Source organism: Actinophytocola sediminis (genome assembly GCF_054779715.1).
On sequence record NZ_BAAGXS010000006.1, the window covers coordinates 1 to 43,529 of the forward strand.

A 43,529-nucleotide genomic window follows, 5' to 3' on the forward strand; every position below is an offset into this window, starting at 1 on the left:
GCCGAACCGCGCGGCCAGCGCGACCAGCGCGGCGATGACCGCGCCGGTGAGCGCGGCCACCGCGCCGCCGCCGGGGGCCGGTGTCCTGGCGGCGACCCGCTCCAGCAGGCCGCCGACCGACAGGTGCAGCAGCGAGGACGGCGGCGCCATGGCAAACCTCCCAGTCTGTGTTTCCGCGGAGCTGTTCGCCCCTGACGTCACGACAGTCCGACGATCTCGCCGTCGTCGCCGAGGTCGATCCTGGTCGCGGCCGGGTTGGCGCCGAGGCCGGGCATCGTGCGCATGTCGCCGCAGATGGGGTAGACGAACCCGGCGCCGACCGAGGCCCGCACCTCGCGGACCGGCAGCGTCCAGCCGGTCGGCGCGCCGAGCAGCGTGGGGTCCGAGGAGATCGACAGGTGGGTCTTGGCGACACAGATCGGCAGGTCGCCGAAACCGTTGCGCTCGTAGGTGTCCAGCTGCCGGTTGGCCGTCGGCGAGTAGGACACGCCGTCCGCGCCGTAGACCCTGGTCGCGATGGTCTCGATCTTCTCCCGCAGCGGCGCCGAGGACGGGTACAGCAGCTGGAACTCGGTCGGCTCGGCGGCGGCCTCGGCCACCGCCTCGGCCAGCTCGGTCGCGCCCGCGCCGCCGTCGGAGAAGTGGGTGCTCACCGCGACCCGCGCGCCCATGGCCTCGGCCACCTCGCGGATCGCGGCGTGCTCGGAGGGGTGGTCGGTGGGGAAGGCGTTGATCGCCACCACCGGGGAGACGCCGTGCGCGCGGATGTTCTCGATCTGCTTGCGCAGGTTCGCGGCGCCGGCGTGCACGTCGTCCGGGTTCTCCGCGAGCAGGTCCTCGGGTAGCGGTTTGCCGGCCACGATGCGGAACTTGCCGGAGTGCGCCTTGAGCGCGCGGACCGTGGCGACCAGCACCGCGGCGTCCGGCGCCTGCCCGGAGACCCGGCACTTGATGTTGAAGAACCGCTCCGCGCCCATGTCCGCGCCGAAGCCGGCCTCGGTGATCAGGTAGTCCCCGCACCGGATGCCGATCAGGTCGGCGACCACCGACGAGTTGCCGGTCGCGATGTTCCCGAACGGTCCACAGTGGACCAGAACCGGGGTGTTCTCCAGTGTCTGCATGAGGTTGGGCTTGATCGCCTCGCGGAGCAGGACGGTCATCGCGCCCGCGGTGTCCAGCTGTTCCGCGGTGACCGGCTCGCCGGCGCGGGAGTAGCCGACCACGATCCGGCTCAGCCGGGCGCGCAGGTCGGCCAGGCCCGTGGTCAGCGCGAGCGCGGCCATCACCTCCGAGGCCGCGGTGATGTCGAAGCCGGTCTGCCTGGTCACGCCGTCGGCCTTCGGACCGAGGCCGACGACGATGTTGCGCAGCGCGCGGTCGTTGAGGTCGATGACCCGCCGCCAGCTGATCGACTCGATGTCCAGGCCGAGCTTGTTGCCCTGGTGGAGATGGTTGTCGACCATGGCGGCCAGCAGGTTGTGCGCGGCGGTCACCGCGTGCATGTCGCCGGTGAGGTGCAGGTTGAGCAGCTCCATCGGCACCACCTGGCTGTAGCCGCCGCCGGCCGCGCCGCCCTTGATGCCCAGCGTCGGGCCCATCGACGGCTGGCGGATCGCCACCGTGGCGCGCTTGCCGAGGTGTTTGAACGCCTGGCCGAGACCGACCGTGGTGGTCGTCTTGCCCTCGCCGAGCGGGGTCGGGGTGATCGCGCTGACGAGCACGTACTTCGCCTTCGGCGCGTCGGCCAACAGTTCGGCGGCCTCCAGGTCGACCTTCAGCACGTCCCGGCCGTAGGGCTGGAGCACGGCGGCCGGCAGGCCCATGTCGGCGGAGATCTCCTCGATGGGCTTGAGCTTCGCCCCGCGGGCGATCTCCAGGTCGGACGGGAAGGCCATGGACGCTCCTCGGTTCGGTCGACGCGGGGTCTCCGCTGCACGGTTGCCGAGGCGAGACGCTACCTCACCGAACTGGACCGTCGACGGGTTCGGGCTGGCGCAACGAATAGCGGCCCGGTCAGCCCCGGGAGCGGAGGCGGTGGGCGACGTCCTCTGGCAGCACGTCGGTGATGAAGGCGCCCATCGCGGACTCCGAGCCGGCGAGGTACTTCAGCTTGTCGGCCGAGCGCTGGATCGAGGTCAGCTGCAGGTGCAGGTAGGCGTGCTCGCGGCCGGGGCCGTTCGGGGCCTGGTGCCAGGCGGCGATGTAGGGCAGCGGCTGGTCGTGGAGCGCGTCGAAGCGGCGCAGGATGTCCAGGTACAGCAGGGTGAAGTCGGTGCGCTCGGCGTCGGAAAGGGACGGAATGTCGGGAACCTGGCGGTGCGGGTACAGGTGCACCTCGACCGGCCACCGGGCCGCCGCGGGCACGAACGCCGTCCAGTGCTCGGTGCTCGCGACCACCCGGGCGGCCGACTTCTGTTCCCCGGCAAGGAGATCGGCGAACAGGTTGCGGCCGGTGCGCGCCGCGTGCGCGGCCGCGTTGCCCAGCATCTGGCGGGTTTTCGGGGTGACGAACGGGTAGGCGTAGATCTGGCCGTGGGGGTGGGACAGCGTGACGCCGATGGCCGCGCCGCGGTTCTCGAAACAGAACACCTGTGCCACCCCGGGTAGCGCGGCCAGCGCGGTGGTCCGGTCGGCCCAGGCGTCGACCACCAGGCGCGCGTGGGTGGGGGACAGGGTGGCGAACGCGGCGTTGTGGTCGCTGGTGAAGCACACGACCTCGCACCGGCCGATCCCCGGCGCGGACTCGACCAGCTCCGGCAGCCCGGGCGTGCTCACCGGGTCGGCGTGCGTGGACAGGCTGGGGAAGCGGTTCTCGAACACCGCGACGTCGTAGTCCGGCGACGGGATCTCGGTGTGCCGGCCGTTGCGCGAAGGACACAGTGGACACTCGGTGGCCGGCGGCAGGAACGTGCGGTTCTGCCGGTGTGAGGCGAGGATGACCCATTCGTCGAGCACCGGGTCGTGGCGCAGTTGGGAGGAGGTGGACACCGGGTCCAGCTCCCGTTGGTCGACCAGCACCCGCTCGGGCGCGCCGGGCAGATCGAAGTAGATGATCTCCCGCCCATCCGCGAGCACACTCCCCGTCCGCCTCACCACGCCCCCACCCGGTCGGCCCAGCCTCGGTCGGCCCCGCTGCACTGGGGCGGCGGCCCGGTCACGGCGCGGCCGTCACGGGGACCAGGCGGATGTCCTCGACGTGTTCGGCCAGCACGGCGTGCGCCTCCGGTGGCAGGCCGTCGTCGCTGACCACCACGTCCGCGTCGCCGAGGCGGGCGATCGTGGACAGGCCGACGATGCCCCACTTGGTGTGGTCGGCGAGCACCACCAGCCGCCGGCCGGCGGCGACCAGCGCCCGGTCGGTGTCGGCCTCCAGCAGGTTCGGCGTGGTGTAGCCGGCCGTCTCGGCCATCCCGTGCACCCCGAGGAACACGATGTCCAGGTGCAGTTGGGCCAGCGCGGACACCGCGATCGGGCCGACCAGCGCGTCGGAGGGGGTGCGCACCCCGCCGACCACGACCACGTTCTGGTCGGTGGACGGGCGGGCGTGCAGAACGTCGGCGATGCGCATCGAGTTCGTGACGATAGTGAGCCCGTCGACCTGCCGCAGGACGTGCGCGAGCGCCCAGGTGGTGGTACCGGCCGACAGGCCGACCGCGGTGCCCGGCGTGACCAGTTCCGCCGCGGCCACCGCGATGGCTTCCTTCTCCGGTTGCTGGCGCAGCGACTTGGCCTCGAAGCCGGGCTCCTCGGTGGACGCCGAGGGCCGGGTGGCGCCGCCGTGCACCTTGTCCAGCAGTCCCTGTTGGGCCAGGGCGTCCAGGTCGCGGCGGATCGTCATGTCCGAGACGCCGAGCATCTGGGCGAACTCGATCACCCGGACGGCGCCCCGCTTGTGGATCTCCTCCACGATCCGGGCCTGCCTCTCGGCTGCCAGCATTGCCTGCTCCCAACCTGACCCGTGGAGTTCGCGAATTCGATGCTATTCAACCATAAATTAACGCAATCGAACATCGGTGCGCCGAGGCGGGGGCCCGTGGACGCCCCAGAAAGACCGAAAGCGATGGACAGCGCTCGCGCGCCGCCCATCGCATCGGCCGGCCCGCAGGTGAGCGGTGATCACCCGGAGCCAAGCTCGGGCCCAGCATACTGAAACGTGCGCATGGTTCGGTCGTCGGCACACCGCTCCGACGAACCTGCCAGGTCCACCCAGTGGTTCGGACATAACGGACGGTCGCCGCTGGGCGTGGTCGGTTCAGGTCGGATGTCTTCGGAAGTCTTGATCCGGCCGGGTGGGAGTCACGATCCGGGCATCGGTTCCTCCCCGCCCTCTTGACAGGCCCGCCCGGGGTTAGCCAGGGTTTCGATTCTGAGAGGTCGCGTTCAGTACTGTTCGACTTCTGCCTGAGGAGGCGCGCAATGAGGAGCCCTCGACCCTTCGGCCTGGGCGGCGTTCCGGCCATGTCGGTCCAGCGTCGGACCCTGCTGAAGGGGATGCTCGGCGCGGGCGCGTTAGCCGGCCTCGCCGGCTGCGGCAGCGGCGATGACGGTGGTGGGGGCGGTGGTGGCGCCGTCACGTTCGGCTCCAACTGGTCGGACGAGGTGCCCAAGAACGCGGTCGCCGCCATGATGAAGGGCCACTCCGGCGGCGAGGTGTCGATCAACACGGTCGAACACAACGCGTTCCAGGAGAACATCAACAACTACCTGCAGGGCGGCCCGGACGACGTGTTCGGCTGGTTCGCCGGCAACCGCATGCAGTTCTTCGCCGAGCAGGGGCTGGTCGGCGACATCAGCGACGTGTGGTCGGACATCGGCTCCGGGTTCTCCGAGGCGATGAAGCAGCAGTCGACCGGCGCGGACGGCAAGCAGTACTTCGTGCCGCTCTACTACTACCCGTGGGCGATCTTCTACCGCAAGAGCGTCTGGCAGGAGCGCGGCTACGAGCCACCGGCCACCCTGGACGACCTGGTGGCACTCGGCGGGCGGATGCGCACCGACGGGCTGGAGCCGATCGCGTTCGGCGACTCCGACGGCTGGCCGGCGATGGGCACCTTCGACTACCTGAACCTGCGGATCAACGGCTACGACTTCCACATCGAGCTGATGGCCGGGGAGAAGGCGTGGAACTCCCAGGAGGTCAAGAACGTCTTCGACGCCTGGCGTGAGCTGCTGCCCCTCCACCAGCCGGACGCGCTCGGCCGCACCTGGCAGGAGGCGGCACAGTCCTTGCTGCGCAAGGAGTCCGGCATGTACACGATGGGCATGTTCGTCGGCCAGCAGTTCCCGGAGGGCGCCGACCGGGACGACCTGGACTTCTTCCCCTTCCCGGAGATCGACCCGGCGATCGGCACGGACGCGGTCGAGGCGCCGATCGACGGGTTCATGATGGCCGCGCGGCCCCGCAACGCCGACGGCGCGGCGGATCTGTTGCGCTACCTGGGTTCCGCCGCCGCCGAGGACGCCTACCTGAAGGTCGACCCGAACAACGTCGGCGCGCACGACGACGCGGACGTCAGCGGATACAACGCGTTGCAGAAGAAGTCCCAGGAGCTGGTCAGCGGCGCCAAGTCGATCTCCCAGTTCCTCGACCGGGACACCCGCCCGGACTTCGCCTCGACGGTGATGATCCCGTCGCTGCAGGAGTTCCTCCGCAACCCCGACGACGTCGACGGGCTCACCAAGCGCATCGAGGACCAGAAGGCGTCGATCTTCGGTGGTTGATGGGGGTGCCCGGCGGGCGCCCCGCCGGCCTCGTACCGTGCGCACGCTGTCCGGGATCGACCGGCTGACCGTCGCGCTGATGGTCGGCGTGCCGACGCTGGTCGTGGTCGGACTGGTGTGGGGGCCGGCACTGGCCACGATCGCGCTGTCGTTCACCGACTGGAACGGCATCGGGAACCTGGCCGACATCAACATGATCGGCTGGGAGAACTACCGCAACGCGACCACGAACTACCCGCCGTTCGGCCCGGCCATGCAGCACAACGTGATCTGGCTGGTGGTGTTCTTCCTCGGCCCGACGCTGCTGGGCATGCTGCTCGCGGTGATGCTCGACCGGGAGATCCGCGGCAGCCGGATCTACCAGAGCATCTTCTTCATGCCGGTGGTGCTCTCGCTGGCACTGGTCGGGTTCATCTGGCAGCTCATCTACTCCCGCGACCAGGGGCTGCTCAACTCGGTGCTTGGCACCACGACCGACTGGTTCGGCGACCCGGACATCAACCTGTGGGCGGTGTTGGTCGCGGCCGGTTGGCGGCACACCGGCTACATCATGTTGCTGTACCTGGCGGGCCTGAAGGCGGTCGACCCGGCGCTGCGGGAGGCCGCCGCGGTCGACGGCGCGGGCGAGGCACGGACGTTCCTGCGGGTCATCTGGCCGGTGATGCGGCCGGTGAACATCGTCATCCTGGTGATCACGGTGATCGAGTCGCTGCGCGCGTTCGACATCGCCTGGGTCATCAACAAGGGCCGCAACGGTCTTGAGCTGATCTCCACGCTGGTGACGCAGAACGTGATCGGCGAGGCGAGCCGGGTCGGCTTCGGCTCGGCGCTGGCCACCATCATGATCGCCATCTCCACGGTGTTCATCGTGATCTACCTGATCCAGGTCATGCGGGAGCGACGATGACCACCACCGTCCACACCGAACCGCCGGTCGCCAGGCAACGGCCGGCTCCCCGGCGCACCCCGGTGCGCCCGGCGCGGGTCGTGCTGCGGGTGTTCCTGACCGTGATGGCGATCGGCTGGCTGTTCCCGATCGCGTGGGCGGTGTACAACTCCCTGCGCGACTACGACTTCACCTCGGTCAACGGGTACTTCTCGATCGGTGGCTTCACCTTCGACAACTACCTGGAAGCCTGGTCGCGCGGCAACTTCGGGCAGACCTTCTACAACACCGCGGTCATCGTGGTCCCCTCGGTGCTGCTCACGTTGCTCCTTTCGTCCTCGGTCGGATTTGTGTTGGCCCGGTTCAGCTTCCGGTTCAACCTGACCCTGCTCGCGTTGTTCACCGCGGCGAACCTGTTGCCCCAGCAGGCGTTGCTGGTGCCGCTGTTCCGGCTGTTCCTGAACTTCGAGCTGCCCTACGAGGTCAGCGACTCCGGGTCGCTCTACGACACCTACTTCGCGGTGATCGCGGTGAACATCGCGTTCCAGACCGGGTTCTGCACGTTCGTGCTGAGCAACTACATGAAGACCCTGCCGCGTGAGCTGACCGAGGCCGCGCTGGTGGACGGCGCCGGGGTGCTTCGGCAGTACTGGCAGGTCGTGCTGCCGCTGTGCCGCCCGGCGCTGGCCGCGCTCGCCACGCTGCAGTTCACCTTCGTGTACAACGACTTCTTCTGGGCGGTGGCGTTCATGCGCACCGGCGACAAGCTGCCGGTGACCAGCTCGCTGCAGAACCTGCGCGGCCAGTTCTTCACCGACTACAACCTGCTCTCGGCCGGCTCGGTGATCGTGGCGATCCCCACCCTGGTCGTCTTCTTCGTGCTGCAGCGCCACCTGCGCGCCGGCCTGACCCTGGGAGCGACCAAGGGATGACGATCAGTACCAGCCACCCCACCACCACGGCGACCACGTAGATGGGCAGCCCTGGGACCACCCGGTCGAATCGGCTCGTCCACCTCGCCACGGACACCGTCAGCCTGGTCATCGACGCCAGAGACGACCGCCTGCCGACCGTGGTGCACTGGGGCGCGCCGCTGGGCGCGCTGTCCGAAGAGGACCTGGCGACGCTGGCGGACACCGTGGTCGGCCCGAGCGCGAACAGCACGCCGGACGGGCCGGTGCCGGTGGCGCTGGTGCCCTCGGCCGTCAGCGGCTACCAGGGCCGGCCGGGGCTGCGCGGCCACCGCTCGGGAACCGCGTGGGTGACCAACTTCCTGGTGACCGACCTGCGGGTGGTCAACTCCTCGATGAAGATCGTCGCCGAGGACCACTATGCCCAGCTGCGCCTGGAGATCGCCGTCGAGCTGACCCCGTCGGGCGTGCTCCGGCTGCGCTGCCTGGTCGCCAACGACGGCGCCGACCCGTACACAGTGGACGGTCTGGAGGCCGCGTTGCCGTTGCCGGCGCACGCGGTCGAGCTGCTCGATCTCACCGGGCGCTGGGCGCGGGAGCGGCATCCGCGCCGCCGCCGGTTCGACCTCGGCACGTGGTCGCGGGAGTCCCGGCGCGGCCGTACCGGGCACGACGCGACATTGGCGCTGCTGGCCGGCACCGACGGCTTCGGCTTCCGGCACGGTGAGGTGTGGGGCCTGCACGTCGCGTGGAGCGGCAACCACGTCAGCTACGCCGAGCGGATGCCGGAGGGCAGCTCGACGCTGGGCGGCGGTGAGCTGCTCGCGTCCGGCGAGGTGATCCTGGCGCCGGGGGAGCGGTACGTGACGCCGTGGCTGTACGCGGGCTACAGCGGCCGGGGCATCGACGGTTTCAGTGCCGCGTTCCACGGCTACCTGCGCGCCCGGCCGACCCACCCGGTCGCCCCGCGCCCGGTGGTGCTCAACACCTGGGAGGCGGTGTACTTCGACCACGACCTCGACCGGTTGCGCGCGCTCGCGGACGTCGCCGCGCGGATCGGCGTCGAGCGGTTCGTCCTGGACGACGGCTGGTTCACCCACCGCCGCGACGACACCGCGGGCCTCGGCGACTGGTATGTCGACCAGGACGTGTGGCCGGCCGGGCTCACCCCGCTCGTCGAGCACGTCACCGGCCTCGGCATGCAGTTCGGCATCTGGGTCGAACCCGAGATGATCAACGAGGACTCCGACCTCTACCGGGCGCACCCGGACTGGGTGCTGGCCCCCGGTGACGGGTCGCTGCCGCCGAGGGCCCGCGACCAGCAGGTGCTCGACCTCAACGTGCCGGACGCCTACGACCACATCCTCGACCGGCTCGACGAGCTGTTACGGGACAACGACATCGCGTTCCTCAAGTGGGACCACAACCGCGACCTGGTCGCCGCCGGCCACAATGGACGGTCCGGCGTGCACGGGCAGACGCTGGCGGTGTACCGGCTGATCGACGAGCTGCGCCGCCGGCATCCCCTGGTGGAGATCGAGAGCTGTTCCAGCGGTGGCGCGCGGGTGGACCTGGAGATCCTGGCGCGCACCGACCGGGTGTGGGCAAGCGACTCGAACGACGCCCTCGAACGGCAGACCATCCAGCGCTGGACCATGTTGCTGCTGCCGCCGGAGCTGGTCGGCGCGCACGTCGGCCCGCCGACCGTGCACTCCTCCGGGCGCACCCAGCACCTGCCGTTCCGCTATGCCACCGCGCTGTTCGGCCACTTCGGACTTGAGTGGGACATCGCCGCCGCTACGGAGTCCGAAGTGGACGCCATGGCGGCGGGCATCGCCTACTATCGCGAGGTTCGCGACCTGCTGCACACCGGTGAGCTGGTCCGCGTCGACCACCCGGACCCGGCGGGTTTCACGCACGGCGTGGTGGCCGACGACCGGTCGCGGGCACTGTTCGCCTACGTACAGCTGACGAGCTCCGAACGCGCGGTGCCTCCGGCGATGCGCGTGCCCGGCCTCGACCCCGATGCCCGGTACCGGGTGACGCCGGTGGCCCCGGTCGGCCAGCCGCTGACCATCGGCCGTGCCGGTCCCGACTGGGCGCCAAGGGTGCTCACCGGCCGGGTGCTGGCCGAGGTCGGTCTGCGGCCGCCACTGTTGGCCCCGGAACAGGCGTGGCTGGTCGAGCTTCACATAATGGCGGGATGATCCCGGAGATCCGCCGGTTCCGACCGGACGACAAGCTGGCGATGTACGACATCTGTCTGCGCACGGGCGACCACGGCGCGGACGCGACCGGGTTGTACGCGGACTCGGCGCTGATCGGACAGGTCTACGTTGGACCGTACCTCGCACTGGCCCCGCGGCTGGCGTTCGTCGCGGCCGACGAGGACGGTGTGGCCGGTTACGTGATCGGTGCCGAGGACACCCGCGCGTTCGAGTCCGCGTGTGAGCGGGACTGGTGGCCGGGGTTGCGCGAGCGCTATCCGAGGACCGCGTTCCCCCCGGAGAGCCGGGACGGGAAGCTGGTCCGGTTGCTGCACGAGCCGCCGGAGGCCGAACAGCACGTGGTGGAGCGGTATCCGGCGCATCTGCACATCGACCTGCTGCCGAGGTTGCAGGGGCGCGGTTTCGGTCGCCGGCTGCTGGAGACGCTGTTCGACGCGCTGCGGGCGGCGGGAGCGCCGGCGGTGCACCTCGGGGTGAGCGCGTTGAACGAGCGCGCACTGGCCTTCTACGACCACATCGGCTTCACCGAGGTCCGCCGCCATCCGGAGTCGCTGGTGCTGGCACGCGACCTGTGAGGGGCGCCCGGCGTTTGGGCAGACCGAAGGTCGGGTGCGAGGTGGTCCACAGTGACATCCGGAGGATGCCCGACTTGATCCGGGCGGCGGTGCGGCCGCCGAGGTACTTCGGCTTCGCCTGACCGTTGTCGTCGACGAGTTGCAGGATCCCGTCCCGCCGCCCGAGGCTGATGTGGTTGCCGACGTAGTCCATGGTGGCGTGCGCGATCTCGCGGCCGGTCAGGGTTCCCACGATCGCGGACATGGCCTGCAGGCCGGTGTAGCCCGCCGAGGCGCAGGACATCGGCAGCGGCCGGCCGTTGTCGCCGATCACATGGGCACTGTCGCCGGCGGCGTAGATGTTCGGGTGCGAGACCGACCGCATGGTCCGGTCGACGACGATCCGGCCGTTGTCGGTGACCTCAAGGCCGCCGGCGGCGGCGATGGGGCTGACCGTGAACCCGGCGGTCCACACGGTGGCGTCGGCGGCGACGGTGGTGCCGTCGGCGCACCGCACTCCCGTCGCCTCGACGGCCTGGACGCTGGTGTGCTCCAGGACGGTGATGCCCAGCCGGGCGCAGGCCTGGCGCAGGTGGTCGCGGGCGCCGGCGGAGAGCTGGGCGCCCAATTCGCCGCGGGCGACCAGCGTCACCGCCAGACCGGGCCGCGACTCGGCGAACTCGGTCGCGGTCTCGATGCCGGTCAACCCGTCGCCGACGACCAGCACCCGCGCGCCGGCGCCCAGACTGTCCAGGCGTTGGCGAAGGCGCAGCGCGGATGGCCGGCCGGCGACGTCGAACGCGTGCTCGGCCACGCCGGGCACGCCGTGGTCGGTGACGTGACTGCCGAGGGTGTAGAGCAGCGTGTCGTACCCGAGCTCGCGGTCGGCCACGGCGACGACCTGGCGCTCGGGGTCGATCGCGGTGACCCGGCCAAGGCACAGCCGTATTCCCGTGCCAGCGAAGACATCGGCGAGCTGCGGCGCCGCGATCTGTTGCCCGGCCGCGAGTTGATGCAGCCGCAACCGCTGGACGAAGTCGGGCTCGGCGTTGACCACGGTGATGTCGATGTCCGCAGGGGACAGTCGGCGGGCCAGGTTCCCGGCGACGTAGGCCCCGGCGTAGCCGGCACCGAGAACGACGATGCGGTGTTTCATGGTGTGCTCCTGTCAGTTCGCTTGCTCCCGGTGAGCTGAGCGAGACAGCACCCCGATTACTGACAGGAGCCGCGTATGGCCTGAGTCACAGCGTGCTGCTCGCGACGCGGTCGAACGTCCCCGGCTCGTAGGAGCCGCCCTTGGTGCGCGTGATGACGAGGAGCCGGTTGGCGGCGTTGATCATGGCGACCAGGTAGAGCAGCGCGGCGATCTGGTCGTCGTCGTAGTGCTCGCGCACCCTGGCCCAGGTCTCGTCGGACACGCCATGGTGCGCGTCGCCGAGCCGGGTGCCCTCCTCGGCCAGTGCCAGCGCGGCCTGCTCGGCCTCGGTGAACACAGTGGACTCACGCCAGGCCGCGACCAGGTTGATCCGGACCGCGGGTTCCCCGGCGGCCGCCAGTTCCTTGGCGTGGGCGTCGACGCAGAAACCGCAGCCGTTGATCTGGCTGGCGCGCAGCTCCACCAGCTCCAGCGTGGACTTCGGCAGCGACGACTGCGTGATCGCCAGGCTGACGTTGGCGAACCGCTTGCCGATCCTGGCGCCGAGCTCGTTGTCGTTCAGGTTGAAACGGGGTTCCATGACGTCGTCCTGACTTCGTAGGTGAACCGAACGAACACGAGACGCCGGCGACCCGATCCCGCTGACAGCACGGCCACGTGAGGCGTGCCACAAACCCCCGGTGTCAGAGAACGACGATCCCCGGCGTCTGGTGGACGAGCGGCCGAGAGCGAACAGGAGTCACCCATGCCAAGCGACCCCGCGACCGAGGTGTTCGTCGCCCACCGCAACCTGTTGTTCACCGTCGCCTACGAGATGCTCGGCTCGGCCGCCGACGCCGAGGACGTCCTGCAGGAGACCTGGCTGCGGTGGACCGGCGTCGATCTGGACACGGTGCGCGACCGGCGCGCGTACCTGGTCCGGATCACCACCCGGCAGGCGCTCACCCGACTGCGCACGCTCGGTCGCCGCAGGGAGTCCTACGTCGGGCCGTGGCTGCCCGAGCCGCTGCTCACCGCGCCCGACGTGGCCGACGACATCGAGCTGGCCGACAGCGTCTCGATGGCGATGATGCTGGTGCTGGAGACTCTTACCCCGACCGAGCGGGCGGTGTTCGTGCTGCGCGAGGTGTTCGCGCTCGGCTACGACGAGATCGCCGAGGCCGTCGACAAGACCACGGCCGCGGCCCATCAGATCGCCCACCGGGCACGGGCACATGTCGCCGCCCGCCGGCCGCGTGGGGTTGCTTCCCCGGCCAGGACCCGGGAAGCGCTCGAGGCGTTCCAGCGGGCGGTCGAGACGGGTGATCTGCAGGGCCTGCTTGACGTTCTCGCGCCGGAGGTGGTGTTCCTGGGTGATGGCGGCGGGGTGGTGCGGGCCGCGCTGTCGCCGGTCGTGGGGGCCGACCGAGTGGCGCACCTGCTGGCCGCCAGCGAACTGGCCAGGGCGGCCGCCGAGGCGCCGTTGCGGCCGGTACAGGTCAACGGCTACCCGGCGCTGGTCCTGCGGCAGGCGGGCAAGGTCGACACCGTGGTGGCGGTGCGTGTCGACGACGGTCTTATCACCGGGCTCTACGCCGTGCGCAATCCGGACAAGCTGTCGCGCCTGGAGCGGGAGACCGCCCTGCACCGCTGAGCCGGCCAGTCACGCGGCGGAACCGGGTCAGAAGGGTGGTGGGTTGGGGTCGGCGATGGGCTCTGGTCGGTGGGGGTAGCGGTAACCCGCTGGGGTGACCCAGGTCAGGGTGCGTTCCTGGTCGCGGACTCGCCAGCCGCCAACGGTTTTGGCCCGGTGATGGCGCCGGCACGCGGGGTGAAGGTTGTCCCGGTTTGTCGGCCCGTCAGGGAACGGCCGCCGGTGATCGATATCGCAGCGATGCGCTGGCCGGACGCAGCCGGGCGCGGTGCAGGTGGGTAGCTCGGCGCGGACCTGGTCGCGCAACGCGGCTGGTGGGGTGTATTTGCGTCGGCCGACATCAACGGCTTGACCGGTCGCCGGATCGGTCAGGATCCGCCGCCAGGTGGCGTCGGTCTGCCCGGCGAGGACCAATGCCCGCTGCGCGGGCAGGTCACCGTAACCAGCCAACTGCGCGGGTGCGGTGGTAACACCGAGTGCGGTGGCGGCGGGCAGGGTGAGTTGCACGGTGACTTTGGCGTGTTCAAAGTCCTTGCCTGCCAACAGATCCAACGCGACATCCGCACGCAACTGATCAAGCGTGCGACCCTCAGCAGCGCCGGTCTCCTTCAGACGACGAGCGATCGCGTTCACCCGCTCATCAGCGAGGTGGACACGGTCGGCGGGGCCGTGGATGGTGAACGCGGCGCAGCCGTCCTCGGTCGGGTAGGCGTCGACTCGTCGTTCGGCCATCCGCTGCTCGTGCCGGCGTTGGATGGCGGAGGCGTCGACCCGGCGAATCACCCTACCCAACAACCGATTCAACGGAGCCGGCGCCAGATCCCCAGCCTGGGGAACCACTTCCGCTTCGACAGTGGCCGCGTCCTGATCAGACAACAGTGCGACCGCATCGGCGATCCTGCTCGCCCGATAGCTGTCGAACCGCCCCTGCTTCACCGCCTCCAACGTCAACGGAAGCCGGGCGGCCAGAGTGACCGCCAGATCGAGTCGGCGTTGCGCGGCACGAACCGACATCCCGAACAACGCCGCCACCTCCAACGCCGCGAACCTCTCATCCGCGTTCGCCGCGTAGGTAGCCAACTGCTCCAACGCATAACCCTCAGTCCGCCACGCCACCCGCTGCATCCCCAACGCAGTCGCCAACGGAATCCCCTGCAGGAGATCCCCTGACGGCACATCGATGACGGGAGCGAACATGCGTCCAGCTTACCCTCGAACTGGAGACTTTTCCTTGCCACAAAAGGGAATCACCTGATCGAGAGCGTTGTGACAGGACGTAGGTTCGGGCCTCGGCGCAGGAAGGTCTGCAGCGCTGCCGGAGTGAGTTCGAGGACCGGGCCGTGGGGGTTCTTGGAGTCGCGGGCGGCGGAGTGCCTGCCGTCGTTGGCGATCTCGACGCATTCGCCGTTGCCACTGCTGCGTGAACTCTTCCGCCATGCGGGCTGGTGATCGGTGTTCATCGAACAACGTCCTCCTTCAACTCGCGTGCGAGGTCGGCGATGAGGGACACCGAGTCGTTCGGGCTGGCCGCCACGGCGACGAGGGTGTCGAAGCTTGCGCGGAAGCGGCTGATCTCGTCATCTGATTCCAGGAAGAAGTCGCCAGCCATGCTGTCGATGTAGATCAGATCGGTGTCCATCGGGTCGGCGAACTCCAGGATCGAGAACTGACCGGGCATACCGGGATGCGCACCTCCAGAATACCGGATGACCTGGCAGGTGATGTTGGGCGCGTTGACCGCGCTGGCCAGGTGATCGAGTTGGCCAAGCATGACTTCGGGCCCGCCGACCACCCGGTGCAGCGCTGCCTCGTCCAGCACCGCCCAGAGCTTGAGCGGCGAGTCCTTGATGAGCACTGCCTGACGTCCCATTCGTGCGCTGACCCGGTCCTCCACCTCGTCCTCGGTGGCTGTGGGCAGCACGCCGCGGATGACCGCGCGCGCGTAGTCCTCGGTCTGGAGCAGACCGGGGACGAACAGCGATACGTAGTTGCGGACACAGTGCGCTTCGTCCTCGAAGCTGATGTAAGCGGCGTACTCCTCTGGCAGTGCCGCGTGATGCTGGCGGAGCCAGCCGGGGATCGTCGCGTCACGACAGAGGTTGAGCAAGTATTCGCGATGCTGCTTGCCGGCACCGTACAGGTCGAGCAGCGCGACAAGCGTCCGCAGTTGCGGACGCGTCCTGGCTCGTTCGATGCGGTACAGGGTCACGGTGTTGAGCCCGGTGCGTTCGCTGACGTCGTCCCTGGACAGGTTGGCGGCACTGCGAAGTCGGCGTAGCTCGGCGGCCAACCGGCGTAGCCGAACCGTTGGTGTCTGCCTTCTTTGCGTCACGATGATGGCCCCTTTCCGACGAGTTGGGTCCGGTCGAAGACGAACTCGACCGCGAACAATGCAATCTTGTGGAAGTGGATAAGCGGAGGCAGGATCACTTCCCAGGAGGACCAATTCTTACAGCGTGCGCCCAGCCACGAACGGGTTACCTCCGCTCACCCCGAAGGAGAAGACTGATGAGCCCCAACCCGCCCGAGGTGGCCTCGCTCGTGCTGGATATTCCGGACGACTGCCGAATGCGTGGTGAATTCACCGATGTCCAGCAACTGACGGGCGAGCGGGACATCCGCGTGGTCTTCGGCAACTCCGGCGACGCCATTCAGCTGCGGTTCGAGCGTCCGGCGCTGGTCCGCCTCGTCCAGTTGTCCGTGAATCTCCTGGCGCTGGGGCCAGGCGACGACGCGGAAGGCTCGTGACGGGTCAGGCGGTGAACCGGTTGGCCAGGTGGTCCTGGAGCCGAGCATGCCGGAACTGGTACACCGCACCGGCCCGGCGGAGCACCCCGCGCCGATAGGCGTCCTCCAGAAACGCCATCAACGCCCACGGCAACCGCCCGGTCAACGGCAGCCACACCCTGGCGAACACCACCCACCGCCCCCACGCCGTCATACACAGCGCGTACGCCAACCCGCCACCAAGCCCGCCGATCAATCCGACCGCCGTCCCGAACGTGGCATTCCAGGAAAACCTGACGCCGAACAGATGCTCCGGCGGCAACAGTCGCCCAAGCTCGGCCACCACCCACAGCGCGAACGCCACGATGACCGCGAACGTGGGCACGAACACCGCCAACTGCACTGCCACCGCCGTCCGGTTGGCGCGCAACAACTCCGCCGGATCACTGGCCGACCGGACGGCCAACGGCGTCTCGTACATGGCCATCAGACCGAGTACCAGCGCCGCGGCCAGGCCGAGCACCAACCCGAACACCGCCGCGTCCACCAACACCAGGGCGGGCTTGGCCGTGAACCCCGGCCGTAACGCGCGCACCAGCTCACGGAGGAAACCGAGCGAGACCCCGACGAGCAGCCCGACCACGAACCCGATCTGCACCCGGGTCACGACCCGTCTGCGGGTCTGCCCGGTTCCCCGCCGGATCCGGAGGCGCACCCTGGCCGGCTCCACCGTCGCACCATGTGACCTGGTCATGATCCGCTGCGCGACCGCCAGGGCCGTGCCGAACACCAGCCCGAGCGCGGCCCCGACCATGAAGGTCGGCCCGCCGAAGCCCAACAGCGCGCCCTCGACCGCGATGTCCACGCCCGCGATCACCAGCGCCGCGACGAACGCCAGCACGAGCGTGTTCGCCGGCCCGCGCACGCCGAGCTGCCACCACGCGAGGTCGTGGGTGCCCAGCCGGTTCAGGTGGTGGGCCAGGTATCCCAGCCAGTGTCCTGCCCGGTCGGCGTCGACCTGGGGCCGTGCGCGGTACACCGCCGGCACGAAGTCACCGAGCAGGTGCTCCTCGATCGCCGCCGCGGTGGGGAAGCGGTCGGTGTCGAGCAGTTCGGCCGCGTCGTGGTCGGGGGTGTCGCTGTAGACGGTCCGCGCGAGCCCGACCATCAGCGGGGTCGCCAGCACCTCGGCGAGCGCGGAGTCCGGCCGCTCGCGCAGCGAGGTCAGGACCGGCTCCCAGACCGTGCCGCCGCGGCCCGCCTTGCGGGTGGTCCTCGGCAGGTAGTCGGCGAGGTCGGTCAGCGTCAGGTCGGTCAGCTCGACCCCGCCGGCCGCGGTCAGCACGTCGGTGCCGGCCACCGCCCCGGCGTACTCGGCCACCCGGCTGGTCAGCAGCATCGGCAGGGCGGTGCCGTTGAGCGCCTCCAACGCCGCCCGGTGCAGGCCGTCGGCGAGCTCGTCGAAGCCGTCCAGCACGGGCAGCACCCGGCCGGCCTCGACCAGCGCGGCGGCCAGGGTCGAGCCGTTCGGGCCGGGGGCGCTCAGGCCGGGGTGGTCGCGCACCAGCTGAGCGGCCAACCAGTCCCGCAGGTCGGTGGTGGTCGGGTTCCAGGTGCCAAGGCCGAAGATCACCGGCACCGGGTCGGTCGCGGTCCGCGTCGGCAGCAGGTCCAGGACGAACCGCAGCGTCAGGATCGTCTTGCCGGAGCCCGCGCGGCCGAGCACGACCAGCCGGCCGGACGGGATCCGCCGGTAGACCTGCACGATCTGGTCCAGCCGGCCGGTCAGGTCGAGCGCCTCGGGCGCGGTGCCGGCCTGCGCGCGGCGGATGTTGGCCCAGGAGTCGGTCAGCTCGGTCCTGGCCGCTCGCCAGCGCACCGGCAGCGGGTACGGGTCGTGCACCCGGCGCTGCTCCTCCTCGCGCTGCCAGCGGGCCCGCACCGCGTGCGCGAGCTCGTAGGCGGCGTCGGCGAGCCGGTCGTCGGCCGGTGGCGGCTCCGGTGCGGCGCCGTCGACGTGGCCGGCGGCGGCCAGCAGCGCGAGCCGGTCGGCGGCGTCGAGGTTGAGTGCGTCGGTGAGCTGGCGCACCGTGGCCACCCTCGGGTCGGCGCGTTCGCCGGTCTCCAGCGCGCGCACGGTGCGCACGCCCAGCCCGGAGCGGTCCGCGAGCGCCTCCTGGGTCAGCCCGGCCCGTAACCGCTGTTGCCGCAGCAACGCCCCGAACTGGCTGGTCACCAACACGCCCCTTAGTACCCGGCAGACCCCCCGGTGACCCTATCGAGGTCACCGGGAGGCCGGTCGGGTCAGGTCAGCGTGCTGACCGAAACTCCCGTCAGCTCTCACACAGCGCGGCGTCGATCACGTTGCCCCTGGTCGGCTCGGTCGTGTTGGTGACGTAGGCGTTGGTGACCAGGGAGGCGAACCGGCCGTCGTCGGTGACCATGGTGACCGAGCTGAACCCGCTGGTGACGTCCCCGGGGTGGCCCCACGCCCGGCCGCCGCAGGACAGGTCCAGGTACATCACGCCCAGCCCGAAGTCCTGCTGATGCGGGGTGGTCGTGCGCATCTGGGCGAGGGCGGCCGGGGACACGAGGTCCCCGCCCGCGAGCGCCAGCTGGAAGGTCGACAGGTCGGGCAGCGTGGAGTTGATCGCCCCCGCGGTGCCCAGGAACGACGGTTCCAGGGTGAAGGTGGTGTCGACCCAGAAGAAGACCGGGCCGAGCCGGCTGCCGACATAGCCGCGCGGGTGCGGCTCGGCCAGCGTCCGGTCGCCCGGCACCGGGTAGGTGGTCTCGCTGAGTCCGAGCGGCTCGCTGATCCGCTCGACGAGCGCCTGGTGGTAAGGCAGGCCGCCCACCCGCTCGATCAGCAGGCCGAGTATCTGGTAGCCGAGGTTGGAGTAGGCGAAGTCGGTGCCGGGGGCGAACAGCGGCGCCTGGGTCAGCCCCGCGCGGACCAGCTCGGCGAGGTCGTAGCCGCCCTCCGCGTTCACCTGGGGGTTGCTCGGGTCGCGCGGGACGCCGCTGGTGTGCTGGAGGAGCTGCCGAACGGTGATCAGGTTCGGGTCGTAGCCGTTGCCGGTGACCACGCCGGGCAGGTAGCGCTCGATCGGCTCGTCCAGTACCACCAGGCCCTCGTCGACCAGTTGCAGGACCAGCGTCGCGGTGAACGACTTGTTCTGGCTGGCCGCGCGGAAGTGGTCGGTCTCGGCGATCGGGCGGGTCGCCGGGCTGGTGGCCGAACCGCTGGTCAGGGTCCAGGAGCCGGTCGCGTCCCCGGCGTACACCGTGGCGCCGGGGCCGGCGTGGGTCAGGTACTGGTCCAGCACGGCCTGGGTCCGCGGGTGGTCGAGCGGCTGGGCGGCCGCGGGCGTGGCCAGCGCCGGCACGCCCGCCGCGACCATGGCCGAGACCATGGTGGTGGCCAGCAGCCAGCCGCCGAGCTTGGTGGTCATCGAGTCCCCATTCCTCCGGCCCCGGGCGGAGCCGGCCTCGAGTGAGGCTCGTCCGCCTGGGGCCGGGCGCACCAGGCCAGCGACCGGCAATGCCGTGCCGGTCGCCGTGACCTGGTGCGCTCAGAGGCCGATGAGGGTTGCCAGCCGGTCGGTGTGGGTGTCCGCGTCGCCGAAGGCGAGTGCGGCGGCGATGGCGTGCCGGGTGTGGAAGTGCAGGTCGTGCTCGGCGGTGAAGCCGATCGCGCCGTGCACCTGGTGGCCCAATGCGCAGACCCGTTGATAGGCCTCGCTGACCCAGCTCTTGGCGACCGCCACCTCGGTGTCCGCGGCCAGCCCCCGGCCGAGCCGCCAGCAGGCCTCGTAGGCGACGAACCGGGCGCCGAGCACGTCGATCGCCATGTTCGCGCAGTGGTGCTGCACCGCCTGGAAGGACCCGATCGGCTTACCGAACTGGGTGCGCTGGGTGGCGTAGTCGACGGTCTGGTCGAGCACCGCCTGCGCGCCGCCGACCATCTCCGCGCACACCGCCGCCGCGCCGAAGGCCGCGACCAGCGCGGGATCGACGTCCACCGGTGGGGGCAGTCGGCCAAAGCGCACCCGGTACTTCGGGTCCAGGCCGATCACGTCCACGCGCTCGACCTCGAGGTCCGTCGCGGCCACCACGTGCACCCCGGCCTGGCTGGTGACCACGAACCCGTCGGCCGCCGCGGCGTAGGGGACCAGCTCGGCGACGTCGTCCGGTCCGGTGATCGTGGCCGGCGTGTACACCTGGCCGGCCGACACGTGCGCGCGCACCGAGGGCACCGCCATCGCGCACACCAGCGACGAGGTGAACGGCGTGGGTACGGCGAACCGGCCGAACTCCTCGACCAGCAGGCAGGCCTCGAGGAACCCGCCGCCGAGCGAGTCGTCGAAGGCGAGCCCGGTCCAGCCGAGCTCGACGATCTCCCGCCACAGCGTCGTGGAGTACCCCGCGGGCTCGCTCGCCACGTGTCTGGCGGTCGCCTCGGTGTGGTCGGCGAGGAACTCCCTTGCCGTGCGCTGGATCAGCTCCTGGTCCTCGGTGAGCGTGAGATCCATCAGTGCGGTCCCGGCGGGATCTTGTCCGAGCGCACCCACACCCCCGGCCGCTCCTCCCAGAACAGCTGCACCAGCACGCCGCCGGTCTGCTTGGGGTGGACGAAGGTGTGTTTCCACGCGGCGCCGTCGGTCACCCCGGACTCCTCGTCGAAGGTGTTCAGCCCGTGGTGCTCGCACGCGGCCAGCGCGCCGGCCCAGTCGGCGACCTGGAAGGTGACGTGGTGGGCGGCGGGACCGTTGCGGGACAGGAACTTCTCGATGAACGAGTCCTCGCCGCGGGGCATGATCACCTCCCAGCAGATGCTCGACCCCGGCACGTTGAGCACCAGGTCGGCCATGTCCTCGTGTTCCTCGTCCGCGGTGCGCCACACCTGCACGAACCCGGCCAGGTCGGCATACCAGGTGGCCAGCTCGTCGCGGTCGCCGAAGGCCTGGCAGATGTGGTCGAGCGCGACCACACCGAGTGCCGGTCCGTCCACAGTGGAGGGTGGGATCGGGGTGGGCGAGTCGTCGCCGCACATGGCCAGCGTGCCGGGGCCGCGCAGTCGCCACAGCACGCCGGCGCCGTGTTCGGGCGGGGTCAGCGAGGCCTCGGCCCACTTGCCAGGCACGCCGTCGGTCACCTTCAGGCCGCGTTCGGTCAGCTCGACCAGCGCCGCGTCCAGGTCGGGGACCTCGGCGCCGACGTGGTGCAGGCCCGGCCGGCCGCCGTGGTCGTCGAGCCAGGTCTGGAGGGGTGAGGTGTCGTCGGTCGGGGCGAGCACCAGCCAGGCGTGTCCCCAGCTGCCGGGGATCTCCAGCCGCACGCCCTTGGTGCCGGCAGTCGGATTGTCCCAACTGGACACCGGCTGGAAGCCGAACACCCTGGCCAGCAACGAGACCTGCGCGTCGAGGTCGGGCACCACCTGGGCGACGTGATCAATCCGGTAGATACGCATGGAATCTCCTGGTTTGCTACTGGTCAGCTGGGGTGTGGTTCGATCCAGTCGTACCAGTAGGTTTGCATCGGTTCTCCTGGTCAGCTTGGGTGCGGTTCGATCCAGTCGTACTCGTTGTCCACGAGTTCCTTGACCAGCCGCAGGTTGTAGCGGTTCATCGCGGCGATCCGCTCGGCGAGCGCGCCGACCTGCTTGTCGAACTCCTCGGCCGGGAACACGCTATTGACCAACCCGATCTCCAACGCCCGCGCCGGGTCCAGCCGGATGCCGGTGAACAGCATCTCCTTGGCCCGCGCCTTGCCGACCCGCCGGGGCAGCCGCTTCACCCCACCCCAGCCGGGGGCCGAGCCGCCGAAGGCCGGCTGGTCGGGATCCGGCTTGCCGTCCATGAACTTCGGTTGGTAGGGCGGCCGCGCGGACAGCGTGATCTCGACCAGGCCCAGCTTCGCGTTGTCCGCGCACACGATGAAGTCGGCCGCCAGCGCCAGTTCCAGCCCGCCGCCGACCGCGTAACCGTGCACCGCGGCGATCACCGGGATCGAGGTCCGCTCGATCAGCGCGAAGGTCTTCTCGCCCAGCCTGCCCTGTTCGATCCGTTCGGCGGGGGTCAGTCCTTCCGACCAGGCGACGTCCATGCCGGCGCAGAACGCGCGCTCGCCCGCGCCGCGCAGCACCGCGACGTGCACGTCGGTGTCCTCGTCGAGTTCGGTGAAGACGGTGCGCAGCTCGGTCATCGACGCCGGGGTCAGCGCGTTCAGCTTGTCCGGGCGGTCGAGGGTGACCCAGGCGACGCGGTCCTCGATCCGTACGTCCAGGGTTTCGTTGGACATGTGCTCCTTCTCCCGACGGGGTGTCAACTTCTGGGTAGGCCGAGGCCTCTGGTGGCGATCACGTTGCGTTGGATCTCCGTGGTGCCGCCGAGGAACGTGGCGGCCACGGAGTCGAGCCGGAGGTGGGTGAACGCGGCACCCAGTGGCGCGTCGGTGCGTTGCCACAGTTCGGCGAACGCGCCGAACGCCTGCGCGCCGGTGCGCGCGATCCGCCCGGCGAGCTCCGCGCCGAACAGCTGGTTCACCGACGCCTCATACCCTGGCACACCGCCGGCGGCCTGTTTGGACACGGTGTAGCGGGCGAGGTTGTACAGCACCCGCATCTCCGCGTAGCGCCTGGCGATCTCGTGCCGCAGCCCGGCGGTGTCCTGGCGGAGATAGGGCCGCGCCTGGTCGCTGTTCACGTACTTGACCAAAGAGGACAGTGCGTGCTCGAACTTGACGGTGGCGCCGATGCCGGCCCGTTCGAACGACAGCGCGGTCATCGCGACGTACCAGCCGCGGTTCTCCTCGCCGACCCGGTTGGCCACCGGCACCCGCGCGTCGTTGAAGAACACCTCGGCGAAGGGCACGTCGCCCCGGATGTCGGTGATCGGGCGGACGGTCACGCCCTCGGTCCTCGTGTCCACCAACAGGAACGTGAGTCCCTTGTGGCGGGGGGTGTCGGGGTCGGTGCGGACCAGGACGAACAGCCAGTCGGCGTACTGGCCAAGCGAGGTCCACACCTTCTGTCCGGTCACCACGTAGTGGTCCCCGTCGCGGACCGCGCGGGTGCGTACCGACGCCAGGTCCGAACCGGACTCCGGCTCGGAGAAGCCCTGCGCCCAGGTCCGCTCGCCGCTGGCGATCGGCGGCAGGTGCTCGGCGCGCTGCTCGTCGGTGCCCGCGTCGAGCACGGTCGGGCCGAGCAGGAACGCGCCGATGCCGTTCACCGTCGGCACCCGCGCGCGCATCATCTCCTCCTGCAGGACGAACTCCAGCGACGCCGACAGCCCCGCCCCGCCGTACTCGGTCGGCCAGTGCGGCGTGATCCAGCCGCGCTCGGCCAGCGCCCGCGCCCAACTCAGCGCCCCGGTCCGCCGTGCCGGGTCGTCGCTGACCCGGTCGGCCGGCCAGTTGTAGCCCCAGACGTCCTCCGGCTCGAGGCTGTGCTCGGCCGCGGCGTCCGGCAGGTAGCTCGCGGGGAAGTGCTCGGTGACGAAGGCCCGCACCTGTTCCCGGAACGCGGCCTCCTCGGGAGTGTCCTCCCAGTTCATAGTGTCCTTCCTACCCTGCCTGCGGTCGCTGGGTCGCCTCGCGGTCCCATGTGGACGGTGTGATGCCGTGGTCGCCCTCGGCGCGCAGCCGGTACTTGGCGACCTTGTCGGTCGGGGTGCGGGGGAGCGCGTCGATGAACTCGACATAGCGCGGCACCATGAACCCCGGCAGCCGCTCGACGCAGAACTCGATCAGCTCCGTCGCGTCGAGCGTGGCGCCGGGGCGCAGCACCACCGCCAGCTTCACGTCCTCGTCCTCGAGTTCGGACGGCACCCCGATGGCCGCGCTCTCCAGGATGGCCGGGTGCAGGTTGACCTCGCACTCCAGGTCGAAGGCGGAGATGTTCTCGCCCCGGCGGCGGATGGAGTCCTTCATCCGGTCGAGGAAGTAGAAGTAGCCGTCCTCGTCGCGCCACATCTTGTCGCCGGTGTGGAACCACAGGTTGCGGAAGGTCTCCGCGGTCGCCTCCGGGGCGCCGTAGTAGCCGGAGGTGATCACGAACGGCTGTTTTGGCCGCAGCACCAACTCACCCGGCTCCCCGGGGGCCACCGCGCGGTCGTGCTCGTCGACCACCTCGGCGTCGAACCGTTCCGAGTGGACGGTGCCGCACGAGCCGACCCGCCACTGCCCGTAGGGGCTGCCGATGGCGATGCCGGCCTCGGTGCTGGTGTAGGTCTCCACCGCCCGTACCCCGAACCGTTGGCGCAGCGGCTCGTCGAGGGCCGACTTGCCCATGTAGAACATCTCGAGTGGATGGTCGTGGTCGGCGTCGGTCGGCGGCTGGTTGAGCAGGATCGGGATCATGGAGAACACGCTCATCGCGACCCGCGCGTCGAAGTACCGCACGTCGTCCCAGAACCGGGACGCGCTGAACTTCTCCACCACGGCCAGCGCGCCGCCGGACAGCAGCGCGGACATCATCCCGTCCCACAGCCCGGCGGCGTGGAACAGCGGCAGCGGGCAGTAGATCGTCTTGCCCCACCGGTCGAGGTAGTTCAGCGAGTCGTAGGCGCAGGTGAGCGCGAGCGCGTGCGAGCACATGGCGCCCTTGGACGGCCCGGTGGTGCCCGAGGTGTACATGATCGCCTGCAGGTCGGCGAACACGACGCCGGCGCGGGGCTCCTCGTCGCCGTGTTCGAGCAGGCTGGCGAAGGACACCGCCGGCCGGTCCGGCAGGCGGTGTGGATTGAACGGGCCTTCGGTCTCGTTGTCGCGCACCACGAACCCGGTCAGGCCGGGCAACCGGTCGACGACCGGCGACAGTCTGTCCACATAGGACGAGTCGACGATCATGACGGTCGAGTCCGAGCTGAACAGCACGTGCCGCAGCAACTCGCCGCGCAACGCCGTGTTCACCGGCACCGCGACCGCCCCGATCCGAGCGAGCGCGAAGATCACCGGCACGAACTCCGGACAGTTCGGTAACATCACCGCGACGTGATCGCCCTTGCCGACGCCTCGCGAGATCAGCCCCTGGGCCACCCGGTTGGCCATCGTGTGCACGTCGCCGTAGGTCAGCTCGCCGTCCCGGAACTTGAGGAACGGCGCTGACCCATGGGTTTCCGACCGTGACCGGAGTATGTCGCCGAGTACGAAGCTCTCCAACGTCCCCTTGCGCATCACACCTCCGCCTGGCGCCCCCGCACGCCAGGCGGCACGCACCGCCCTAGCAGCCGAGGCTTGCACCGGTCATCCATCCGAACACGAATCGGACGGCGGCGCCACCCTCGGGTGATCTCTGCCTCGTACCAGCAGAGTGATTGCCGCAGGTCAGCGTGGTGCTCGGCGGCCCATAGCGCTGATCATGAGCCAGGTGTAGTCGACGAAGTCCGGGTCCCGGTAGGCCGCGTAGGCCTCGGCGAGGTCCTGTTCGGTGACCGCGCCGCGCTCCAGCGCGGTCGCCTCGATCAGCCGCAGGGTGGCGGCCATCCAGCGGGCCATCAGCGAACCGCCGCGGATGGCCACGGAGTGCCCCTCGGCGTGGCAGTCGACCAGCCCGGCGCGCTCCAGCGGCACCGGCATGGCGCGCGCCCACAGCGGGTCGGTGCCCACCGACGCGCCGAGCACCTCGCCGAGCACCCGCAGACAGCGGCCGACCGCCGGCACACTGGACATGTCCGGCGCCGGGCTCGCCGACTCGACTAATAACCAGCCGCCTGGTCTGAGCCAGGACGTCATGCGCGCCAACGCCCTGTCCCGCTCGACGACGTGTTCGAGCACCTTGCGCGTGTGGATCAGGTCGAACTCGCCGGGTGCCTCGTCGACGGTCACGTCGTGGCGCAGCACGCGGATGCCGATATCGGCCAGCGGGGTGAGGAAGTCGGTGCTCATGTCGGTCGCGGTGACGTTGTCCGCGCCGGCGCGCTCGGCGAGCATCCTGGCCACCGACCCCGCGCCCGCGCCGACCTCGAGGCAGTGCCAGCCGGGTCTGACGCCGGCCTGGTCGAGCAGGCGGGCGCTGAGGGGATCGAACACATCCTGCAACATCCGCAGCCGCTCGTGCTCGGTCGGCGCGGTGGTGTCGACGTAGGTGGTCCAGTTCGGAGTTTCAGTCTGGGACATGGCCGCGCATGATAAAGGTCACACCCCGGTGTCGAGTATCAACGCTCGGTAATGGGAGGTCGCGGTTCGTACTCGTCGCAGGTCACGTTTACATCGGATGTCCAACTGCTTAGAGTCCGAGACCAACGGACATTAGGCTTCGGCGCGACGAGCTGTGTGTGCCTGGACGGGAGTGAACGTCTTGCGGTTGATGCGAGTGGGTGCGGCCGGTGCCGAGCGTCCGGTGGTGCGCGACCGGCTGGACCGGGCGTTCGACCTGTCCGGGCTGACCGACGACACCGACGGGCCGTTCCTCGCCGAGGACGGCATCGCGCGGGTCCGGGAGGCGCTGGCGGCCGGCTCGCTGCCCGAGACCTCGATCGACGGCGAGCGGATCGGGCCGCCGATCGCCCGGCCGTCATCGGTGATCTGCGTCGGCATGAACTACGCCGCGCACGCCGCCGAGTCCGGCGCGGCGCCGCCCGCCCAGCCGGTGGTGTTCTTCAAGCACCCCAACACCGTCGTCGGCCCCTATGACGAGGTGCTGGTGCCCCGCGGCGCGCAGAAGGTCGACTGGGAGGTCGAGCTCGGCGTGGTGATCGGGCGCCGCGCCAGGTATGTCGACGTGGCCGACGCGCTGTCCTATGTCGCCGGCTACACCATCTCCAACGACGTCTCCGAGCGGCACTTCCAGCTCGACCCGACTGTCTCAGGTGGACAGTGGGGCAAGGGCAAGTGCTGCGAGACGTTCAACCCGCTCGGCCCGTGGCTGGTGCCAGCCGACCAGCTCGACCCGGGGTCGCTGCGGCTGCGGTCGTTCGTCAACGGCGAGCCGCGCCAGGACTCGACCACCGAGGACATGCTCTTCGGCGTGGCCGAGCTGGTGGCCCACATCAGCCAGTTCATGGTGCTCGAGCCGGGCGACCTGCTCAACACCGGTACGCCGGAGGGCGTCGCGCTCTCGGGCCGGTTCCCGTACCTTTCGGTCGACGATGTCATGGAGATCGAGATCGACGGACTCGGCCGGCAGCGTCAGGTGCTCGCCAAGGCCTGAGCTCCGACCTGGTCGGTCAGCCGGGAGGGGAGCACGGGTGAGACACCGTCAGTCAACTTCGGGAACAAACTCATCCCGAGTGCCTCCCAACCGCACCTCAGGGGAACGTGACGCAACCCAGCCACAAGTACGCGACCAACCCGCACCCGTCCTCCCCGACGCAACCAACACATTGAAGCGCGGGGTGGCGGTACAGCGGGTGGCGCTGATGGCCACCTGTCTGACGGACACGTTGTTCCCGGACACCGCGCGGGCGGTGGTCCGGCTGCTGGAGCGGCTCGGCTGCGTGGTGGAGTTCCCGCCGGACCAGACCTGCTGCGGCCAGATGCACTACAACACCGGCTACCGCCGCCAGGCCACCACGCTCGCGCGCCGCACGGCGAAGGCCTTCGCCGGCCAGGACGCGGTGGTCGCGCCGTCCGGCTCGTGCGCCGGCATGGTCCGCGAGCTCTACCCCGGCCTGCACCGCTCGACGGTCCAGGTCGCCGGGCGGACCTACGAGCTGTCGGAGTTCCTGGTCGACGTGCTCGGGGTGACCGACGTCGGGGCGTACTTCCCGCACCGGGTCACCTACCACCCGACCTGCCACTCGCTGCGCGTGCTCGGCGTGGGGGACAAGCCGCTGCGGCTGCTGCGCGCGGTGCGCGGGCTGGACCTGGTGGAGCTGGCGGAGCCGGAGTCCTGTTGTGGGTTCGGCGGCACGTTCGCGATCAAGAACGCGGACACCTCGACGGCCATGCTCGCCGACAAGATGCGCGACGTGCTCGACACCGGCGCCCGGGTGCTCACCGCGGGGGACAACTCCTGCCTGATGCACATCGGCGGCGGGCTCTCCCGGCTCAACACCGGGGTGCGCGCGCTGCACCTGGCGGAGATCCTGGCCAGCACGGAGGAGGAGCCATGGGCCCCAACCCGGTGACCCGGCCCGGCAGCCAGGTTTTGATTGTGGCCTGGATGCTGGCCAGCACGGAGGAGGAGTCATGGGCCGTAACCCGGTGACCTGGCTCGGCAGCCCGACTTTTCCGGCGGCCGCGCGTACCGCGCTGGCCGACGTGCAGCTGCGGGGCAACCTCGCGCACGCCACCGGCACGATCCGCACCAAGCGGGCCGCAGCGGTGGCCGAGTTGCCCGACTGGGAGCGGTTACGGCTGGCCGGCGAGGCGATCAAGGACGAGGTGCTCGCCGACCTGGACGGCTATCTGACCCGGCTGGAGGCGCAGGTCACCGCGCGCGGGGGCGTGGTGCACTGGGCGCGGGACGCCGCCGAGGCGAACGAGATCGTGCTCGGGCTGGTGCGGGACGCCGGGGCCGACGAGGTGGTCAAGGTCAAGTCCATGGCGACCGCGGAGATCGGTCTCAACGAGGCGTTGGCAGCGGGTGGCGTAACCGCGATCGAGACGGATCTCGCGGAACTCATCGTGCAGCTCGGCGACGATCGTCCGTCACACATTCTGGTACCCGCGATCCACCGCAACCGTGCGGAGATCCGCGACATCTTCCGGGCCACCATGCCGCACGCCGCGGACGTGTCCGACCGGCCGGCCGAGCTGGCCGAGGCCGCGCGGGCGCACCTGCGGCGCAAGTTCCTGTCGGCGAAGGTGGCGATCTCCGGCGCGAACTTCGCGGTCGCCGACACCGGGTCGGTGGTGGTGGTCGAGTCGGAGGGCAACGGGCGGATGTGCCTGACCCTGCCGAGGACGCTGATCACCGTGATGGGCCTGGAGAAGGTCGTGCCGAGCTGGCGGGACCTGGAGGTGTTCCTGCAGCTGCTGCCGCGCTCGTCGACCGCGGAGCGGATGAACCCGTACACGTCGGTGTGGTCGGGGGTCACGCCCGGCGACGGCCCGCGCGAGTTCCACCTGGTGCTGTTGGACAACGGCCGCACCGCGACGCTCGCGGACCGGGTCGGCCGGCAGGCGCTGCGGTGCATCCGGTGTTCGGCGTGCCTGAACGTGTGCCCGGTCTACGAGCGGACCGGCGGGCAGGCCTACGGCTCGGTGTATCCGGGTCCGATCGGCGCGATCCTCACCCCGCAGCTGGGGGCGGGCACCGACGATCCGCGCACGGCGGCGTTGCTGCGGTCGTTGCCCTTCGCCTCGTCGTTGTGTGGCGCCTGTTACGAGGTGTGCCCGGTGCGGATCGACATTCCCGAGGTGCTGGTGCATCTGCGGGAGCGGTCGGTGAGCGCCAAGGCGCCGTACGACCCGGAGGGGGTGGCGATGGCGGCGGCGTCCTGGGTGATGGCGCGACCGCGGCCGTTCCGGCTCGCGCAGTGGCTGCTGGGGCGGCTGCGGCTGGTGGCCAGGGGCGGGCGGATCAGCAGGTTGCCGTGGCCGGCGTCGCGGTGGACCAACTCGCGGGACGTGCCGGCGCCGCCGCCGGAGACGTTCTCGGCGTGGTGGCGGCGGACCCGTGGCTGACGCGCGGGACATCGTCCTCGGCCGGATCCGGGCGGCGCTGGCCGACCGGCCGGTGGCGCCCGAGGTGCCAAGGGACTACGAGCAGGCGCGGGACGTCGGTGACGTGGTGGCGTTGTTCGCCGAGCGGGTCGCCGACTATCGCGCGGTGGTGCGTCGGGTGCGGGGCGATGAGCTGTACGCCGAGATCGAGGCGTCGCTGCTGGCGCGCGGGGCCGGCCGGCTGGTCGCGCCGGCGGACCTGCCGGGGGAGTGGCGGGTGGCGGAGGTGGTCTGGTCGCTGGACGGGCCGCTGTACCCGTTGTCGATCGGGGCGCTTGACCTGGCGGACGGGGTGTTGACCGGGTGCGCGGTGGCGATCGCGGAGACCGGCACGATCGTGTTGGACGCGGGGGAGGCGCAGGGCAGGCGGGCGTTGACGCTGGTGCCGGACTATCACCTGTGTGTGGTGCGGGTGGACCAGATCGTCGGCACCGTGCCCGAGGCGCTCGCGCGGCTGGACCCGGTGCGGCCCTTGACGTTCATCAGCGGGCCGTCGGCGACCAGTGACATCGAGCTGGACCGGGTGGAGGGCGTCCACGGCCCCCGCAACCTGGAAGTCCTCGTCGTCAGCTAGCTCGCACCGCAGCGAAGGGACCCTTCGCTGCGGGTGGCGGCTGCACTGATCGGATCAATGGTGGGGTCGGGTGGTGGGTGTGCTGGATTCTGGGGGTCGGATCGGGTATACATCGGATGTCTGATCGTGGTGTGTGGGAAGGGGGCGCGGCCGTGGCGCGCATTGTCGGCCTGGACGTGCTCGATGTGCGGTTCCCGACGTCGCGGGAGCTGGACGGGTCGGACGCGATGAACCCCGACCCCGACTACTCGGCGGCCTACGTCGTGCTGCGCACCGACGAGGGGCCGCACGGCTACGGGCTCGCGTTCACCATCGGCCGGGGCAACGACGTGCAGGCCGCCGCCATCCGCGCGCTCGGGCACCTGGTCGTCGGACGGTCCACTCCGGACACCGCGGCCGAGTTGGCCGCGTTGTCGGCCGAACTGGTCGGCGACTCGCAGTTTCGCTGGCTGGGTCCGGAGAAGGGCGTCGTGCACATGGCGGTCGGCGCGGTGGTCAACGCCGCGTGGGACCTCGCCGCCCGGCGCGCCGAGCGTCCACTGTGGAGTTTCCTGGCGGCGATGACGCCGGCGGAGATCGTCGGCCTGGTCGACTTCCGGTACCTGACCGACGCGCTGACCGAGCAGGAGGCGCTGGACATCCTGCACGCGGCGCAACCGGGCCGAGCGGCACGCGCGGAGCACCTGCGCACCGCCGGCTACCGCGCGTACAACACCAGCGCCGGCTGGCTCGGCTACCCCGACGAGAAGCTGGTGCGGCTGGCCAAACAGGCGGTGGTCGACGGGTTCGGCATGCTCAAGCTCAAGGTCGGTGCCTCGGTCGAGGACGACGTGCGGCGGTTGCGGCTGGCCAGGGAGGCGGTCGGCCCGGATGTGCGGATCGCGGTGGACGCCAACCAGCGGTGGGATGTCGGGGTGGCCGTCGAGTGGATGCGCGCGCTGGCGCCGTATGACCCGTACTGGATCGAGGAGCCGACCTCGCCCGACGACGTGCTCGGTCACCGGGCGATCGCCGAGGCCATCCGGCCGGTGCGGGTGGCGACCGGGGAGCACGTGCACAACCGGGTGATGTTCAAGCAGTACCTGACCGCCGGCGCGCTCGACGTGCTGCAGCTCGACGCGGCGCGGGTCGGCGGGGTGAACGAGAACGTGGCGATCCTGTTGCTGGCGGCCAAGTTCGGCGTGCCGGTGTGCCCGCACGCCGGTGGGGTCGGGTTGTGCGAGCTGGTGCGGCATCTGGCGATGTTCGACTACGTCGCGGTGTCCGGCACCGACGCCGACCGGGCGATCGAATGGGTCGACCATCTGCACGAGCACTTCACCGATCCGGCGGTCGTGCGCGGCGGCCGGTACCTGGCGCCGAGCGAGCCGGGCTTTTCCGCGCGGATCCGTGATGAGAGTCTGGCGCGGTACGCCTTTCCCGACGGTCCGGAGTGGAGTTCGGCATGAGCTTCGATGGGTTACGTGCGGTGGTCACCGGTGGCGCGTCCGGTATCGGCCGCGCGACGGCGAGCGAGTTGGCGGCCAGGGGGGCGCGGGTGGCCGTGCTCGACCTGACGCCCGAGGTCGACGAGCCGCTGGTCGGTTTCCGGTGCGACGTCGCGAATGACGCCGAGGTGACCAGCGCGGTCGCGGCGGCGGCCGAGGCGTTGGGCGGGATCGACGTGCTGGTGAACAACGCCGGCATCGGCGCGCAGGGCGACGTCACCGCCAACGACGACGCCGAGTGGCACCGGGTGCTGGACGTGAACGTGCTGGGGATGGCACGGGTGACCAGGGCCGCGCTGCCGCAGCTGCGGGCATCGGGGTCGGCGGCGGTGGTCAACACGTGTTCGATCGCGGCGTGGCAGGGGCTGCCGAACCGGGTGCTGTACTCGGCGAGCAAGGGTGCGGTGCTCGCGATGACCCTGGCGATGGCGACCGATCACCTCGAGGACGGGATCCGGGTCAACTGTGTGTGTCCGGGGACCGCGGACACGCCGTGGATCGGGCGGCTGTTGGCGGCGGCGGAGGATCCGGCGGCCGAGCGGGCGGCGCTGGCGGCACGGCAGCCGATGGGCCGGCTGGTGACCGCCGAGGAGGTCGCGCAGGCGATCGTGTATCTAGCCAGCCCGTTGTCGAGCTCGACCACCGGCACGGCGCTGGCCGTGGACGGCGGGATGTACGGCCTGCGCCCCCGCCCGAGGACCTGACGTGTCCACTCGTGGACGAGGTTGTCCACAGCCCACCGCCACCGCCCCGAAACCGTCGGCCCAACCAACTAGAGTGGAAATCGGGGGGCCCCCGCGCGCCGAGGGCAGGTTGACTCGGCCGGGTGATGCGCACGGGCCGGTCTGGTCGGGTGGTGTGGACAGGCCGGTCTGGTCGGGCGGCGTGCGCAGGCTGGTCTGGTCGGGCGGCGTGCGAAGGCGGGCTTCCGGCGCGAGTGGGCGTGCCTGGCCGGGCTGTATGGGCTGGCCGGGTGGTGTGGGTTGGCCGGCGTTGCCGCGCGAGGCCGGACCGGCGGGCTCAGCCCTCGTCGGCGCCGCCGAGGGCGTCGCGCAGCCACTGCTCGACCCCGGCCACGTGCACCGTCGCCCACGAGCGGGCCAGTTCGGGCTCGTGCGCGGCGATCGCCTCGTAGATGGCGCGGTGCTGCTCCCTGGTCTTGGCCACCGCGCCCTCCTGGGTCAGCCCGCGCCAGATCCGCGCCCGCGTCGTCGGCCCGGACAGGCTGTCGATCAGCGAGCACAACACCGGGTTGCCGGACCCGAGGGCGATCCGCCGGTGGAACTCCAGGTCGTTGGCCACCAGCGCCTCGACCGTCGGCGACTCGTCCAGGCCCTCCAGCAACGTGGCTAGCTCGGCGATGTCGGCATCGGTCATCCGCAGCGCGGCCAGCGCGGTGGCCGCGGGCTCCAGGATCTGGCGCACCGCCAGGAAGTCGAGCACGGTGTCGTCGCGGTGGAAGTCGACCACGAAGGTCATCGCGTCCAGCAGCAGCTTGGGCTCGAGGCTGGTCACGTACGTGCCGTCGCCCTGGCGCACGTCCAGCACCCTGATCAGGCACAGCGCCTTGACCGCCTCCCGCAGCGAACTGCGCGACAGCCCCAACCGGCTCGCCAGGTCCGCCTCCTTCGGCAGCCGGTCGCCTGGCGTCAGCTCGCCAGAGATGATCATGCCTTTGATCTTGTCGATCGCTTCGTCGGTGACCGGCATGGCACGACCCTTTCCACAGACCTCGGATGTTTCCCGGCTCAGCGTGCCACGAATGGAGGCCTGATGCGTGTTGCTCTGCACACTCGGCTCAAGCCTGGCAAGGAATCCGAGTACGAACAGGTGCACGCGGTGATCCCGGGCGAACTGGACGTCGCCCTGCGCGACGCGGGCGTTACGTCCTGGCGCATCTGGCGCGACGGCCCCGACCTGTTCCACGTCGTCGAGGTCGAGGACTACGCCGCGATGCGCGCCGCGCTGCGCGACCACCCGGCCAACGTCGCCTGGCAGTCCAGAATGGCCCGACTACTGGACATCGAGGACGACTACACCGGCACCGACCATGGCCTGTCACTGGTCTGGGAACTGCCATGACCGGTACCTCGCTTGGCCTTGGCTGCGCGCAGCTGGGCAACCTCTACCGCGCGATGTCCGACGAGACCGCCGCCCAGATCGTGGACACCGCCTGGACACACGGCATCCGCTACTTCGACACCGCCCCGCACTACGGCCTCGGCCTGTCCGAGCAACGCCTCGGCGCCGCACTCGCCGACCGGCCCCGCGCGGACTACCTACTGTCCACAAAGGTCGGCCGGCTGTTGGTGGACAACCCCGGCGGCGCCAACGAGCGGGACACCGACGGCTTCGACGTTCCGGCGACCCGCGTCCGCCGCCGCGACTACACCCGCGACGGCGTGCTGCGCTCACTCGAGTCGAGCCTCACCCGCCTTGGCACCGACCGGATCGACATCGCCTTCGTGCACGACCCGGAGAACCACGTCGACGAGGTGCTGCGCGGCGCGCTCCCGGCACTGATCGAACTGCGCGACCAGGGCGTGCTGACCGGCATCGGGCTCGGCATGAACTTCCACGACGTGCTCGCCAGGTTCGTCCGCGCCGCCGACGTCGACGTGGTGATGATCGCCGGCCGCTACACCCTGCTCGAACAGCCGGCACTGGACGAACTGCTGCCACTGTGCGCGGAACGCGGCGTGTCGGTGATGGCCGCCGGGGTGTTCAACTCCGGCATCCTCGCCGCACCCCGACCGGGCCGCACCTACAACTACACCGACGCGCCACCGGAACTGCTCGCGCGGGCCACCCGGATCGCCGAGGTCTGCGCCCGCCACGGCGTCACCCTCCCCGAGGCGGCCATCGCCCTGCCGGCCGGACACCCCGCGGTCGCCAGCGTCGTGCTCGGCGCCAGCTCCCCCGCACAGGTCGAGACCAACGCCGCCCGCGCCGCCGCCCGCATACCCCGTGCACTGTGGACAGACCTGATCGCCACCAACCTCCTCCACCCAGACACCCCCCTACCAGGCGAGCCCGATGAGCCACCAGCCTGACCCAAGCGGCCGTCAACCGCACCCAAGGGGAACGGAACGCAACCCAACCACCGACACGAACGAAACCGGAACCAACCAACCCACCGCAACCAGAACTTTTAAATCCGGGGAGGCGGGCTGGGTGGATGCGCATCATCATTTGTGGGATCCGGGGCGGCGGGAGTATCCGTGGTTGGCCGGGGCGGCGCTCGCGCCCATCCGCCGTGCCTACACCCTCGACGACCTGCGCCGCGTGGTCGCGACCGTGCCGGAGGTGACCGCGACCGTCCTGGTGCAGACCATCTCCTCGGCCGAGGAGACCGCGGAGTTCCTGGCCACCGCCGCCGCCTCGGCCGGTCTGGTGGTCGGCGTCATCGGCTGGGTCGACCTCACCGCGCCGGACGTCGCCGACCGGCTCGCCGCGCTGCGCGCGCTGCCCGGCGGCGACCGGCTCGTCGGCATCCGCCACCAGGCCGAGGACGAGCCGGACCCGCGCTGGCTGCTGCGCGCCGACGTCCGCCGGGGACTCGCCGCCGTGGCCGCCGCCGGGCTGGTCTACGACCTGCTCGTCCGCCCACCGCAACTGCCGGCGGCGGTGGAGCTGGCCGGGCTGTTGCCGTCGGCCCAGTTCGTCATCGACCACGCCGGCAAGCCACCGATCGCGGCCGGCGAGTTCGACCGGTGGGCCGCGGCGATCGGGCGACTGGCCAACCACCCCAACGTGTCCAGCAAACTCTCCGGCCTGGTGACCGAGGCGGACTGGACGTCCTGGCGACCAGCACACCTGCGCCCCTACACCGAACACGTGCTGCGCGCCTTCGGCCCCGACCGGGTCATGTTCGGCTCCGACTGGCCCGTCTGCGAACTGGCCGCCACCTACGAACAGGTCGCCACCACCGCCACGAACCTCCTCTCCCCACCCGAACGCGCCCAGGTCCTCACCACCACCGCCACCCGCGTCTACCGGCTGCGCCCGTGACCGAGCCGCCACGCGACGAAGGACGCCTCCAGCGCACTGACGTCACGCTCGAGCAGCTGGCGGCCGATCCGCATCCGGTGTTGGCCCGGCTGCGGGGGAGCGCGCCGGTGGCCTGGGTGCCGGCGCTCGACGGCTGGCTGGTGACCCGCTACGACCTGGCGGTGGCCGTGATGCGCGATCCGGCGACGTTCACTGTGGACGATCCCCGGTTCTCCACCGCACGGGTGGTCGGCCCGAGCATGCTCTCCCTGGACGGCCCGGCGCACGCCCGCCACCGGGCGCCGTTCCTGCCCCCGTTCCGCCCGGCCCCCGTGCGCGACCGGTTCACCCCGTTCCTGGAGGCCACGGCACGGGACCTGGTCGACGCGTTCCCCCCGCACGGCGCCGAGCTGCGGTCGGCGTTCGCCGGCCCGCTCGCGGTGGCGGTGGTCGCCGACGCGCTCGGCCTCGCCGGCGTCTCCGCCGCGACGGTCCTGTCCTGGTACGAGACGATCGTCGACTCGGTCTCGACGGTCACCGCCGGCGGCTCGCCGACCGCGGCGGGCGAGGCCGCCTACGCGCGACTGCGCGCGAACGTGTCCACCTCGGCCGACGACCCGCGGTCGGTCCTCGCGGCGGCGGCCACCGGCCTGACCGAGGCGGAGGTGGTGTCCAACGCCGCGGTGGGCAAATTTGGACTTGGGGTACCTACGTTTTCCCTGGTCACGGCTCAAGATAGCCGGATTCCACATCACAGGCCGACGCTGGCCGGGCCGATCTCAATACCGTTCGTGATAGCCCACTCCTCGTACGCCCGATACACCTCTCGCGGGATCGTGCCGCGCTTGCCCCGCAGCCGTCCGTGCTCGTTCGCCCACTCCCGCACCCGCTGGCGGTACTCGTGCTTCTTGGCCCTCACCTCGGCCGAATCATCCGACGCGACCTTGTACCACTCGGCCGGCACCTCACGAGACTTCGCCTTCGCCGCAGCCGGCCTCGCCGGCCTGGCTGGCGCCGTCGCGCTCACCTTGTGCTTGCCCAGACGCCGAGCAGCCGCCCGGTACGGCGCGACCGCACTCCGGAACGCCTCCGCGTTCGCCGCACTCAGATCGATGACATACGCCTCCCCATCGAACGCGAACGGCATCGTCTCCTCGGCCGGCTGATCGTTCTCCAGATCATCGAACAACTGAACCTTCTGCATGAGTTCCCTCAGCTCGCCTTCCGCAGCCGACGCCCACTAGTAGCCTTGGCCTTCGATGCCATCCACTGCCGCACCTCGCGCCGAGAGATCCCGCCCTGGCGGTCCCGCGCCAGGTACCCGTCCACGTAGTCATACGACCGCGTATTGATCCGCTCCAGCGTCATCGGGTCGAACCGGTCAACCCCAGTACTGTCGCACCGCATGCACCGCACTGTCTGGGTGTAGACCTGGTCCTTACCCTGACCGTCCGCGATGAACCCGTCATGCGTCGGGTCCCACGCATGTCCCAGTAACCGGCACCGAACCACTGCATCAGGCGCCCGTCTCAGGTACGCGCGGATGCCCGCATCAAGATCAGATGCTGCCGCCATGCCCAATCCCTTCATTCGTGACTGTCGCACCCGATTTAACACCCTCTGTCAAACCGTCAGACTCAGGACTCACGCAGGGCTGGCAGCCGATAGTTGGATCAGCGAGTCTCGTACGTTCGCAATCGCCTAGGTCCCGTTGGCCGCGCGCACCTGGCTGCACGATGGTGCTCCACTGGTCACACCGGGGGGAGCGGCAGCTTGATCACCTACGCGCGGACGCCGCCCTGTTGACGCTCGCCCAGTGTTAGACGACGATGAACGAGCATGTTTCGCCAACTTGGAGCAAGGAAGGCATATGCGCGTCCGTTTTCTTGGCAAGGACCCTGACTCCATCGAGGGCGAGTCGCCCACACTGTTCGCCACCGATCGGGCCGATCGGGTGACCTACATCGCCCAGGGGTGGAAGGTGACTGACCCGCAGGCGCTAGCCGGCATCGGGCCGGTGCCGGACCATGAGACCCTGATAGAGATCCCTGAAGAGGTGCTGGAGTTCTACGTTCGCCGGTACACAGACTTGGAGGGAGAACGCTGAGTCTGCTTGTCGGGGAAGATTTCGGTCAGTTGTTCCGCAGTTTCGACCATACGGCCTTTCGTTTGGAAGTGCGGGAAACATACAACGCGCGGCGTGAGGTTGAGTCATTTCGTCGGTTCAAGGCTGGTGAGCCGGTCGATTTGTCTTGGGCAGACACCTGGTTCAATATGATTCGGCAGGCCACTGCGGAAGGCCGACGCTTCGCTCGAGTACGAATCGTCAGCCTGCCACTCTCCGACTACAGCAGATTTGCGCTCTGGGCGGCTCGGCTCAACAGTGCGGCAGGCGAAGACATTCGCTACCTGCCTCGCGAGGAAGTCAAACAAGTAGATCTGCCCAATCATGATTATTGGTTGTTCGACTCGTGCAAGTTGGTGCGGATGCATTTCGACGAGCAGGACAGGTTTCAAGGTGGTGAGATCATCGCTGATGTCACTGAGATTGTGAAGCACAACTACTGGCGGGATGTTGCCCAGCATCACGCTATTAGACAGGATAGTTTTGAGGCCAAGGTCCAATAGTTCAGATGGCGTTGAAGAAGCGCGTAACGCCCTTGGTCAACGACTGCGCGAGTTGCGCCGCCAAGCCCGACTTACTGGCAAAGCACTTGCGGAGTCGTTGGCTTGGCAGGCGTCTAAGATAAGTAAGATCGAAAACGGCAAACAAGCGCCGACGGACGACGACATCAGGGCGTGGACGCGAGAGACTAACACCGAGCACGAAACAGAGTCCCTGCTAGCTTCGCTACATACGCTTGAGGTGCAGCACTCTGAATGGAAACGGGTGCTCAAGGCTGGGATGGTGTCGCACCAGCTCGAATTGTCCAGGCAGGACGAACAGACCAAGCTCTATCGATCGTTCGAACCTGCGGTGGTGCCAGGACTGCTCCAAACCCCAGAATTTGCCCGCGCACTATTTTCGCGGGCGGTCGTGGTTCATCGAACACCTAATGATGTTAACGACGCGGTGGTCAAGCGGATGCAGCGACAAGAGATGTTGTATCGCACAGGAAAAGCATTCCATTTCGTCATCACCGAAGCGACGCTTCGCAACCGACTTTGCGCAGTGGAAATCATGCTGGGGCAGCTCGATCGATTGATCTCTTTGACTTCACTACGGAATGTTCGAATCGGAGTTATCGGTTACGAGACGCAATACATCGTCGATCCCCGCCACGGGTTCATGATGTATAATTCAGACCTCGTAAAGATTGAGACGTACTCGGCAGAGCTGAATCTAAGGCAACTGCACGAGATCGAGTTGTACACAGCGACGTTCGAGAAGCTGGCGGCGGTGGCCAGCTACGGCGCGGCGGCCAGAGCGATCATCCATCGAGTGATTGCCGATCTTTCCTCATCTCAGATTGAGGATGGCCGCTGATTGTCTCGCGCCGCACGATCAACTGATCTTGCGAGCAATACCTAGCAATTTGCTTCACTGACAGTTCTTTTCTCTTTACGCTCCCTGGTGAGGCGGCAACGTACAGTCACCATCACTACGGGAGTATCAGTGAGCGTCCGTGTTGCCCTGCTGACCAGGGAACAAGTCGAGCGGCTACCTGAACGGGCACGTGAGGTGGTCGAGTACCGCAAGAGCGGGCTGAGTCTCAACCACATCCAGGGCTGCCCCCTGGACTGCTCCTACTGCATTCGTCACACCTACGGTCTGTGGGATCAGCGCCAGCCGCGCGCCCTGATGGGTGACGCCGAGGCCGTCCAAGAGTTGGTCAGTCACCGCTACTTTCAGCCGCACGTAACGCCGGTACAACTGTTCAACCGTGCCACGGATCCGTTCCTGCCCAATGTCAAGTTGCACACGTTCGACGTGCTGGAAGACCTCGACAGCCGAGGGCTGACCAATCATGTGCTCGTCATCACGCGCCATCAGGTGAAGCAGGCTGACGCACAGCGGCTTAACCGCATCAAGAACCTCAAGGTGACCCTGCTGTTCACCTTCTCGGGGATCGACAACAAGCAGATCGAACCCTACCCATCCACGGTCGCGGCCGAGTCGCTGAAGCTCGCCAGCGGTGCTCTCCCGCGCAGGTACAGGACAGTCCTTTACTGGCGTCCCTTGGTACCCGGTCTGAATGACTCCGACGAGCACCTCGACGCTGCGTACGAGCTGAGCCACTACGCCGACGCCACGGTATTCACCGGGCTGTTCTATCGCGGTCAGATCGCGGCCTACTACAAGGCCAATGGGCTGCCCGAACCCTATGAAGGCACGGCGCGTCGGAAGATCGTGCCTGAGACGTTGGAGCGGCGTGTGCTTGCCGTCTTCAGCGACTCGGCCTCGTTGTTCCGCAAGACTTCGTGTGCGGTGGCCTACGCCCACGGTCTACCGGATTACAACGGCCACTACGGCGTCCGGGAACTGTGCGATATCTGCCCGATGCACCAGCTCGACCTCTGCCGTCAAGCGCACCGGATACCGACAGCCGAGCAGATCCATGAGGTCGCCCGCGCCTTGCCCGAAGGGCGTGACCTGAAAGTCATCGACATCACCGAGCGAGCCGCGGTGGTGGCCGGCCTCGACACGGAACAGCCGCGCTACTACCTCCAACATGCACTCGGCTTCCAGGTCCACGATGTTCGTCACCCGCACCATGCGTACCGCCACGGTCGGGCGAACATCGGATGGAAGGACACGCCGAAAGATGACTGACTGGACGAGCCTCCGGTACACCGTCGTTGATGTGGAGGGCAACGGCCAGCAGCCGCCCGACCTCGTGGAAGTCGCCACAGTGCCCATCGTCGATGGGGTGGTGGGCGAGCCATCGAGCTGGCTGCTGAAGCCCGAACGGCCAATCAAGTACTTCGCGACTCGCATCCACGGCCTAGCCAACAAGGACGTAACCGACGCGCCATCGTTCACCGACATCGAAGAGGAAGTGCGTCAGGCTCTGGATGCTGACGTGTTGGTCGCGCATAACGCTCACGTTGACATTGGCGTCCTTCAACGCCACCTGGGCGTGTGGGAATGCCCGGACGTTCTGGACACGCTTAAACTCGCCAAACGCCTCCGGCCAAACCAGTCGAGCTACAAACTGGGTTCGCTGGTGGACGCGTTCAAACTGGCGGACGGATTGCCGGAAGGCCTCGCACCCCACCGCGCCACCTACGACGTATTGGTTACCGCACGCTTGTTTGTGCGATTGACCGTCCGAGACGACGGCACTCCACTATCTGTTGGAGAACTGCACGGCGCACCGCCAGGTGGTGACGAGAGTGAAGCTCCAACCCTTTTCTGACCGTCAACGCGGCGTGTTCGTTAGCGTTGATGGACCGAGCGGCGCCGGGAAATCCACGATTGTGCACCACCTGGCCGAACTATTAGTCGCCACCGGTGAGGAGGTACACGTCACAGCTGAACCGAGTAATGGTCCGGTCGGCGAGCTATGTAGGAGGTTGACCGAGACGGTCACCGGTCACGCGCTCGCCTGTCTGTATGCAGCAGATAGGTATCACCACTTCGAAACTGAGATCAAGACGCACATCGAAGCGGGTCGAATGGTCATTTCCGACCGCTACATCCCCTCCGGCCTGGTGATGCAACGATTCGATGGTGTCGATCCGGATTTTTTATGGCAGCTCAACGCAGAGGTAAGCCGACCTGACCTTGCTGTCATTATCGAGGCGGATGCCGACGTCATCTCAGAACGGTTGACCGAGCGCGGCCCTCACAACCGTTTCCAGCTGACGCCCAGCAGTTCACACGCCGAAGTCCATTTCTATCGGCAGGCCGCCGAGCGACTAATCCAAGCCGGTTTCGATGTGCTGCGTGTGGACTGTAACCGTTTGCCGGCCCAACAGTCTGCCGCGTTCATCCGGGATCAGCTAATCAGCTACTTTGCCGCGACAGCGATGGGGTGATGATCACCCGCACCGGAAATTAGTAAAACGTTCAAATCGACAAGGATTTCATCGATGCCTGACAAGCAAGAAGTGCCATCTAGCATTCTCCCAATTGGAGGATCGCCTGTGCGGCGCCTCGGCTTCGGCTCCATGCAGATTACAGGTCCTGGTCATTGGAATGCGCCTCTGGATCCTGATCAGGCGATGCGAGTCCTTCATGGCGCGATTAAAGCGGGCGTGACGCATATCGATACCGCTGATGCCTACGGTCCATTTGTCGCGGAGGAGTACATCCGCAAGGTACTGTTCCCCTACCCCGACGAATTGGTCATCGCAACCAAAGGCGGCCTCACGCGCCAAGGGCCGAAGAAATGGGCACCCTGCGGACGGCCGGAGTACCTTCGGCAATGCGTTGAGATGAGCATCCGCCGGCTGCAAGTGGACAGGATCAGCTTGTACTACCTGCACCGCATCGATCCCGCCGTGCCCATGGAGGACCAACTCGCTGTCCTCGCCGAGATGCAGGCCGAAGGCAAAATACACCACATCGGACTGTCCAAAGTCAGTGTCGACCAGGTCCGTAAGGCCAGCGAATTGGTTGACATCGCGGCTGTGCAGAACAAGTACAACATCACGAACCGCAGGAGCGAGGAGGTGGTCCGATACTGCGAACTCAACAACGTTGCCTTCGTTCCCTACGGGCCGCTCGGTTCCGGCAGCGTGGTGCGGCAGAACGAACCTCTGGAAGAACTGGCGAAGACCTTCGACATCACGCCAGTCCAGCTGGCGATCGCCTGGCTACTCCACCGATCCTCAGTGATCATGCCCATACCGGGGACCAGCTCAACAGAGCATCTGCGCGAGAACCTGCTGGCCGGTGTTGTTCAACTGACTGCCGAAGAGGTCATCACCGTTGGTACCACGGTCGAGAATTCCTTCAAGCCAGTAGCCAATTGAGGCCCCGGTGGGCGCGAGGAAGGTTACCCCCCTTTCCCTACCCTCGTGCCCACCGGCCCGTTCGCGTGCTAAATGGCGCATGGACGGCAAATTCAAATCGCTAATTGAATGAACGGAGAAGTTGAACGTGCGTTTCAGAAAACTCATTCCTGCCTCCACGATCCTCGCGGTCGCGGGAGCTGGGGTGCTGGGTATCGGGATGTCGCAGGCGGATGACGTCGAGCCGCAGATCATCGGCGGTGGTCCGGCGTCCGAGTCGTACTCGTGGATGGCGGCGCTGAACTTCACCACGCCGGACGGCACCGACTGGGGGTACCAGTGCGGAGCGACGGTGATCTTCAGGGGTTGGGCGGTGACAGCCGCGCACTGCGTGGAAGACCCGCCCTCCACCATGACCGTCGACGAGTTGCGCGACCTTGCTGTCAGCTACGGCCTGGAACCGGAGTTCTACAGCCACACGCCGAGTGAGGGTGACTTCTGGGTGCGTGTCGGGTCGCATGACCGTACGTCGGGCGGTGAGACCGCCGGGGTGACTGAGGTGGTGGTGCACCCGGAGTTTGACTGGTTCGCTGGGACGCCGGCCGAGCCGGCGAACGACATCGCCATGCTGCGGTTGGACCACCTGCTCGACAGTCAGCCGATTCAGCTCGCTGGCTCCGCTGCCGCCAACGGTGATCCGGTGCGGCTGCTGGGGTGGGGCAGCACGGAGCCAGGCACCCAGCCGGGTACGTCGGACCCCCGGCCGAAGATGCTGCAAGAGCTGGACACCACCGTCACCGCTGACGGCCTGTGTGGCGGCGAAGGTGGCTTGTCCGCGAAGGAAATCTGTATCAGCAACGTCAACGGGACCGATGGACGGTGCTTCGGTGATTCAGGGAGCCCTGCGGTCAAGGACGGAAAGCTCGTCGGTATCACGAGCCGGGGTCGCATCCCGTGCGGCACGGCCGCGTCGATCGACACCAGTGCCCCCGAACACCGTGACTTCATCTACGGCGCCGCACGCGGTGAGTTCAGCGCGCAACCGGTGATCCCGGAGCCGCGCAAGCCCGTGCCTGCCTACACGCCGCCCGTCGAGCTGCCCGAAACACATGGCCTGAACCGCGTCCCATGAGTGACCGGCAGGTGCG

At 68.9% G+C, this 43,529-nt stretch carries 44 protein-coding genes; 24 read left to right on the forward strand and 20 right to left on the reverse strand.

What is annotated here, in order from left to right:
- From ACYVIP_RS03705 to ACYVIP_RS03720, 4 genes are all read right to left on the reverse strand, one after another.
- On the reverse strand, positions 1 to 150 hold a 150-nt coding region (locus tag ACYVIP_RS03705), incomplete at its 3' end, for a cyclodeaminase/cyclohydrolase family protein (RefSeq protein WP_460392046.1).
- Positions 151 to 197: 47 nt separating this feature from the next.
- A complete protein-coding gene (locus ACYVIP_RS03710) occupies positions 198 to 1,895 on the reverse strand; it encodes a formate--tetrahydrofolate ligase (RefSeq protein ID WP_460391964.1) in 1,698 nt (565 codons plus the stop codon).
- A gap of 118 nt (positions 1,896 to 2,013) precedes the next feature.
- Positions 2,014 to 3,093, reverse strand: a complete 1,080-nt coding sequence (gene galT / locus ACYVIP_RS03715; RefSeq protein ID WP_460392048.1) for a galactose-1-phosphate uridylyltransferase — start codon at positions 3,091 to 3,093, stop codon at positions 2,014 to 2,016.
- A 61-nt stretch (positions 3,094 to 3,154) separates the two neighbouring features.
- Complete coding sequence (locus ACYVIP_RS03720) at positions 3,155 to 3,937, reverse strand: DeoR/GlpR family DNA-binding transcription regulator (RefSeq protein ID WP_460391966.1); 783 nt, start codon at positions 3,935 to 3,937, stop codon at positions 3,155 to 3,157.
- A 479-nt stretch (positions 3,938 to 4,416) separates the two neighbouring features.
- Between ACYVIP_RS03720 and ACYVIP_RS03725 the strand changes: the two genes are divergently transcribed.
- From ACYVIP_RS03725 to ACYVIP_RS03745, 5 genes are read left to right on the forward strand one after another with little or no spacing between them, the layout of a single operon-like run.
- Positions 4,417 to 5,721 carry an ABC transporter substrate-binding protein gene (locus ACYVIP_RS03725; protein ID WP_460391968.1) on the forward strand — a complete coding sequence of 435 codons (1,305 nt, stop codon included), beginning with the start codon at positions 4,417 to 4,419 and terminating at the stop codon, positions 5,719 to 5,721.
- 37 nt (positions 5,722 to 5,758) lie between these two features.
- The gene (locus tag ACYVIP_RS03730; protein ID WP_460391970.1) at positions 5,759 to 6,628 is read left to right on the forward strand and encodes a carbohydrate ABC transporter permease; all 870 of its coding nucleotides are present in this window, start codon (positions 5,759 to 5,761) and stop codon (positions 6,626 to 6,628) included.
- Positions 6,625 to 7,539, forward strand: a complete 915-nt coding sequence (locus tag ACYVIP_RS03735; RefSeq protein WP_460391972.1) for a carbohydrate ABC transporter permease — start codon at positions 6,625 to 6,627, stop codon at positions 7,537 to 7,539. Before ACYVIP_RS03730 ends, ACYVIP_RS03735 begins: the two co-directional genes overlap by 4 nt.
- Positions 7,540 to 7,580: 41 nt before the next feature.
- On the forward strand, positions 7,581 to 9,725 hold the full coding sequence (locus ACYVIP_RS03740) for an alpha-galactosidase (protein ID WP_460391974.1): 2,145 nt from the start codon (positions 7,581 to 7,583) through the stop codon (positions 9,723 to 9,725).
- Positions 9,722 to 10,321, forward strand: a complete 600-nt coding sequence (locus ACYVIP_RS03745; RefSeq protein WP_460391976.1) for a GNAT family N-acetyltransferase — start codon at positions 9,722 to 9,724, stop codon at positions 10,319 to 10,321. The genes ACYVIP_RS03740 and ACYVIP_RS03745 overlap by 4 nt, the downstream gene beginning before the upstream one ends.
- On the opposite strand, the gene ACYVIP_RS03750 is transcribed toward ACYVIP_RS03745, so the two are convergent.
- Both ACYVIP_RS03750 and ACYVIP_RS03755 read right to left on the reverse strand, forming a co-directional pair.
- On the reverse strand, positions 10,269 to 11,456 hold the full coding sequence (locus ACYVIP_RS03750; RefSeq protein ID WP_460391978.1) for an NAD(P)/FAD-dependent oxidoreductase: 1,188 nt from the start codon (positions 11,454 to 11,456) through the stop codon (positions 10,269 to 10,271). The two genes, ACYVIP_RS03745 and ACYVIP_RS03750, sit on opposite strands and share 53 nt — an antisense overlap.
- Before the next feature lie 85 nt (positions 11,457 to 11,541).
- The gene (locus tag ACYVIP_RS03755; RefSeq protein WP_460391980.1) at positions 11,542 to 12,036 is read right to left on the reverse strand and encodes a carboxymuconolactone decarboxylase family protein; all 495 of its coding nucleotides are present in this window, start codon (positions 12,034 to 12,036) and stop codon (positions 11,542 to 11,544) included.
- 165 nt (positions 12,037 to 12,201) lie between these two features.
- On the opposite strand from ACYVIP_RS03755, the gene ACYVIP_RS03760 reads away from it, so the two are divergent.
- Positions 12,202 to 13,089: an RNA polymerase sigma-70 factor gene (locus ACYVIP_RS03760; RefSeq protein ID WP_460391982.1), complete on the forward strand. Its 888-nt coding sequence runs from the start codon at positions 12,202 to 12,204 to the stop codon at positions 13,087 to 13,089.
- Between the two features lie 27 nt (positions 13,090 to 13,116).
- Here ACYVIP_RS03760 and ACYVIP_RS03765 read toward each other — a convergent pair whose 3' ends face one another.
- Genes ACYVIP_RS03765 through ACYVIP_RS03775 form a run of 3 tightly spaced genes read right to left on the reverse strand, consistent with a single transcriptional unit; the run spans position 13,117 to position 15,379 of the window.
- Positions 13,117 to 14,286, reverse strand: a complete 1,170-nt coding sequence (locus ACYVIP_RS03765; RefSeq protein WP_460391984.1) for an HNH endonuclease signature motif containing protein — start codon at positions 14,284 to 14,286, stop codon at positions 13,117 to 13,119.
- Between the two features lie 50 nt (positions 14,287 to 14,336).
- Positions 14,337 to 14,549, reverse strand: a complete 213-nt coding sequence (locus tag ACYVIP_RS03770; RefSeq protein WP_460391986.1) for a DUF397 domain-containing protein — start codon at positions 14,547 to 14,549, stop codon at positions 14,337 to 14,339.
- Complete coding sequence (locus tag ACYVIP_RS03775) at positions 14,546 to 15,379, reverse strand: helix-turn-helix domain-containing protein (protein ID WP_460391988.1); 834 nt, start codon at positions 15,377 to 15,379, stop codon at positions 14,546 to 14,548. The genes ACYVIP_RS03770 and ACYVIP_RS03775 overlap by 4 nt, the downstream gene beginning before the upstream one ends.
- 218 nt (positions 15,380 to 15,597) lie before the next feature.
- Here ACYVIP_RS03775 and ACYVIP_RS03780 point away from each other — a divergent pair, with 218 nt between their 5' ends.
- Complete coding sequence (locus ACYVIP_RS03780) at positions 15,598 to 15,837, forward strand: hypothetical protein (protein ID WP_460391990.1); 240 nt, start codon at positions 15,598 to 15,600, stop codon at positions 15,835 to 15,837.
- 4 nt (positions 15,838 to 15,841) lie between these two features.
- On the opposite strand, the gene ACYVIP_RS03785 is transcribed toward ACYVIP_RS03780, so the two are convergent.
- From ACYVIP_RS03785 to ACYVIP_RS03820, 8 genes are all read right to left on the reverse strand, one after another.
- Positions 15,842 to 18,052 (reverse strand): helix-turn-helix domain-containing protein, encoded by a 2,211-nt coding sequence (locus ACYVIP_RS03785; protein WP_460391992.1) that lies wholly within the window; start codon positions 18,050 to 18,052, stop codon positions 15,842 to 15,844.
- 97 nt (positions 18,053 to 18,149) lie between these two features.
- Positions 18,150 to 19,271: a serine hydrolase domain-containing protein gene (locus tag ACYVIP_RS03790; protein ID WP_460391994.1), complete on the reverse strand. Its 1,122-nt coding sequence runs from the start codon at positions 19,269 to 19,271 to the stop codon at positions 18,150 to 18,152.
- A gap of 120 nt (positions 19,272 to 19,391) precedes the next feature.
- Positions 19,392 to 20,351: an acyl-CoA dehydrogenase family protein gene (locus ACYVIP_RS03795; protein WP_460391996.1), complete on the reverse strand. Its 960-nt coding sequence runs from the start codon at positions 20,349 to 20,351 to the stop codon at positions 19,392 to 19,394.
- Entirely contained in the window at positions 20,351 to 21,289 is a 939-nt protein-coding gene (locus ACYVIP_RS03800) for a VOC family protein (RefSeq protein WP_460391998.1), read from the reverse strand. Before ACYVIP_RS03800 ends, ACYVIP_RS03795 begins: the two co-directional genes overlap by 1 nt.
- Positions 21,290 to 21,369: 80 nt before the next feature.
- On the reverse strand, positions 21,370 to 22,119 hold the full coding sequence (locus tag ACYVIP_RS03805; protein WP_460392000.1) for an enoyl-CoA hydratase/isomerase family protein: 750 nt from the start codon (positions 22,117 to 22,119) through the stop codon (positions 21,370 to 21,372).
- A 23-nt stretch (positions 22,120 to 22,142) separates the two neighbouring features.
- Positions 22,143 to 23,375 carry an acyl-CoA dehydrogenase family protein gene (locus ACYVIP_RS03810; RefSeq protein WP_460392002.1) on the reverse strand — a complete coding sequence of 411 codons (1,233 nt, stop codon included), beginning with the start codon at positions 23,373 to 23,375 and terminating at the stop codon, positions 22,143 to 22,145.
- 10 nt (positions 23,376 to 23,385) lie between these two features.
- Entirely contained in the window at positions 23,386 to 24,996 is a 1,611-nt protein-coding gene (locus ACYVIP_RS03815) for an AMP-binding protein (RefSeq protein ID WP_460392004.1), read from the reverse strand.
- A gap of 150 nt (positions 24,997 to 25,146) precedes the next feature.
- Complete coding sequence (locus ACYVIP_RS03820; protein WP_460392006.1) at positions 25,147 to 25,938, reverse strand: class I SAM-dependent methyltransferase; 792 nt, start codon at positions 25,936 to 25,938, stop codon at positions 25,147 to 25,149.
- Between the two features lie 181 nt (positions 25,939 to 26,119).
- Here ACYVIP_RS03820 and ACYVIP_RS03825 point away from each other — a divergent pair, with 181 nt between their 5' ends.
- From ACYVIP_RS03825 to ACYVIP_RS03850, 6 genes are all read left to right on the forward strand, one after another.
- Entirely contained in the window at positions 26,120 to 26,971 is an 852-nt protein-coding gene (locus tag ACYVIP_RS03825) for a fumarylacetoacetate hydrolase family protein (protein ID WP_460392008.1), read from the forward strand.
- 208 nt (positions 26,972 to 27,179) lie between these two features.
- Positions 27,180 to 27,890, forward strand: a complete 711-nt coding sequence (locus ACYVIP_RS03830; RefSeq protein WP_460392010.1) for a (Fe-S)-binding protein — start codon at positions 27,180 to 27,182, stop codon at positions 27,888 to 27,890.
- A gap of 61 nt (positions 27,891 to 27,951) precedes the next feature.
- Complete coding sequence (locus ACYVIP_RS03835) at positions 27,952 to 29,391, forward strand: lactate utilization protein B (protein ID WP_460392012.1); 1,440 nt, start codon at positions 27,952 to 27,954, stop codon at positions 29,389 to 29,391.
- The gene (locus tag ACYVIP_RS03840) at positions 29,384 to 30,004 is read left to right on the forward strand and encodes a LutC/YkgG family protein (RefSeq protein ID WP_460392014.1); all 621 of its coding nucleotides are present in this window, start codon (positions 29,384 to 29,386) and stop codon (positions 30,002 to 30,004) included. Before ACYVIP_RS03835 ends, ACYVIP_RS03840 begins: the two co-directional genes overlap by 8 nt.
- A 152-nt stretch (positions 30,005 to 30,156) precedes the next feature.
- Positions 30,157 to 31,452 carry an enolase C-terminal domain-like protein gene (locus ACYVIP_RS03845; RefSeq protein ID WP_460392016.1) on the forward strand — a complete coding sequence of 432 codons (1,296 nt, stop codon included), beginning with the start codon at positions 30,157 to 30,159 and terminating at the stop codon, positions 31,450 to 31,452.
- Complete coding sequence (locus ACYVIP_RS03850; protein ID WP_460392018.1) at positions 31,449 to 32,195, forward strand: SDR family NAD(P)-dependent oxidoreductase; 747 nt, start codon at positions 31,449 to 31,451, stop codon at positions 32,193 to 32,195. The genes ACYVIP_RS03845 and ACYVIP_RS03850 overlap by 4 nt, the downstream gene beginning before the upstream one ends.
- Before the next feature lie 316 nt (positions 32,196 to 32,511).
- Here the strand turns inward: ACYVIP_RS03850 and ACYVIP_RS03855 are convergent, their stop codons facing one another.
- On the reverse strand, positions 32,512 to 33,201 hold the full coding sequence (locus tag ACYVIP_RS03855) for a FadR/GntR family transcriptional regulator (protein WP_460392020.1): 690 nt from the start codon (positions 33,199 to 33,201) through the stop codon (positions 32,512 to 32,514).
- A 63-nt stretch (positions 33,202 to 33,264) separates the two neighbouring features.
- On the opposite strand from ACYVIP_RS03855, the gene ACYVIP_RS03860 reads away from it, so the two are divergent.
- The 3 genes from ACYVIP_RS03860 to ACYVIP_RS03870 all read left to right on the forward strand — a co-directional run bounded on the left by ACYVIP_RS03860 (position 33,265) and on the right by ACYVIP_RS03870 (position 35,502).
- Entirely contained in the window at positions 33,265 to 33,573 is a 309-nt protein-coding gene (locus tag ACYVIP_RS03860; RefSeq protein ID WP_460392022.1) for an L-rhamnose mutarotase, read from the forward strand.
- A complete protein-coding gene (locus ACYVIP_RS03865; protein ID WP_460392024.1) occupies positions 33,570 to 34,544 on the forward strand; it encodes an aldo/keto reductase in 975 nt (324 codons plus the stop codon). The genes ACYVIP_RS03860 and ACYVIP_RS03865 overlap by 4 nt, the downstream gene beginning before the upstream one ends.
- A 121-nt stretch (positions 34,545 to 34,665) precedes the next feature.
- Positions 34,666 to 35,502, forward strand: a complete 837-nt coding sequence (locus ACYVIP_RS03870) for an amidohydrolase family protein (RefSeq protein WP_460392026.1) — start codon at positions 34,666 to 34,668, stop codon at positions 35,500 to 35,502.
- 148 nt (positions 35,503 to 35,650) lie between these two features.
- Here ACYVIP_RS03870 and ACYVIP_RS03875 read toward each other — a convergent pair whose 3' ends face one another.
- Together ACYVIP_RS03875 and ACYVIP_RS03880 are read right to left on the reverse strand one after the other, a co-directional pair.
- Positions 35,651 to 36,019 (reverse strand): hypothetical protein, encoded by a 369-nt coding sequence (locus tag ACYVIP_RS03875; protein ID WP_460392028.1) that lies wholly within the window; start codon positions 36,017 to 36,019, stop codon positions 35,651 to 35,653.
- A gap of 213 nt (positions 36,020 to 36,232) precedes the next feature.
- Positions 36,233 to 36,685: a histone-like nucleoid-structuring protein Lsr2 gene (locus ACYVIP_RS03880; RefSeq protein WP_460392030.1), complete on the reverse strand. Its 453-nt coding sequence runs from the start codon at positions 36,683 to 36,685 to the stop codon at positions 36,233 to 36,235.
- Between the two features lie 666 nt (positions 36,686 to 37,351).
- Here ACYVIP_RS03880 and ACYVIP_RS03885 point away from each other — a divergent pair.
- The 8 genes from ACYVIP_RS03885 to ACYVIP_RS03920 all read left to right on the forward strand — a co-directional run bounded on the left by ACYVIP_RS03885 (position 37,352) and on the right by ACYVIP_RS03920 (position 43,513).
- Positions 37,352 to 37,588: a hypothetical protein gene (locus tag ACYVIP_RS03885; protein ID WP_460392032.1), complete on the forward strand. Its 237-nt coding sequence runs from the start codon at positions 37,352 to 37,354 to the stop codon at positions 37,586 to 37,588.
- A 29-nt stretch (positions 37,589 to 37,617) separates the two neighbouring features.
- Positions 37,618 to 38,109 (forward strand): DUF6879 family protein, encoded by a 492-nt coding sequence (locus ACYVIP_RS03890; RefSeq protein ID WP_460392034.1) that lies wholly within the window; start codon positions 37,618 to 37,620, stop codon positions 38,107 to 38,109.
- Positions 38,054 to 38,968, forward strand: coding sequence for a helix-turn-helix domain-containing protein (locus ACYVIP_RS03895; RefSeq protein WP_460392036.1), 915 nt, complete (start codon positions 38,054 to 38,056; stop codon positions 38,966 to 38,968). The genes ACYVIP_RS03890 and ACYVIP_RS03895 overlap by 56 nt, the downstream gene beginning before the upstream one ends.
- A gap of 129 nt (positions 38,969 to 39,097) precedes the next feature.
- The gene (locus ACYVIP_RS03900; RefSeq protein ID WP_460392038.1) at positions 39,098 to 40,255 is read left to right on the forward strand and encodes a radical SAM protein; all 1,158 of its coding nucleotides are present in this window, start codon (positions 39,098 to 39,100) and stop codon (positions 40,253 to 40,255) included.
- A complete protein-coding gene (locus ACYVIP_RS03905) occupies positions 40,248 to 40,841 on the forward strand; it encodes a 3'-5' exonuclease (RefSeq protein WP_460392040.1) in 594 nt (197 codons plus the stop codon). Before ACYVIP_RS03900 ends, ACYVIP_RS03905 begins: the two co-directional genes overlap by 8 nt.
- On the forward strand, positions 40,819 to 41,463 hold the full coding sequence (tmk, locus tag ACYVIP_RS03910; RefSeq protein ID WP_460392042.1) for a dTMP kinase: 645 nt from the start codon (positions 40,819 to 40,821) through the stop codon (positions 41,461 to 41,463). Before ACYVIP_RS03905 ends, tmk begins: the two co-directional genes overlap by 23 nt.
- A 54-nt stretch (positions 41,464 to 41,517) precedes the next feature.
- Positions 41,518 to 42,402: an aldo/keto reductase gene (locus ACYVIP_RS03915; protein ID WP_460392044.1), complete on the forward strand. Its 885-nt coding sequence runs from the start codon at positions 41,518 to 41,520 to the stop codon at positions 42,400 to 42,402.
- 127 nt (positions 42,403 to 42,529) lie between these two features.
- The gene (locus ACYVIP_RS03920; RefSeq protein WP_460392050.1) at positions 42,530 to 43,513 is read left to right on the forward strand and encodes a S1 family peptidase; all 984 of its coding nucleotides are present in this window, start codon (positions 42,530 to 42,532) and stop codon (positions 43,511 to 43,513) included.
- The last annotated feature ends 16 nt before the right edge of the window (positions 43,514 to 43,529 follow it).

What these genes read in the sequence shown, in the direction of transcription:
- ACYVIP_RS03710 (WP_460391964.1), bottom strand. Translation starts at nt 1,895, where the DNA reads ATGGCCTTCCCGTCCGACCTGGAGATCGCCCGCGGGGCGAAGCTCAAG.
- ACYVIP_RS03720 (WP_460391966.1), bottom strand. Translation starts at nt 3,937, where the DNA reads ATGCTGGCAGCCGAGAGGCAGGCCCGGATCGTGGAGGAGATCCACAAG.
- ACYVIP_RS03725 (WP_460391968.1), top strand. Translation starts at nt 4,417, where the DNA reads ATGAGGAGCCCTCGACCCTTCGGCCTGGGCGGCGTTCCGGCCATGTCG.
- ACYVIP_RS03735 (WP_460391972.1), top strand. Translation starts at nt 6,625, where the DNA reads ATGACCACCACCGTCCACACCGAACCGCCGGTCGCCAGGCAACGGCCG.
- ACYVIP_RS03740 (WP_460391974.1), top strand. Translation starts at nt 7,581, where the DNA reads ATGGGCAGCCCTGGGACCACCCGGTCGAATCGGCTCGTCCACCTCGCC.
- ACYVIP_RS03745 (WP_460391976.1), top strand. Translation starts at nt 9,722, where the DNA reads ATGATCCCGGAGATCCGCCGGTTCCGACCGGACGACAAGCTGGCGATG.
- ACYVIP_RS03750 (WP_460391978.1), bottom strand. Translation starts at nt 11,456, where the DNA reads ATGAAACACCGCATCGTCGTTCTCGGTGCCGGCTACGCCGGGGCCTAC.
- ACYVIP_RS03755 (WP_460391980.1), bottom strand. Translation starts at nt 12,036, where the DNA reads ATGGAACCCCGTTTCAACCTGAACGACAACGAGCTCGGCGCCAGGATC.
- ACYVIP_RS03760 (WP_460391982.1), top strand. Translation starts at nt 12,202, where the DNA reads ATGCCAAGCGACCCCGCGACCGAGGTGTTCGTCGCCCACCGCAACCTG.
- ACYVIP_RS03765 (WP_460391984.1), bottom strand. Translation starts at nt 14,286, where the DNA reads ATGTTCGCTCCCGTCATCGATGTGCCGTCAGGGGATCTCCTGCAGGGG.
- ACYVIP_RS03770 (WP_460391986.1), bottom strand. Translation starts at nt 14,549, where the DNA reads ATGAACACCGATCACCAGCCCGCATGGCGGAAGAGTTCACGCAGCAGT.
- ACYVIP_RS03780 (WP_460391990.1), top strand. Translation starts at nt 15,598, where the DNA reads ATGAGCCCCAACCCGCCCGAGGTGGCCTCGCTCGTGCTGGATATTCCG.
- ACYVIP_RS03790 (WP_460391994.1), bottom strand. Translation starts at nt 19,271, where the DNA reads ATGACCACCAAGCTCGGCGGCTGGCTGCTGGCCACCACCATGGTCTCG.
- ACYVIP_RS03795 (WP_460391996.1), bottom strand. Translation starts at nt 20,351, where the DNA reads ATGGATCTCACGCTCACCGAGGACCAGGAGCTGATCCAGCGCACGGCA.
- ACYVIP_RS03800 (WP_460391998.1), bottom strand. Translation starts at nt 21,289, where the DNA reads ATGCGTATCTACCGGATTGATCACGTCGCCCAGGTGGTGCCCGACCTC.
- ACYVIP_RS03805 (WP_460392000.1), bottom strand. Translation starts at nt 22,119, where the DNA reads ATGTCCAACGAAACCCTGGACGTACGGATCGAGGACCGCGTCGCCTGG.
- ACYVIP_RS03810 (WP_460392002.1), bottom strand. Translation starts at nt 23,375, where the DNA reads ATGAACTGGGAGGACACTCCCGAGGAGGCCGCGTTCCGGGAACAGGTG.
- ACYVIP_RS03815 (WP_460392004.1), bottom strand. Translation starts at nt 24,996, where the DNA reads ATGCGCAAGGGGACGTTGGAGAGCTTCGTACTCGGCGACATACTCCGG.
- ACYVIP_RS03820 (WP_460392006.1), bottom strand. Translation starts at nt 25,938, where the DNA reads ATGTCCCAGACTGAAACTCCGAACTGGACCACCTACGTCGACACCACC.
- ACYVIP_RS03830 (WP_460392010.1), top strand. Translation starts at nt 27,180, where the DNA reads ATGGCCACCTGTCTGACGGACACGTTGTTCCCGGACACCGCGCGGGCG.
- ACYVIP_RS03835 (WP_460392012.1), top strand. Translation starts at nt 27,952, where the DNA reads ATGGGCCGTAACCCGGTGACCTGGCTCGGCAGCCCGACTTTTCCGGCG.
- ACYVIP_RS03850 (WP_460392018.1), top strand. Translation starts at nt 31,449, where the DNA reads ATGAGCTTCGATGGGTTACGTGCGGTGGTCACCGGTGGCGCGTCCGGT.
- ACYVIP_RS03855 (WP_460392020.1), bottom strand. Translation starts at nt 33,201, where the DNA reads ATGCCGGTCACCGACGAAGCGATCGACAAGATCAAAGGCATGATCATC.
- ACYVIP_RS03860 (WP_460392022.1), top strand. Translation starts at nt 33,265, where the DNA reads ATGCGTGTTGCTCTGCACACTCGGCTCAAGCCTGGCAAGGAATCCGAG.
- ACYVIP_RS03865 (WP_460392024.1), top strand. Translation starts at nt 33,570, where the DNA reads ATGACCGGTACCTCGCTTGGCCTTGGCTGCGCGCAGCTGGGCAACCTC.
- ACYVIP_RS03880 (WP_460392030.1), bottom strand. Translation starts at nt 36,685, where the DNA reads ATGCAGAAGGTTCAGTTGTTCGATGATCTGGAGAACGATCAGCCGGCC.
- ACYVIP_RS03885 (WP_460392032.1), top strand. Translation starts at nt 37,352, where the DNA reads ATGCGCGTCCGTTTTCTTGGCAAGGACCCTGACTCCATCGAGGGCGAG.
- ACYVIP_RS03895 (WP_460392036.1), top strand. Translation starts at nt 38,054, where the DNA reads ATGTTGCCCAGCATCACGCTATTAGACAGGATAGTTTTGAGGCCAAGG.
- ACYVIP_RS03905 (WP_460392040.1), top strand. Translation starts at nt 40,248, where the DNA reads ATGACTGACTGGACGAGCCTCCGGTACACCGTCGTTGATGTGGAGGGC.
- ACYVIP_RS03915 (WP_460392044.1), top strand. Translation starts at nt 41,518, where the DNA reads ATGCCTGACAAGCAAGAAGTGCCATCTAGCATTCTCCCAATTGGAGGA.